The organism is Bradyrhizobium sp. SZCCHNRI3052 (genome assembly GCF_032484895.1).
GTDB lineage: Bacteria > Pseudomonadota > Alphaproteobacteria > Rhizobiales > Xanthobacteraceae > Bradyrhizobium.
The window spans coordinates 283791-340343 of sequence record NZ_JAUETW010000004.1; the positions used below are offsets into that span (position 1 = coordinate 283791).

At 66.0% G+C, this 56553-nt stretch carries 52 protein-coding genes (1 of these 52 cut by a window edge); 28 read left to right on the forward strand and 24 right to left on the reverse strand.

The window, feature by feature from the left end; genetic code table 11:
* Positions 1-536: the 3' portion of an RdgB/HAM1 family non-canonical purine NTP pyrophosphatase gene (gene rdgB, locus QW887_RS14930; protein WP_316173481.1), read on the forward strand. 109 nt of this gene lie to the left of the window's left edge; the window shows 536 of its 645 coding nt (coding positions 110-645); its start codon lies off the left edge, out of view; its stop codon occupies positions 534-536.
* Positions 523-1680 (forward strand): radical SAM family heme chaperone HemW, encoded by a 1158-nt coding sequence (gene hemW / locus QW887_RS14935; RefSeq protein ID WP_316173479.1) that lies wholly within the window; start codon positions 523-525, stop codon positions 1678-1680. Before rdgB ends, hemW begins: the two co-directional genes overlap by 14 nt.
* 13 nt (positions 1681-1693) lie before the next feature.
* Here hemW and QW887_RS14940 read toward each other — a convergent pair whose 3' ends face one another.
* Positions 1694-2902, reverse strand: a complete 1209-nt coding sequence (locus QW887_RS14940; RefSeq protein WP_316170007.1) for a penicillin-binding protein activator — start codon at positions 2900-2902, stop codon at positions 1694-1696.
* Positions 2903-3202: 300 nt separating this feature from the next.
* On the opposite strand from QW887_RS14940, the gene rsmI reads away from it, so the two are divergent.
* The 4 genes from rsmI (at position 3203) to QW887_RS14960 (ending at position 6468) form a co-directional block, all read left to right on the forward strand.
* On the forward strand, positions 3203-4162 hold the full coding sequence (rsmI, locus tag QW887_RS14945) for a 16S rRNA (cytidine(1402)-2'-O)-methyltransferase (RefSeq protein ID WP_316194664.1): 960 nt from the start codon (positions 3203-3205) through the stop codon (positions 4160-4162).
* Complete coding sequence (locus QW887_RS14950; protein WP_315716817.1) at positions 4149-4559, forward strand: YraN family protein; 411 nt, start codon at positions 4149-4151, stop codon at positions 4557-4559. The genes rsmI and QW887_RS14950 overlap by 14 nt, the downstream gene beginning before the upstream one ends.
* 33 nt (positions 4560-4592) lie before the next feature.
* Entirely contained in the window at positions 4593-5534 is a 942-nt protein-coding gene (gene gshB / locus QW887_RS14955) for a glutathione synthase (protein ID WP_315716816.1), read from the forward strand.
* Positions 5535-5649: 115 nt separating this feature from the next.
* Entirely contained in the window at positions 5650-6468 is an 819-nt protein-coding gene (locus tag QW887_RS14960; RefSeq protein WP_315716815.1) for an exodeoxyribonuclease III, read from the forward strand.
* Positions 6469-6490: 22 nt separating this feature from the next.
* Here QW887_RS14960 and QW887_RS14965 read toward each other — a convergent pair whose 3' ends face one another.
* Together QW887_RS14965 and QW887_RS14970 are read right to left on the reverse strand one after the other, a co-directional pair.
* Entirely contained in the window at positions 6491-6934 is a 444-nt protein-coding gene (locus QW887_RS14965) for a cyclic nucleotide-binding domain-containing protein (RefSeq protein WP_315716814.1), read from the reverse strand.
* 66 nt (positions 6935-7000) lie between these two features.
* A complete protein-coding gene (locus QW887_RS14970; protein ID WP_315716813.1) occupies positions 7001-7687 on the reverse strand; it encodes a response regulator transcription factor in 687 nt (228 codons plus the stop codon).
* 247 nt (positions 7688-7934) lie between these two features.
* Between QW887_RS14970 and QW887_RS14975 the strand changes: the two genes are divergently transcribed.
* Entirely contained in the window at positions 7935-8483 is a 549-nt protein-coding gene (locus tag QW887_RS14975; protein WP_316173477.1) for a L,D-transpeptidase, read from the forward strand.
* A gap of 23 nt (positions 8484-8506) precedes the next feature.
* Positions 8507-9292: a 2-keto-4-pentenoate hydratase gene (locus QW887_RS14980; RefSeq protein ID WP_315750505.1), complete on the forward strand. Its 786-nt coding sequence runs from the start codon at positions 8507-8509 to the stop codon at positions 9290-9292.
* 26 nt (positions 9293-9318) lie between these two features.
* Here QW887_RS14980 and QW887_RS14985 read toward each other — a convergent pair whose 3' ends face one another.
* The gene (locus QW887_RS14985; protein WP_315716810.1) at positions 9319-10005 is read right to left on the reverse strand and encodes a YggS family pyridoxal phosphate-dependent enzyme; all 687 of its coding nucleotides are present in this window, start codon (positions 10003-10005) and stop codon (positions 9319-9321) included.
* A 109-nt stretch (positions 10006-10114) separates the two neighbouring features.
* Between QW887_RS14985 and QW887_RS14990 the strand changes: the two genes are divergently transcribed.
* Complete coding sequence (locus QW887_RS14990; protein WP_315750507.1) at positions 10115-11812, forward strand: diguanylate cyclase domain-containing protein; 1698 nt, start codon at positions 10115-10117, stop codon at positions 11810-11812.
* Between the two features lie 21 nt (positions 11813-11833).
* Here the strand turns inward: QW887_RS14990 and QW887_RS14995 are convergent, their stop codons facing one another.
* Complete coding sequence (locus tag QW887_RS14995; protein WP_315750831.1) at positions 11834-12820, reverse strand: GGDEF domain-containing protein; 987 nt, start codon at positions 12818-12820, stop codon at positions 11834-11836.
* 324 nt (positions 12821-13144) lie between these two features.
* Here QW887_RS14995 and leuS point away from each other — a divergent pair, with 324 nt between their 5' ends.
* The 3 genes from leuS to holA are packed head-to-tail and all read left to right on the forward strand — an operon-like array spanning position 13145 to position 17354.
* Positions 13145-15769, forward strand: a complete 2625-nt coding sequence (gene leuS / locus QW887_RS15000; RefSeq protein WP_316194665.1) for a leucine--tRNA ligase — start codon at positions 13145-13147, stop codon at positions 15767-15769.
* A complete protein-coding gene (gene lptE, locus QW887_RS15005) occupies positions 15756-16307 on the forward strand; it encodes an LPS assembly lipoprotein LptE (RefSeq protein ID WP_315716807.1) in 552 nt (183 codons plus the stop codon). The genes leuS and lptE overlap by 14 nt, the downstream gene beginning before the upstream one ends.
* A gap of 18 nt (positions 16308-16325) precedes the next feature.
* Complete coding sequence (holA, locus tag QW887_RS15010) at positions 16326-17354, forward strand: DNA polymerase III subunit delta (RefSeq protein ID WP_315750509.1); 1029 nt, start codon at positions 16326-16328, stop codon at positions 17352-17354.
* A 413-nt stretch (positions 17355-17767) separates the two neighbouring features.
* Here the strand turns inward: holA and QW887_RS15015 are convergent, their stop codons facing one another.
* From QW887_RS15015 to hemJ, 7 genes are all read right to left on the reverse strand, one after another.
* Complete coding sequence (locus QW887_RS15015) at positions 17768-18661, reverse strand: ParB/RepB/Spo0J family partition protein (RefSeq protein WP_315716956.1); 894 nt, start codon at positions 18659-18661, stop codon at positions 17768-17770.
* A gap of 154 nt (positions 18662-18815) precedes the next feature.
* The gene (locus tag QW887_RS15020) at positions 18816-19667 is read right to left on the reverse strand and encodes a ParA family protein (RefSeq protein WP_316194666.1); all 852 of its coding nucleotides are present in this window, start codon (positions 19665-19667) and stop codon (positions 18816-18818) included.
* Between the two features lie 34 nt (positions 19668-19701).
* Complete coding sequence (gene rsmG / locus QW887_RS15025) at positions 19702-20370, reverse strand: 16S rRNA (guanine(527)-N(7))-methyltransferase RsmG (protein ID WP_410051880.1); 669 nt, start codon at positions 20368-20370, stop codon at positions 19702-19704.
* A 10-nt stretch (positions 20371-20380) separates the two neighbouring features.
* Entirely contained in the window at positions 20381-22258 is a 1878-nt protein-coding gene (gene mnmG / locus QW887_RS15030) for a tRNA uridine-5-carboxymethylaminomethyl(34) synthesis enzyme MnmG (RefSeq protein ID WP_316194667.1), read from the reverse strand.
* Between the two features lie 229 nt (positions 22259-22487).
* Positions 22488-23825, reverse strand: coding sequence for a tRNA uridine-5-carboxymethylaminomethyl(34) synthesis GTPase MnmE (gene mnmE / locus QW887_RS15035; RefSeq protein WP_316194668.1), 1338 nt, complete (start codon positions 23823-23825; stop codon positions 22488-22490).
* A gap of 179 nt (positions 23826-24004) precedes the next feature.
* Positions 24005-25270, reverse strand: coding sequence for a transcription termination factor Rho (rho, locus tag QW887_RS15040; protein WP_008965552.1), 1266 nt, complete (start codon positions 25268-25270; stop codon positions 24005-24007).
* Between the two features lie 239 nt (positions 25271-25509).
* Complete coding sequence (hemJ, locus tag QW887_RS15045; RefSeq protein WP_316166404.1) at positions 25510-25932, reverse strand: protoporphyrinogen oxidase HemJ; 423 nt, start codon at positions 25930-25932, stop codon at positions 25510-25512.
* 414 nt (positions 25933-26346) lie between these two features.
* Here hemJ and QW887_RS15050 point away from each other — a divergent pair, with 414 nt between their 5' ends.
* From QW887_RS15050 to dnaQ, 4 genes are read left to right on the forward strand one after another with little or no spacing between them, the layout of a single operon-like run.
* A complete protein-coding gene (locus QW887_RS15050; protein WP_316166406.1) occupies positions 26347-27186 on the forward strand; it encodes a pyruvate, water dikinase regulatory protein in 840 nt (279 codons plus the stop codon).
* An 11-nt stretch (positions 27187-27197) separates the two neighbouring features.
* On the forward strand, positions 27198-27806 hold the full coding sequence (locus tag QW887_RS15055; RefSeq protein ID WP_316172919.1) for a Maf family protein: 609 nt from the start codon (positions 27198-27200) through the stop codon (positions 27804-27806).
* A 38-nt stretch (positions 27807-27844) separates the two neighbouring features.
* The gene (coaE, locus tag QW887_RS15060) at positions 27845-28444 is read left to right on the forward strand and encodes a dephospho-CoA kinase (protein ID WP_315716799.1); all 600 of its coding nucleotides are present in this window, start codon (positions 27845-27847) and stop codon (positions 28442-28444) included.
* Positions 28445-28486: 42 nt separating this feature from the next.
* Positions 28487-29185 carry a DNA polymerase III subunit epsilon gene (dnaQ, locus tag QW887_RS15065; protein ID WP_315716798.1) on the forward strand — a complete coding sequence of 233 codons (699 nt, stop codon included), beginning with the start codon at positions 28487-28489 and terminating at the stop codon, positions 29183-29185.
* A 57-nt stretch (positions 29186-29242) separates the two neighbouring features.
* Here the strand turns inward: dnaQ and secB are convergent, their stop codons facing one another.
* Positions 29243-29731, reverse strand: coding sequence for a protein-export chaperone SecB (secB, locus tag QW887_RS15070; RefSeq protein WP_315716797.1), 489 nt, complete (start codon positions 29729-29731; stop codon positions 29243-29245).
* 385 nt (positions 29732-30116) lie between these two features.
* On the opposite strand from secB, the gene QW887_RS15075 reads away from it, so the two are divergent.
* The 3 genes from QW887_RS15075 (at position 30117) to QW887_RS15085 (ending at position 33156) form a co-directional block, all read left to right on the forward strand.
* Entirely contained in the window at positions 30117-30818 is a 702-nt protein-coding gene (locus QW887_RS15075) for a Tim44/TimA family putative adaptor protein (RefSeq protein ID WP_315716796.1), read from the forward strand.
* Between the two features lie 169 nt (positions 30819-30987).
* The gene (locus tag QW887_RS15080; RefSeq protein ID WP_315716795.1) at positions 30988-32568 is read left to right on the forward strand and encodes a murein transglycosylase A; all 1581 of its coding nucleotides are present in this window, start codon (positions 30988-30990) and stop codon (positions 32566-32568) included.
* 12 nt (positions 32569-32580) lie between these two features.
* Positions 32581-33156 (forward strand): Smr/MutS family protein, encoded by a 576-nt coding sequence (locus tag QW887_RS15085; protein WP_315716794.1) that lies wholly within the window; start codon positions 32581-32583, stop codon positions 33154-33156.
* Positions 33157-33159: 3 nt separating this feature from the next.
* Here the strand turns inward: QW887_RS15085 and QW887_RS15090 are convergent, their stop codons facing one another.
* The 4 genes from QW887_RS15090 to hslV form a co-directional block, all read right to left on the reverse strand.
* On the reverse strand, positions 33160-34281 hold the full coding sequence (locus QW887_RS15090) for a hypothetical protein (protein WP_315716793.1): 1122 nt from the start codon (positions 34279-34281) through the stop codon (positions 33160-33162).
* Between the two features lie 234 nt (positions 34282-34515).
* Positions 34516-35820: an ATP-dependent protease ATPase subunit HslU gene (gene hslU, locus QW887_RS15095; protein WP_315716792.1), complete on the reverse strand. Its 1305-nt coding sequence runs from the start codon at positions 35818-35820 to the stop codon at positions 34516-34518.
* A 51-nt stretch (positions 35821-35871) separates the two neighbouring features.
* The gene (locus tag QW887_RS15100; RefSeq protein ID WP_315716791.1) at positions 35872-36471 is read right to left on the reverse strand and encodes a DUF2585 domain-containing protein; all 600 of its coding nucleotides are present in this window, start codon (positions 36469-36471) and stop codon (positions 35872-35874) included.
* A gap of 3 nt (positions 36472-36474) precedes the next feature.
* Positions 36475-37035 carry an ATP-dependent protease subunit HslV gene (gene hslV / locus QW887_RS15105; RefSeq protein WP_315716790.1) on the reverse strand — a complete coding sequence of 187 codons (561 nt, stop codon included), beginning with the start codon at positions 37033-37035 and terminating at the stop codon, positions 36475-36477.
* A 195-nt stretch (positions 37036-37230) separates the two neighbouring features.
* Here hslV and hisB point away from each other — a divergent pair, with 195 nt between their 5' ends.
* The 7 genes from hisB (at position 37231) to coaA (ending at position 41997) form a co-directional block, all read left to right on the forward strand.
* Positions 37231-37824, forward strand: a complete 594-nt coding sequence (gene hisB, locus QW887_RS15110; protein ID WP_315716789.1) for an imidazoleglycerol-phosphate dehydratase HisB — start codon at positions 37231-37233, stop codon at positions 37822-37824.
* Positions 37825-37851: 27 nt separating this feature from the next.
* The gene (locus QW887_RS15115; RefSeq protein WP_315716788.1) at positions 37852-38376 is read left to right on the forward strand and encodes a DUF2628 domain-containing protein; all 525 of its coding nucleotides are present in this window, start codon (positions 37852-37854) and stop codon (positions 38374-38376) included.
* Positions 38373-39023, forward strand: a complete 651-nt coding sequence (gene hisH, locus QW887_RS15120) for an imidazole glycerol phosphate synthase subunit HisH (protein ID WP_315716787.1) — start codon at positions 38373-38375, stop codon at positions 39021-39023. The genes QW887_RS15115 and hisH overlap by 4 nt, the downstream gene beginning before the upstream one ends.
* A gap of 60 nt (positions 39024-39083) precedes the next feature.
* The gene (gene hisA / locus QW887_RS15125) at positions 39084-39818 is read left to right on the forward strand and encodes a 1-(5-phosphoribosyl)-5-[(5-phosphoribosylamino)methylideneamino]imidazole-4-carboxamide isomerase (protein WP_315716786.1); all 735 of its coding nucleotides are present in this window, start codon (positions 39084-39086) and stop codon (positions 39816-39818) included.
* An 11-nt stretch (positions 39819-39829) separates the two neighbouring features.
* Entirely contained in the window at positions 39830-40606 is a 777-nt protein-coding gene (hisF, locus tag QW887_RS15130; protein ID WP_315716785.1) for an imidazole glycerol phosphate synthase subunit HisF, read from the forward strand.
* A 77-nt stretch (positions 40607-40683) separates the two neighbouring features.
* Positions 40684-41007 (forward strand): phosphoribosyl-ATP diphosphatase, encoded by a 324-nt coding sequence (locus tag QW887_RS15135; protein ID WP_315716784.1) that lies wholly within the window; start codon positions 40684-40686, stop codon positions 41005-41007.
* Between the two features lie 33 nt (positions 41008-41040).
* Positions 41041-41997, forward strand: coding sequence for a type I pantothenate kinase (coaA, locus tag QW887_RS15140; RefSeq protein ID WP_315716783.1), 957 nt, complete (start codon positions 41041-41043; stop codon positions 41995-41997).
* Positions 41998-42045: 48 nt separating this feature from the next.
* On the opposite strand, the gene QW887_RS15145 is transcribed toward coaA, so the two are convergent.
* The 3 genes from QW887_RS15145 to QW887_RS15155 form a co-directional block, all read right to left on the reverse strand.
* Positions 42046-44280 (reverse strand): PAS domain-containing hybrid sensor histidine kinase/response regulator, encoded by a 2235-nt coding sequence (locus QW887_RS15145; RefSeq protein WP_315716782.1) that lies wholly within the window; start codon positions 44278-44280, stop codon positions 42046-42048.
* 136 nt (positions 44281-44416) lie between these two features.
* On the reverse strand, positions 44417-44896 hold the full coding sequence (locus QW887_RS15150) for a hypothetical protein (RefSeq protein WP_316173458.1): 480 nt from the start codon (positions 44894-44896) through the stop codon (positions 44417-44419).
* Between the two features lie 103 nt (positions 44897-44999).
* Positions 45000-46538, reverse strand: coding sequence for a YifB family Mg chelatase-like AAA ATPase (locus QW887_RS15155; protein ID WP_316194669.1), 1539 nt, complete (start codon positions 46536-46538; stop codon positions 45000-45002).
* Positions 46539-46771: 233 nt separating this feature from the next.
* Here QW887_RS15155 and QW887_RS15160 point away from each other — a divergent pair, with 233 nt between their 5' ends.
* Entirely contained in the window at positions 46772-47842 is a 1071-nt protein-coding gene (locus tag QW887_RS15160; protein ID WP_315716779.1) for a DUF2336 domain-containing protein, read from the forward strand.
* Positions 47843-47861: 19 nt separating this feature from the next.
* Here the strand turns inward: QW887_RS15160 and QW887_RS15165 are convergent, their stop codons facing one another.
* The 4 genes from QW887_RS15165 to QW887_RS15180 all read right to left on the reverse strand — a co-directional run bounded on the left by QW887_RS15165 (position 47862) and on the right by QW887_RS15180 (position 53376).
* A complete protein-coding gene (locus tag QW887_RS15165; RefSeq protein WP_315716778.1) occupies positions 47862-48623 on the reverse strand; it encodes an outer membrane lipoprotein carrier protein LolA in 762 nt (253 codons plus the stop codon).
* Positions 48624-48819: 196 nt separating this feature from the next.
* Positions 48820-51291, reverse strand: coding sequence for a DNA translocase FtsK (locus QW887_RS15170; RefSeq protein ID WP_315716777.1), 2472 nt, complete (start codon positions 51289-51291; stop codon positions 48820-48822).
* A gap of 11 nt (positions 51292-51302) precedes the next feature.
* Entirely contained in the window at positions 51303-52517 is a 1215-nt protein-coding gene (locus QW887_RS15175) for an aminotransferase class I/II-fold pyridoxal phosphate-dependent enzyme (protein WP_315750529.1), read from the reverse strand.
* A 670-nt stretch (positions 52518-53187) separates the two neighbouring features.
* Positions 53188-53376, reverse strand: a complete 189-nt coding sequence (locus QW887_RS15180) for a hypothetical protein (RefSeq protein WP_315800934.1) — start codon at positions 53374-53376, stop codon at positions 53188-53190.
* On the opposite strand from QW887_RS15180, the gene bamA reads away from it, so the two are divergent.
* Positions 53327-55828, forward strand: coding sequence for an outer membrane protein assembly factor BamA (bamA, locus tag QW887_RS15185; RefSeq protein WP_316173456.1), 2502 nt, complete (start codon positions 53327-53329; stop codon positions 55826-55828). The genes QW887_RS15180 and bamA overlap by 50 nt on opposite strands.
* Positions 55829-56553: the final 725 nt, after the last annotated feature.

A 56553-nucleotide genomic window follows, 5' to 3' on the forward strand; every position in this document is an offset into this window, starting at 1 on the left:
TGTCGGCCGGCGATCTCGGCCTGGACGAGCCGGACGAGACCGGCGAGACCTTCCAGGCCAACGCCCGCATCAAGGCGGTCGCCGCGGCCAGAGCCGCGCAGCTTCCTGCCTTTGCCGACGATTCCGGCATCGTGGTTCATGCGCTCGATGGGGCGCCGGGGATCTATTCGGCGCGCTGGGCCGGACCGGACAAGGATTTCGGCGGCGCGATGACGCGCATCGAGCGCCTCCTGCAGGAGCGGGGCGCGACTGGTGCCGACAAGCGCAGCGCCCATTTCGTCTCGGCGCTGTGCGTGGCGTGGCCGGACGGTCACGTCGAGGAGGTCGAGGCGCGGGTCGACGGCACCCTGGTCTGGCCGCCGCGTGGCACGGCGGGCTTCGGCTACGACCCGATGTTCCTGCCAGAGGGCCACGACCGGACCTTCGGCGAGATGACCAGCATCGAGAAACATGGCCTGCCGCCGCTCGGGCTCGGCCTGTCGCACCGGGCGCGCGCCTTCGTGAAACTCGCGGAGATCTGTCTTGAGCAGCGCTGACAGCGAAGCGTTCGGCGTCTATGTGCACTGGCCGTTCTGCCTGTCGAAATGTCCGTATTGCGACTTCAACAGCCACGTCCGGCATGCCGCCATCGATCAGGACCGCTTCGCCCGCGCCTTTGCGCAGGAGATCGCGACCACGGCCGCCCGCATTGGGCCGCGCACCGTCACGTCGATCTTTCTCGGCGGCGGCACCCCGTCGCTGATGCAGCCGCAGACGGTCGGCGCCATTCTCGACGCGATCGGCCGGCACTGGCACGTCGCTGGCGATGTCGAGGTGTCGCTCGAAGCCAACCCGACCAGCGTCGAGGCGACCCGCTTTGCCGGCTATCGCGCCGCCGGCGTCAACCGGGTCTCGCTCGGCGTCCAGGCGATGGACGATGCGTCGCTCAAGATGCTCGGCCGCCTGCACACCGCCGAGGAGGCGATGAAGGCGGTCGCGATCGCGCGCCATGCATTCGAGCGCTATTCGTTCGATCTGATCTACGCGCGGCCCGACCAGACGCCGGCGATGTGGACCGAGGAGCTGACGCGGGCGATCGGCGAGGCGGCTGAGCATTTGTCGCTGTATCAACTGACCATCGAGGAAGGCACGCCGTTCTTCGGCCTGCACGCCGCGGGCAAGCTGAAGACGCCGGACGAAGGCCTGGCGCGCACCTTGTACGACGTCACGCAGGAGATCTGTGGCCGTCACGGACTGCCGGCCTATGAGATTTCCAATCACGCCCGGCCCGGCGCGGAGTGCCGGCACAACCTCGTCTACTGGCGCGGCCACGAATATGCCGGCATCGGCCCGGGCGCCCATGGCCGCCTCGACATCGGCGGCATCAGGCACGCGACCGCGACCGACAAGCGGCCGGAGGCCTGGCTGATGCGGGTCGAGTCCAACGGTCATGGTGTGATGACCGACGACGAGCTCAACCGCGAGGAGCGCGCCGACGAATTCCTGCTGATGGGGCTGCGACTGGCCGAGGGCATCGACCCGCAGCGCTACGCAAGGATCTCCGGCCGCACGCTCGATCCGCGCCGCATCGCGCTGCTGCGCGAGGAGGGCGCGATCGCGGTCGATCCGGACGGGCGGCTGCGCGTGACCCAGGACGGCTTTCCGGTGCTCGACGCGGTCGTCGCCGACCTCGCCGCCTGAGAAGTGCTGCGACTCACGTCGCGCTGAAACTCTTCGGCGCGCCGGCGACCGCCTGTCCGCCACCCGAACCGACGCGCATCACCGCAAGCCCGCGCTCATTGGTGCCGTCGCTGCGGAACCGGAACAGCCCGTCGATGCCGGCGAAGCCGGATGCATTGGTCAGGACATCGGGCGCGAAACGCTGGTTGCCCTGGGTGCGCGCCAACGCGGCCACGAGCGCCACCGCATCATAGGCGAGGGTCGCCGTACGTACGGGATCGCCGCCGAATCGCGTCCGGTAGCGGCCGGCAAAGGCGCGGAAGCCGGAGGGATCCGGCGCGGCATAGAGGCCGCCCTGCAGGCTGGCGCTGGCATAGACGCGCGGATTGTCCCACAGCCCTGTGCCGAGCAACTGGATGTTGCGCAGATTGGCGCCGGCAGCGGTCAGCGCATCGGCCGTCGCCGCGACCGATTCGCCGTCATCGGCCAGCAGCAGCGCATCGGCGCCGCCGAGCGCCTGCGCCACCGTGCGCGCAGGCCCGTTGCGGTCGCCGGAATATTTCTCGAATGCCACGATGCGTCCGCCGCGGCGGCTGACCGCGGTCTTGAACGCCCCCTCGACGACGGTGCCGTAGGCATTGTCGGGCAGCAGCGCCGCGAACGAGCGTTTGCCGACGCTGGCGGAATATTCGACGATGCGGCTGGCATCGGACTCCGGCAGGAAGCTGAGCAGATAGACGCCGCGCCCCGCCACACTCGAATCGGTCGAAAAGGCGATGACCGAGATGTTGCGCGCGCGCGCCACCTGAGCCGTCGCCGGCACTGAGCCCGCGAACAGGGGGCCGAGAATGATCTCGGCGCCTTCGTCGCAGGCCTGCTGCGCGCCCTGCTGCGCCCCTTGCGGGCTGCCGGCGTCGTCCTTGATCAGGAGCTGGATGTTGGGGTTCTGAAACTCGGCCAGCGCCATCTCGGCGGCGTTCTTCATCGATTGCGCGGCGACGCCGGCATTGCCCGACGCCGACAGCGGCAGAATCAGCCCGACCTTGACCTGGCCGTTGCCGGCCACCGCCGGTTGCTGCGGCGGTCCCGCCGGCGCGGTCGGCTGCTCGAACGGATTGAAGCCCTGCTGGACGTTGGAGCACGCCGACAGCAGCGGCGCGCCGACGATCAGGCCCAGCGCCGTTCGCCGGGCGACCCCATGGGGTCCCGGACCGAGAGAGTTGGGATGACGCGGGCCCACCATGGCATCTCTTCGTTCGGCCGAGTCCGGCCAGAAGTTCCCCAAACGCACGTCCCGCAGGCCGTGCAGATTCACTCATATTGTCGACGAATAGTTAAGCAAAACAAAAGGCTGTCAGCGCCACACAGCCGATCAATTCGACGTTTTGCACGGCCTATCCCCTGCTCGTACACACCCTCATCGAGGTGCAGCTTCGAACTTGAAGCTGCGATGAACGGCACCCCCCTGCCGATCGGCACTTCAAAATCGCTGCGTGGCTGTTCCCCTGTGGCAATCCCGCGGCAGGCCCTTTAAATTACCTCGATGGGCGCGAAGGCAATCCCCAAGACGTCGCCGGACGACGGCAAATCTTCCACCACGTCGACCTATCTGGTGGCGGGGCAGATCGTTGCGGCGCCCAAGGCGCGGCCTGGATTGCATCTGGTGGCGACCCCGATCGGCAATCTCGGCGACATCACGCTGCGCGCGCTGGAAACCCTGGCCGGCTCCGACCTCATCTTGTGCGAGGACACGCGAATCACGCGGCGCCTGACCGAGCGCTACGGCCTCAGCGCGGAACTCGCAGCCTATCATGAGCACAATGCCGAAGCCGTCAGACCCAGGATCCTGCAGCGCCTCGCCGAAGGCGCGGCCATCGCGCTGGTGTCGGACGCCGGCACGCCGCTGATCTCCGATCCCGGCTACAAGCTGGTGCGCGAGGCGTGTGAGGCCGGGCATGCCGTCACCGCGCTGCCGGGACCTTCCGCCGTGCTCGCGGCGCTGAGCGTGGCCGCGCTGCCGACCGACCGTTTCTTCTTCGAGGGGTTCCTGCCGGCCAGGCAGCAGGCGCGGCGTACGCGGCTGTCCGAGCTCGCGCGGATCGACGCGACGCTGGTCCTGTTCGAAGCCGGCAGCCGGGTGCAGGAGACGCTGGCCGACCTCGCCGATGCCATGGCGGGACGCCAGGCCGCGATCTGCCGCGAGCTCACCAAGCTGCACGAGGAGGTGCTGCGCGGCGCCATCGGCGATCTCGCTGCGGAGGCCGGCGATCTCGAAACGCGCGGCGAGTTCGTGCTGGTGATCGGTCCGCCGCCGCGCGGCGCCGGGGTGCTGACGCCGGATGCGCTCGACGCCGTGTTGAAGGATCTGCTGCAGCGGTCGAGCGTCAAGGATGCCGTGATGCATGCCGTCGAGCTGTCCGGCCGGCCGCGCCGCGAAGTCTATGCGCGCGCGCTCGAGCTGGTGAAGGACGTGCGGTCAGGGTCGGCCGATGGCGAAGACTGAGCGCGTCTCCCCTGACAAGCCGGCGAAGACGGCGGCACCCGAACGCGTCGCCGCCTTCCGCACCGGGTTATCGGCGGAAGCCCGCGCCGCAGCGCTGCTGATCGCCAAGGGCTATCGCATCCTCGCCAAACGCTTCCGCACGCCCCAAGGCGAGATCGACATCATCGCGCGCAGGCGCGGCCTGGTCGCCTTCGTCGAGGTCAAGGCGCGTGCCTCGCTCGACGATGCCGCCTATGCGGTGACGCCGCGCCAGCAGCAGCGCATCATCGATGCCGCGCAGGCCTGGTTGATGGCGCATCCCGACCATGCCGAATTGGAGCTGCGCTTCGACGCGATTCTGGTTGCGCCGCGCAGCCTGCCGCGCCATCTGGTAGCGGCGTTCGACGCCAGCACCTGACATGAACTGATTGCAGAGAGCAGGGACCTGCCCATGAAACTGAACGTCGCCGTCCAGATGGACCCCATCGCGCGCATCAACATCCGCGGCGACTCGACCTTCGCGATGCTGCTCGAAGCGCAGCGGCGCGGCCATGGCCTGTGTTACTATACGCCCGACAAGCTGTCGCTGCGCGGCGGCGAGCTCTATGCGCCGGTGCAGGCGCTGACGGTGCGCGACCAGGTCGGCGACCATTTCACGCTCGGCGAACCGAAACCGACCGCGCTGACATCCTTTGATGTCGTGCTGCTGCGGCAGGATCCGCCGTTCGATCTCGCCTACATCACCTCGACGCATTTCCTCGAGCGCATCCATCCGAAGACGCTGGTGGTCAATGATCCCGCAAGCGTCCGCAACGCGCCGGAAAAGCTGTTCGTGATGAACTTCCCGCAACTGATGCCGCCGACCTTGATCTCGCGCGATCTCGACGAGATCAACGCCTTCCGCGATCAGCACGGCGCTGTCGTGATGAAGCCGCTGCATGGCCATGGTGGCGCGGCGGTGTTTCGGGTGATGCCGCAGGATATGAATTTCGGCTCGCTGTTCGACATGTTCTCGGTCACGTTCAAGGAGCCCTGGGTGATCCAGCGCTTCCTCCCCGAGGTGAAGCACGGCGACAAGCGCATCATCCTGGTCGACGGCGAGTTCGCCGGCGCCGTCAACCGCGTGCCGGCAGCAGACGATCTGCGCTCCAACATGGTGCGCGGCGGCGCCGCGCAGGCCACCGATCTCAGCGCACGCGAGCGCGAGATCTGCGACACGCTCGGTCCGGAATTGCGCGCGCGCGGCCTGCTGCTGGTCGGTATCGATGTGATCGACGGCAACCTCACCGAGATCAACGTGACGTCGCCGACCGGCATCCGCGCGATCTCCCGGCTCGGCGGACCCGACATCGCCGCCCGCGTATGGGACGTCATCGAGAGCAAACGGCGCTGATCAGTCGCCGTCCCACATGGCTGGGGATAACGCCAACCAACGCGGTCAGTCCGATGCGTCGGAGGCGAGGCGGAATCGCTGACATCGCCGCAATTCATGATATGACGCGGGTCTCATGCGTCTCGTCCTGACCACCTGGAACATCAACTCGGTGCGCCTGCGCATCGACCTCGTCGCCAAGCTCATCAAGCAGGTCAGGCCCGATGTGCTGTGCCTGCAGGAGACCAAGTGCATCGACGACGCCTTTCCGCTGAAGCGCTTCAAGCGGCTCGGCTATGAGCACGTCGCGCTGAACGGGCAGAAGGGCTATCACGGCGTCGCCGTGATCTCGAAATGGCCGTTCGAGGAGACCAACGTCCGCACCTTCTGCGACAAGGTGGATTCGCGCCACATCACGGTGGCGTTCGGCGAAAAGGCGCAGCTCGCACAGCCGCTGGTGCTGCACAATTTCTATGTGCCCGCAGGCGGCGACATTCCCGACCCCGCGCTCAATCCGAAATTCGAGCACAAGCTGCAATTCCTCGACGAAATGAAGGCGTGCGAGCCGCTGCATCCACGCGGCGACGACCGGCATATCCTGGTCGGCGATCTCAACGTCGCGCCGCATGAGCACGATGTCTGGTCGCACAAGCAGCTCCTGAAGGTGGTGTCGCACACGCCGATCGAATGTGAGAAGCTGTTGGCGGCGCAGACCCATGGCGAATGGGTCGACGTCGCCCGCGAGCGCATCCCGATGTCGGAGAAGGTCTACACCTGGTGGAGCTACCGCGCGGCCGATTGGACCGTCGGCGACCGCGGTCGAAGGCTCGACCACATCTGGGTGTCACGCGCATTGAAGGACCGGGTCAGCGACTTCAGGATTCTGCGCGACGCCCGCAGCTGGGAGCGGCCGTCGGATCACGTGCCAGTCACGGTGACGCTGGACGTGTCGTAGCAGACCCGCGCGGTCACGAAGATCACGACGTCAGCTTGGCTCCGGCCGCCATGATGTCGTTGGCGATTCGGCTGGCGCGGTGGGCGAACTCGTCGCGCAGCCGGCGCGCCGCCTTGGCGTCGCTTTCCAGCACACGCTGAAACAGGCTGCGCGAGATCCGCACCACGGTCGAATATTCCAGGGCCGTCGCGGTCGCCGGGCGCCGCATCTCGACCAGCAGCGCCAGCTCGCCGATCAGCATGGTCGGCGTGGCGACGATCTCGGCACCGACCTCGTCGCTGATGCGCAATGACCCGCGCTGGACGACATAGCCGCAATCGGCGGTGTCACCCTCGCGGAACAGGGTCTCGCCACTCTGGATGTTACGCTGCTCGGAGCCAATGGCGATCATGCGCAGCGAGTCGCTTCCCAGCAGGCGCAATGTTGGGACGCGCTCCAATAGCGCAATATCGTCTTCGATCGACATCAAGGGCCCGGGGAAGGCTGAATGGAACCAATATCATAAATGGCGAAAACGCCATCCCCGAACCTATCACGGTACCAACTTGTAGCCACCGGCCTCCGTCACCAGAATCTCCGGATTCGCGGCATCTTTCTCGATCTTCTGCCGCAGACGGTAAATGTGCGTTTCCAGCGTGTGGGTGGTGACGCCGGAATTGTAGCCCCAGACCTCCTGCAGCAGGGTCTCGCGCGACACCGGCTGCTGGCCGGCGCGGTACAGGAAGCGCAGGATCGCCGTTTCCTTCTCCGTCAGGCGGACCTTGCGGGCGTTGGCGCCGGTCAGCATCTTCGAGCCCGGCCGGAAGCTGTAGGGGCCGACCGAGAACACCGCGTCCTCGCTGGCCTCGTGCTGGCGAAGCTGGGCCCGGATGCGGGCCAGCAGCACGGCGAAGCGGAAGGGCTTGGCGACATAGTCGTTGGCGCCGGATTCGAGCCCGAGAATCGTGTCGGAATCGGTATCGTGCCCGGTCAGCATGATGATCGGCGCCTTGAAGCCGCCCTTGCGCAGGGACCGCACCACTTCGCGGCCATCGGTGTCGGGCAGGCCGACGTCCATCAGAACCAGGTCGGGTGAATTGGCCTTTGCGGCGGTGGCGCCTTTGGCGCCGGTATCGACCGCCTGGGCTTCGAACTCGTCATGCAGCGAGAGCTGCTCCATCAGGGCATCGCGCAGATCGGTGTCGTCATCCACGATCAGGATCTTGCGGGCATTGGCCATTGTACAATCCTCTAGGTGGCGCCGGCGGGATCGGATGGGTGGCGCCGTCAACGGTGGGCAAACAGGCTCATCAGCCCTGTTCCGTCTTGAAGTAGGGGGCTGTTACCGATTCACAAGCGCCCGAGACTCTACTCCAGAATTGAGCAGGGATTGAGATGATTGTCCTGTTCGACCCTCGCGGCGGACCATTTGCCGACATTAAGGCAATTACCGGGCAATCCATGGCAATGAAAAGGCACGTTGTTTCATGTCGTTAGCGAAGGTGAAGCCTGGCATACCAGCATCGCGGATCTCGATTCGCACCAAAGCCGGGTCGCGGCAGCGCGGCTGGCTCCATGTCTGGGGCCATGTCATCCCGGTGGCGCTCGGCCGCGGCGGCGTCCTGGCCAACAAGCGCGAGGGCGATGGTGGCACCCCCCGGGGGACCTTCCGGCCCCGGCGGCTGTGGTGGCGGGCCGATCGTCATTCGCGTCCGCGCACCTTTCTGCCGGTCCGGCCGATTGGCCCGGAGGATGCGTGGTGCGAGGACCCGGCCGACCGGCACTACAACCAGGCGATCCGGCTGCACGGCGACCATCCCGGAGACCGGCTGGCGCGCCAGGACCATCTGTACGATTTCATCATCGAGATCGACCACAACACGCGGCCGCGGATCGCCAGCCGCGGCAGCGCCGTGTTCCTGCATCTGGCGCGGCCGAATTTCGGCCCGACCGCAGGCTGCGTGGCCATGACCCGGCCGGCGATGCTGCGTCTGTTGCAAAGAATCGGTCCGCGCACCAGAATCGTCATCGAATGAGAAGCGAGTTGGGGGAGGACGTCATGCGCGCACCGGATCAGCCAGCCAGCGCCGCGGGCATCCTGCGCCAGCATTGGAGCGAAGGCAGCAAGCTGGCAGAGCTGCCGCCGGAGCTGCGTCCGAGAGACCGCGCCGAAGGCTATGCCATCCAGGCCGAGCTCGAGCGCCACTCGCCCAAGCCATTATTTGGCTGGAAGATTGCGGCGACCAGCGAGGCCGGCCAGCGCCATATCAATGTCGCCGGTCCGATGGCCGGGCGGATCCTGGCCGAAACGGTGCTGCCGGTCGGCGGCACCGCGTCGATGGCCGGCAACGCGATGCGGGTCGCCGAGCCGGAATTCGCGTTCCGCCTCGGACGCGATCTGCCGCCCAGACCGACACCTTATGATGTCGCGGAGGTGCTGGCCGCGGTCGACACGCTGCACCCCGCGATCGAAATTCCCGATTCGCGGTTCGCCGACTTCGTCAGCGCCGGCGAGGCGCAACTGATCGCCGACAATGCCTGCGCGCATCTGTTCGTGCTGGGCGAGGCCAGCACCGCCGACTGGCGCAGCCGCGACCTGATCGCGGAGCGGCCGCGCATCGCGCTGCGTGGCGAGACCTTCATCGGCCACGGCCGCAACGTGCTCGGTGATCCGCTGATAGCGCTGGCCTGGCTGGTCAACGAGCTCAGCGCGCTCGGCGTGCCCGCGCGGGCAGGGCAGGTGGTCACGACCGGCACCTGTCATCCGCCGCTGCCGATCGGCAGCGGGGACCACATGGAGGCCGATTTCGGCGATCTGGGGCAGGTATCGGTGCGGTTCGAGTAGGGACCGGCCGCGACCGCGCCCCTCCTTCAGCGATGCCCGAAGATCGCCGAGCCGACCCGGACATGCGTGGCGCCGAACTGGATGGCGGTGGCGAAATCGGCGCTCATGCCCATCGACAGATGCGCGAGGCCGTTGCGGGCGGCGATCTTGGCAGTCAGCGCGAAATGCGGCCCCGGTGCTTCGTCGACCGGCGGAATGCACATCAGCCCTGAAATCGCGAGCCCGTAATCCGTGCGGCAGGCGGCGATGAAGGCGTCGGCGTCGCCGGGCGCGATGCCCGCCTTCTGCGGCTCCTCGCCGGTATTGATCTGGACGAACAGCTGCGGATGCCGGCCCTGGGCGGAAATCTCCTTGGCAAGCGCCACGCACAGGCTTGGCCGGTCCACCGAATGGATGGCGTCGAACAGCGCGACCGCCTCCTTGGCCTTGTTGGATTGCAGCGGCCCGATCAGGTGCAGTGCGAGCCCCGGATGCGCGGCCATCAGCGGCGGCCACTTGGCTTTGGCTTCCTGAACGCGATTTTCACCGAACACGCGCTGTCCGGCCGCGATCACCGGCTCGATCGCGTCGGCATCGAAGGTCTTCGACACAGCGATCAGCGTGACCGAGCCGCGATCGCGTTTGGCGTCGCGGCAGGCGCGCAGAATCTCCTGCTCGACGGCGGCGAGCGCGGACGGCGAGGACGAGGTTGAGGCGTTCGATTCATCAGGCACGATGGCGTCCGTCGGCAGATTTACGGGTTTGGCTGCAATTTTACAGAGTTCGAGAAAGGGTTCTTGAGCCCTTCTCCTTACCCTTCACGGCCGGGGGTAGGGGGAAGAAATGCCAAGCATCCGGTTCAATCGCAATAGAGTGAAGCTGAACCGGCTGATGGGGATCCGCGCCCGGCTGGCGCTGCTCGCCCTGATCCTGGTCGCGCCGCTGATGCTGGAACGCGCGCGCTCGCTGGAAAGCGCCAGGACAAGGCAGATCGCACTCGCATCGGAGGAATTCTCCGGCCTCGCCCGGCAAAGCGCCGACATGCAGCGCGAGGTCATCATGTCGGTGGAGACGGTGCTGAAGTCGACGGCCTATGTCCGGGCGTCGAGCACCGGCGTGAGCCGCAGCTGCGACATGATGCGCGCCAGCCTGCCGGCGACCCTGCCGTGGATCCGCACCCTGATGATCGCCGGCCGCGACGGCCGCATCCAGTGCTCGACCAACAACCAATATGTCGGGCTCGATTTCAGCGACCGGCCGTATTTCCGTGGCGCCCAGGAATCACGTGATTTCGTGTTCAGCGACTACCTGCTGTCGAAGCCGTCGCACGTGCCGATCGTCATGGCCGCCTATCCGGTCGGCGCGATCACCGGCGAGCCGGACGCGGTGATGCTGGCGAGCGTGAACCTGGAATGGATGTCCAAGATCATGAACAATCTTGGCGGCCGCCCCGGCATCACGGCGGTGCTGGTCGACAGCGAAGGAACCGTGCTGGCGGCGCCCGCCGACCGCAACGAGCTGATCGGCCGGCCGCTCGACAGCGTGCCGTTGTTGTCGGCCGTTGCCGAGACCGCCCTGAGTTCGGGGAAGCCGAGCGAGACGATGAGTTTCACGGCGGCGGATGGCTCCAAGCGCGCGATCACCTTCACTCGGATCGCCGACACCGGATCGCGGCTGATCGTCAGCATCGATGAGACCCGCGTCACCGCCGCCATCGACCGCGAGATCCGCAACGCCTATCTGCAGGCTGGCCTCGTCTGCCTGATCGTGCTGCTCGGCGCGCTGATCGCCGCCGAGAAGCTGATCGTGAAGCCCGTCAGCATGCTCGCGGCGACCGCCAAGCGCTTCGGCCACGGCCACTGGTCGGCGCGCGTCACCACCAAGCATCTTCCGTCGGAGTTCGTTCCGCTGGCAAAGTCCTTCAATGCGATGGCCGCCAAGCTCGGCCAGCGCGAGCGCGAGCTGGTCGCCGCCAATGACCGGCTGACGGTGATGGCGTCGATCGACATGCTCTCGGGCCTCGCCAACCGCCGCGGCTTCCAGAACCGCATCGACGTCGAATGGAGCCGCGCGCAGCAGGCCGGCACCGAGCTGTCGCTGCTGATGATCGACGTCGACCACTTCAAGCTCTACAACGACACCTATGGGCACCCTGAGGGTGACGCCTGCCTGTCACGTCTCGGCGAGACGCTGTCGCAGATCGCCGGCGCCATGACGGCTTTCGCCGGCCGCTATGGCGGTGAGGAGTTCTGCCTGTTGTTGCCGGGCATGGGTGCCAGAGAGGCGCTCGCGGTCGGCGAGCAGGTGCGCGCCACGGTGCTCGAGCTCGAGCTACCGCACGCGACGTCGGCGCATCGGTGCGTCACCGTGAGCGTCGGTGTCGCCTCGACCCGGCCGAACGAGTCGCTGATGCCCTCCGACCTGATCGAAGCCGCCGATGCCGCGCTCTATGCGGCCAAGCATCGCGGCCGCAACACGGTCATCGCACATGGCTTCGCGGATGTCGCGGATGACAGGAGCGGCGTGGCACGCGCAGGATAGGGCTGCGGCGGCGGCCTGCGATCAGCCGACCGCGAGCTTCTGGTCGAGCTCGAGCTCGCTGACCACGCGGTTGCGGCCGAGCTTCTTGGCGAGATACAGCGAGCGGTCGCAACGGTCGATCAGATCAGCCATCGATTCGCCGAACTGGAACTGGCCGACGCCGATTGACACCGTGATCTGCGGCAGCACCTCGCCGGTCGACCGCCGCGTGAACTGACAATCGGCGATGGTGCGCCGGATGCGCTCAGCGATGACGGTGCAACCTTCGAGGTCGGTCTGCGGCAGCACCGCGATCAGCTCCTCGCCGCCGTAGCGCGCCGGAAGATCCTTGTCGCGGACGCGCTCGCGCAATGCCTTGGCGACGAGGCGCAGCACCTGATCGCCGACGCCATGGCCGTAATTGTCATTGAACTTCTTGAAGTGGTCGACGTCGATCAGGAGAATGCTGAGCGGTTCGTCGCGCTCCATCGCCTCGACCTGCGCATGGCGGAAGAACTCTTCGAGCGCGCGCCGGTTCGGCAATCCTGTCAGCGTGTCGGTGCGGGCGCGCTGCTCCGACTTGTTGAGCGAGTCTCGGATGGTGTCGAGCTCGCGTGACTTCTCGGCAAAGCTCGCTTCGAGTTTCGCCGCACGCGCTGTCGCCTGGGCGAGCTCACTGACCAGGTTCTCGATCAGGATCTTCGGATCGACGCCCTGCTCGCTGCGTTCGGCGACGCCATCGATCGCCGCCATGTGCGTGCGGTTGTCGGCGATCGCGGCCGTCAGATACTGCTTGGCGGAGTCCATCACGCCATGCAACTGCTGCGAGACTTTGTGGACGACAGCCGCTTCCGTACCCTGCTGGCCGATGTACGTGTCGAACAGCGCCTGGTTGGTGGTCTTGTCGAACTTGCGCTTGTTGCTGACCAGGATGTCGACGGCGCGCTTGAGATCCGACGCCGAGCCCAGTGAGTACTTGAACCACAGATGGAAGTTGTTAGGCGTCGGTGGCACGCGCTGTTGAGCCATGGATTTCATGGCCTTTTCCGCGACCGTCGTCGCGTACTCGAAGTCAAGCTCGTCGAACGTAGCGCCGGACACGATGTGGAGTGATCCCAGATGCGGGCTGATGCCTGGATGTATGCACTCAGTCTCCCATTCAAGTCTTAACCGTGCCTCAATCGAACCTTCGACACTGCCGGCAGAGGCTGCAAAAAAACTCACGATTACCGTCGCTTAGCGGATGCCCAAAATGGTATCATCATCTGTCGCCCCATTGACCGGGCTGCCGCTTTTGTGGCCTAGTCCGCCGTCTTCAAACGACGCGAATCCTCGAAAATTACAAGCGATTCCATGACATCCGAACGCTACAACGCCCGTGAAGCCGAGCCGCGCTGGCAGCGCCAGTGGGACGAAAAGGCGATCTTCGCCACCAGGAACGACGATCCGCGTCCGAAATACTACGTGCTCGAGATGTTTCCCTATCCGTCGGGACGCATCCATATCGGCCATGTCCGTAATTATACGCTGGGCGACGTGCTGGCGCGCTTCATGCGCGCCAAGGGCTTCAACGTGCTGCACCCGATGGGTTGGGACGCGTTCGGCCTGCCGGCGGAGAACGCAGCGATCGAGCGCAAGGTGGCGCCGAAGGCGTGGACCTACGACAATATCGCGGCGATGAAGAAGCAGCTGCGCTCGATCGGCCTGTCGCTCGACTGGGCGCGCGAGTTCGCGACCTGCGATCCATCCTACTACAAGCACCAGCAGAAGATGTTCCTCGACTTCATGCAAGCGGGGCTGGTCGAGCGCGAGAAGCGCAAGGTGAACTGGGATCCGGTCGACATGACCGTGCTCGCCAATGAGCAGGTCATCGACGGTCGCGGCTGGCGCTCCGGTGCGGTGGTCGAACAGCGTGAGATGAACCAATGGGTGTTCAAGATCACGAAGTACTCGCAGGAGCTGCTGGACGCGCTCGATGGTCTCGACCGCTGGCCCGACAAGGTGCGGCTGATGCAGCGCAACTGGATCGGCCGCTCCGAAGGCCTGCTGATCCGCTTCGCGCTGGATCCCAAGACGACGCCGGCGGGCGAGACCGAATTGAAGATCTTCACGACGCGGCCGGACACGCTGTTCGGCGCCAAGTTCATGGCGATCTCGGCGGACCATCCGCTGGCGCAAGCCGCAGCCGCCAAGAACCCGGAGCTCGCCGCGTTCATCGCCGAGATCAAGCGGATCGGCACCGCGCAGGAGGCGATCGACACCGCGGAGAAGCAGGGCTTCGACACCGGCATCCGCGCCGTGCATCCGTTCGATCCGAGCTGGACCTTGCCGGTCTATGTCGCGAACTTCGTGCTGATGGAGTACGGCACCGGCGCCATCTTCGGCTGCCCGGCGCATGACCAGCGCGACCTCGACTTCGTCAACAAATACGGCCTCGGCAACACGCCGGTGGTCTGCCCCGAAGGACAGGACCCGGGCTCGTTCGTGATCACCGACACCGCCTTCGATGGCGACGGCCGCCTGATCAATTCGCGCTTCCTCGACGGCATGACGATCGCGCAGGCCAAGGACGAGGTCGCCAGGCGGCTCGAGAGCGAGCAGCGTGGCGGCGCTGCGGTCGGCGAGCGCCAGGTCAATTTCCGCCTGCGCGATTGGGGCATCTCGCGCCAGCGCTATTGGGGCTGCCCGATCCCGGTGATCCACTGCCCGACATGCGATGTCGTGCCGGTGCCGGCCAAGGACCTGCCCGTGGTGCTGCCGGACGACGTCACCTTCGACAAGCCGGGCAATGCGCTCGACCACCATCCGACCTGGAAGCACGTCACCTGCCCCGCATGCGGGGGCAAGGCGCAGCGTGAGACCGACACCATGGACACCTTCGTGGATTCGTCCTGGTACTTCGCGCGCTTCACCGATCCATGGAACGAGGCCGCGCCGACGACGCCGGCCGTGGCCAACCGGATGATGCCGGTCGACCAGTATATCGGCGGCGTCGAGCACGCGATCCTGCATCTGCTCTACAGCCGGTTCTTCACCCGCGCGATGAAGGCTACCGGCCACGTCGCGATGGACGAGCCGTTCGCCGGCATGTTCACACAGGGCATGGTGGTCCACGAGACCTATCAGAAGGCCGACGGCACCTACGTCAACCCGGCGGAGGTCAAGATCGAGATCGGCGGCAACGGCCGCCGCGCCGTGCTGGCCGCCACCGGCGAGGACATCACGATCGGCCCGATCGAGAAGATGTCGAAGTCGAAGAAGAACACCGTCGACCCCGACGACATCATCGAGAGCTACGGCGCCGACGTCGCGCGCTGGTTCATGCTGTCGGACTCGCCGCCGGACCGCGACGTGATCTGGAGCGACGAGCGGGTGCAGGGCGCGGCGCGCTTCGTCCAGCGGCTGTGGCGGCTGGTCAACGAATCGGTCGCGGCAGCGGCCGAGGCCCCCTCCTCCCGCCCGGCCGCGTTCGGCCCCGACGCGCTGGCGCTGCGCAAGGCTGCCCACGGCGCCCTGGACAAGGTGACCGGCGGCATCGAGCGGCTGCACTTCAACGTCTGCCTGGCGCATATCCGCGAGTTCGCCAATGCGCTGGCCGACGTCCTGGCGCGGCCGGCCAAGCCGGCGGCCGACCTGGCCTGGGCGATTCGTGAGGCCGCCGGGATCCTGGTGCAGCTGTTCTCGCCGATGATGCCGCATCTGGCCGAAGAATGCTGGCAGGTGCTGGGCCAGACCGGGCTGATCTCGGAGGCCTCCTGGCCGCAAATCGAACGAGATTTGCTGGTTGAGGACAGCATGACCCTGGTCGTCCAGGTCAACGGCAAGAAGCGCGGAGAAGTCACAGTCGCCAGCAACGCGCAGAATCCGGAAATTGAGGCTGCCGTTTTGGCCCTCGATGCAGTAAAACTGGCGCTGGATGGCAAACCCGTCCGCAAGGTGATCATTGTTCCCAAGAGGATCGTGAATGTCGTCGGCTAGGTTTCGGATCGCTGCTCGGCTTGTTGCCGTGGCCGCTTTGGCCGCGCTGACGGCAGGCTGCTTCCAGCCGATGTATGCAGAGCATACCGACGGCACGCCCGGCCTGCGCGAAAAGCTGATGGGCATCGAGCTGCCGCCGGTCGACAAGCCGAACGCCTCGCCCGAGGCGCGCATCGGCGTCGGCATCCGCAACGCGCTCGCCTTCAAGCTGTACGGCACCGCAACCGGCACGGCGCCGACCCACAAGCTGGTGCTGCGATTGCAGACCAGCCGGTCCTCGCTGATCGTCTCACAGACCACCGGCCTGCCGACCACCGAGAATGTCGGCCTCGACGTGCAGTACAATCTGGTCGAGTTGGCGACCAACAAATCGGTCATGACCGGAACGACCTTCGCGCGCACCTCCTATGACATCCCCGGCTCGTACCAGCGCTTCGCCCGGCAGCGGGCCTTCCGTGACGCCGAGGATCGCGCCTCCGAGGAGGTCGCCGAGAAGATCAAAACGCGGCTCGCGGCCTATTTCACCGCGGGCACCTGACGCACGGCTGACATCGCCGTGGTCGCGCTGCGCGGACGAGACATCGATGCCTTCCTGGCCAAACCGGACGCCACTCGTCCGCTGATCCTGTTGTACGGTCCGGATACCGGCCTGGTTCGCGAGCGTGCCGAGGCCCTCATCGCTTCGGCCGTCGACAACCCCGATGATCCCTTCTCCGTGGTCAGGCTCGACGGTGACGAGCTCTCCGCGGAGCCATCGCGCCTCGTCGACGAAGCCATGACCGTGCCGCTGTTTGGCGGCCGCCGGGCCATCCGGGTGCGCGCTGGCTCGCGCAATTTCGCCAGCGGCGTCGAGACGCTCAGCGAGATGAACGTGCGGGACTGCCGCATCGTGATCGAGGCCGGCGACATCCGCCCCGATTCGCCACTGCGCAAGATTTGCGAGAAGGCCAGAACGGCGGTGGCGATCGGCTGCTACCCGGACACCGAGCGCGATCTCGCCAAGCTGATCGACGACGAATTGCGCTTGGCCTCGCTGCGCATCTCTCCGGAGGCCCGCGCCTATCTGATGGCGCTGCTCGGCGGCGACCGCCAGGCCTCCCGCAACGAGCTGCGCAAGCTGACCCTGTTCGCCCACGGCGAAGGCGAGGTGACGCTCGACCATGTGATGGCCGTGGTCGCCGACGCCTCGGAGATGAAGCTCGATCCGATCGTTGACGGCGCCTTCGGCGGCAAGCCGGAAATGGTCGAGACCGAGTTCGGCAAGGCGATGATCGCGGGCACCTATCCCGGCGTCATCATCTCCGCCGCGCAGCGACATGCCGCATGGCTGCACAAATCGGCGCTCGCCGTCGCTTCCGGCACGCCAGTCTCGTCCATCCTCGAAGGCGGCTTCCCCCGGCTGCACTTCTCGCGCAAGCCGAGCGCCGAGACGGCGCTGCGCAATTTCTCCCCTGCCCGCCTGCTGCCGATCATCGACCAGCTGGCGACAGCCGCGCTCGACATGCGCAAGCAGCCGGGATTGGCGGCAGCGATCGCGCAGCGGACGCTGCTGTCGATCGCGGTCGCGGCACGGCGCAAGGGGTGATGGTCGGTGCGCCGGCTCCCTGAATACGGCGTCGAGAACTCCAGCCCGAGCGGACCCGAGATCGCTCTCCAACCTCAGCCGTCATTCCGGGGCGCCCGAAGGGCAAGCCAGGAATCCATCGGGCTACAGGATCTGCCTTGAGATGGATTCCGGGTTCGTGCTGCGCACGCCCCGGAATGACGGAGGAGAGAGTCGTGTGCTCGCTTTGGCAATCGCGACGAAAAACACAGCCGTAGCTCTTCCAAATTATTAGCTCGTCATGCCCGGGCTTGACCCGGGCATCCATCCGCTTCGTCCAAAAAAATGGATGGCCGGGTCAAGCCCGGCCGTGACGTAGGTGAGAGCGGAGCAACGAACTCATGGAGGCCCGAGGCACAGCCGCGGCGGCGCAATGAGCGCCACGACCTAACAACCTAGCCCTGCTCCAGCCGGCGCATCACCTCGTCGAGCTGCTCGAGGCTGCGGTAGGTGATCTGCACCGTGCCGCCGGGGTCGCGGTGGCTGATCGACACCGAAAGACCGAGCGCATCGCCGACGCGCTTCTCCAGCGCGATGGTGTCGGCGTCCTTCTTCTCCGCCGGCGCGCTGCCGCTGCTGCGCGGCTTCTGCGGCTTGCGTTCCGGCACGCCCTCCTCATGCGCGAGCGCCTCGGTCTGCCGGACGTTCAGCCCTTCCGCGATGATCTTCTTCGCCGCCGACATCGGATCCGGCAGGTTGATCAGCGCTCGCGCATGGCCGGCCGATATCTGCCCGGTCGCGATGAAGCCCTGCACCTCGGCCGGCAGCTTGGTCAGCCGCATCATGTTGGCGACGTGGCTGCGGCTCTTGCCGACGATCTTGGCGATGTCTTCCTGGTTGCGTTTGAACTCGTTGGCGAGCGCGTGATAGCCCTGCGCCTCCTCCATCGGATTGAGATCCTCGCGCTGCACGTTCTCGATGATCGCGAGCTCCAGCGCATCGCTGTCGCTGACATCGACCGGAACGATCGGCACCTCGTGCAGGCCGGCGGCTTGCGAGGCGCGCCAGCGCCGCTCGCCGGCGATGATCTCGTAGCGGTCGTGCTGGCCCTTCACCGGACGCACCACGATCGGCTGGATCACGCCATGCTGCTTGATCGAGGCCGAGAGCTCGGCGAGCTCGCCGTCGGAAAACGTCTTACGCGGATTGCGCGGGTTCGGCTTGAGGAATTCGATCGGCACTTTGCGCTGGTTGCGCGGCCGCTCCGGCGGCGCGCCGGCCTCGCGGCCGACGTCACCGATCAGACTTGCGAGACCCCGGCCCAATCGCGATCGCGACTCGTCGGCCATCGCCTTCTCCTTTGGATTCACGTCACGCTCCGCTTGCGTCTGCTGCCGATCGGGTCCCGCCGGCACAATGAACGAGGGAGCGGATTCATTTCGGAATCCGCTGCCGTCCTCGAATGAGATCCGGGCGACGAGGTCCCCCGGAGCAGAGGCAAAGTCAGTTCGTGCGCAGGTCACGCTCGCGCTGAATGACTTCGGTCGCGAGCTTGAGATAGGCCTCGCTGCCGACGCATTTCAAGTCGTAGACCAGCACCGGCTTGCCGTAGGACGGCGCTTCCGAGATGCGCACGTTGCGCGGGATCATCGTGTTGTAGACCTTCGATCCCATGAACTGGCGGACGTCGGCGACCACCTGGTTCGACAGGTTGTTGCGCGAGTCGAACATCGTCAGCACGATGCCGTGGATCGAGAGGTTCGGGTTCAAGGTCGAGCGCACCTGCTCCACGGTCTGCAACAGCTGCGACAGACCTTCGAGCGCGAAGAACTCGCACTGCAGCGGCACCAGGATCGCGTCGGACGCGGCCATCGCATTGACCGTCAGCAGGTTCAGCGACGGCGGACAATCGACCAGCACGTAGGTGTAGTCGTTCTCCGGCGAGACGTTGTTGTTGAGGCCGGCGAGCGCATCGCGCAGACGGAAGGCGCGGTTGGCGGTGGAGCCGAGCTCAAGCTCGAGCCCCGACAGGTCCATCGTCGAGGAGGCGATGTGCAGCCGCGGCACGGCCGTCGCAACGACGGCGTCGCGCAGCGAGGCCTCGCCGATCAGCACGTCATAGGTCGAGCAGTTGCGGCTGCCACGGTCGATGCCGAGGCCGGTCGAGGCGTTGCCCTGCGGATCGAGATCGACGATCAGCACCCGCTCGCCGATCGCGGCCAGCGCCGTACCGAGGTTGATCGCGGTCGTGGTCTTGCCGACCCCGCCCTTCTGATTGGCGAGCGCCAGGATGCGCGGATGCCCCTCCGGGTGCGGGGCTCTATCTTCTTGATAAATCTGATCAATTACGGCCATGCGCGATCGCCATTGGTTGTCGTCTTGACGGAATTCAGCTCTGTCGCTCGATGCAATCGATTGCGACGATCCAGCCCTGCCCGCCCGTCCGGCTGGAGTGAAGTTTCGACTCAATTTTCCAATACTTAGTAGATTCGGTCAATTCCGCTTCTACATCTTGACCCTTGAGAAACAGCGCTTTCGCGCCTTTTTTCACCAAGGGCTCCGCAAAGCCGATGAGCTGATGTAGCGGAGCAAGCGCGCGTGCGGTCACGCAATCGACTCGCCCGCCCCACTTCTCCACGATATCCCCGATCTCTGACAAATGCACGATCCCCGGAGCGCCGGTGACGCGAATTGCCTCGCGCAGGAAGGCGGCCTTCTTGGCGTTGCGCTCGACCAGATGGACCTGGGCACCATCCCGCTCGGCCAGGGCGCAGGCGAGGACGACGCCCGGGAAGCCGCCGCCGCTGCCGAGATCAATCCAGATCCGGGCGTCGGGCGCGAGGTCCAGGAGCTGAAGCGAGTCGGCGATGTGGCGCGTCCAGAGATGCGGCAAGGTCGACGGCGCGATCAAATTGGTCTTCGCCTGCCACTCCAGCAGCAGTGCGACGTAGCGATCGAGACGCTGCTCCGTTTCACGTGAAACGGGAGTCAGCGCGAGCGCTGCCGCCTTGTCCGATTCGATCATCTTGGATGCCACCGCTGGCGATGCCTGTTTCACGTGAAACGCCTCAACCCGTGGCCTTGCTTCGACGCGCTTCGCGGCGGAGATAGGCCGCAAGCATCCCGAGCGCCGCCGGCGTCATGCCATCGATCCGGCCGGCCTGCCCGATCGTCCACGGCCTGGCCGCCGTCAGCTTCGCTCGCGCCTCATTGGAGAGACCTGGGACGAGCGCATAGTCGACGTCACCGAGCACCAGGCTTTCGTCGCGCCGGAAGGCGTCGACGTCCTGGCTCTGCCGGCGGACATAGACATCATATTTGGCATCGATCTCAAGATGGATGACGATGGCGGGATCGATCGCGCCGAGCTCCGGCCAGATCGCCCTCACCTCGGAGAAACCGATCTCCGGATAGGCCATCAGCTCGAAGGCCGAGCGGCGCTGGCCATCCTTATTGAGCGTGAAGCCATGCTTCGCCGCCTCATTGGGCGTGATCGTCAGCGACCTCGCCATCGCGCGGGCAGTTTCCAACGCGCCCATCTTGCTTCGATGGAAACGCGCACGATCAATGCCGACACAGCCGAGCGCGATGCCCTTGTCGGTCAGCCGCTGGTCCGCGTTGTCCGCCCGCAGCGTCAGCCGATACTCGGCGCGCGAGGTGAACATCCGATACGGCTCGGTGATCCCCCGCGTGACGAGGTCGTCGATCATCACCCCCAGATAGCCATCGGCGCGATCGAATACGACCGGCCCGCCGCCGCCCGCGGCCAGCGCGGCATTGAGGCCCGCGACCAGACCTTGAGCTGCGGCCTCCTCATACCCGGTCGTGCCGTTGATCTGGCCAGCGAGGAACAGACCCTTCATCCGCTTGGTCTGCAGGGTCGGCTCGAGCTCACGCGGATCGACGTGGTCGTACTCGATGGCATAGCCCGGCCGGATCATCCGGACCCGTTCGAGACCCGGGATGGTCGGCAGCAGCGCGAGCTGGACCTCCTCCGGCAGCGAGGTCGAGATGCCGTTCGGGTAGACCGTCGTATCGTCGAGCCCTTCGGGCTCCAGGAAGATCTGGTGACCGTCGCGGTCACCGAAGCGGACGATCTTGTCCTCGACCGAGGGACAGTAACGCGGCCCGGTCGACTTGATCTGCCCGGAGTACATCGGCGAGCGATGGACGTTGGCGCGGATCACCTCGTGGGTTGCGGTCGTCGTCCGGGTGATGCCGCATTGGATCTGCGGGGTGGTGATCCTGTCGGTCAGGACGGAGAACGGCTCCGGCGGATCGTCGCCGGGCTGCATCTCGACCGCGCTCCAGTCGATCGTCGATCCATCCAGGCGCGGCGGCGTGCCGGTCTTGAGGCGGCCGAGCCGAAATCCGATGGCTTCGAGAGACTGGGACAGCCCCAGCGCCGGCGCCTCGCCGACCCGGCCGGCCGGCCAGGTCCTCTCACCCAGGTGGATCAGACCACGCAGGAACGTGCCGGTCGTGATGACGACAGCGCCACAGATGAAGGTCCGGCCGTCAGCCAACCGCACCCCTGCCACCCGTCCGCCGGTAGCGATCAGTTCGTCCGCCTCGCCTTCAATGACGGTGAGGTTTGGGGTCTCCCGGATCGCCGACTGCATCGCCGCGGCGTAGAGCTTGCGGTCGGCCTGGGCGCGTGGACCTCGAACGGCCGGTCCTTTCCGGCGATTTAGAACGCGAAACTGGATGCCGCCGGCGTCGGCGACGCGACCCATCAAGCCGTCGAGAGCGTCGACCTCGCGAACCAGATGTCCTTTTCCCAGTCCTCCGATGGCCGGATTGCAGGACATGGCCCCGATCGTCGCGAACTGATGGGTGATCAGCGCGGTTAGGGCGCCCATGCGCGCCGCGCCCGCCGCGGCTTCACAGCCGGCGTGGCCGCCACCGATGACGACGACGTCGTAGGATGTCAGATGCTGGATCATGGGGCTTATCTAACGCCTGCAGACAATGCTCGGAAGACGTTTCACGTGAAACATTCGCCGACGTCGAATCCTCGTTGTTTCACGTGAAACACGACCAGCGGTCCCATCGTGTTTCACGTGAAACATCCCTGACGGCGTCCGCACATCCTGTTTCACGTGAAACAATTGACGATCGATTAACCAAGCAACGCTTCATTAAGTATATTCGACCCGGTTCGTGGGGCCGCGGCTACTTACCGATGCAGAACTCGCGAAAGATCACGTCGAGCAGGTCTTCGACATCCACTCGTCCCAAAAGACGCCCGAGCGCAAGCGCGGCGATCCGCAGCTCCTCCGCAGCAAGCTCCTCGCCCAGGTCGATCGCCGAGATGCTACGCTGAAGCGCAGCGGCGGTGTCGGCGAGCAGAGTCCGCTGCCGCTGCCGTGTGATCAGGCCGCTCTCAGTTGATCCAAAATAGTCCCGGGCAAAGCCAACCAGCGCATCCAGCAGCTCGACCAGCCCTGCCCCGCTTCGCGCGGAGATTTGAAAGACCGGGTTATCTCCGCTGGACGATGGACGACCCCCCTCCCCACCTCTGCTCAGATCGATCTTGTTACGAACGAGCCAGACGGGAGCCTCGCTTTGGCGCTCAACCTCGGCCTGCTCATCCTCCGACAGCCACAGCACCAGATCCGCCTGCGCCGCTCGGTCCCGCGCGCGCCGAACACCCTCCTGCTCAACCGGATCGTCCGTCTCGCGAATGCCCGCGGTGTCGATCACCGTCACTGGATAGCCGTCGAGATCGAGCTGGACCTCAATGAGATCGCGCGTGGTGCCGGCCTGCGGAGAGACGATCGCGACCTCGCGACGCGCAAGCTGGTTCATCAGGGTCGACTTGCCCGCGTTCGGCGGTCCGGCAATGACGACCGTCAGGCCGTCGCGCAGACGTTCGGCCCGGCCCTGGGCCGACAGCACAGACTCGATCTCGGTCAACAGCTCGCCGATCCGGGCGAGCGCCGGCGCCATCAGCTCGATTGGCACGTCGCCTTCATCGGCAAAATCGATCCCGGCCTCGATCAGCGCCGCCGCCTCGATGATCTGCTCACGCCAGCTCCGCGCCTTGTCGCCCAACAGACCCTTCAGCTGCCGCAACGCCTGGCGCCGCTGGCGGTCCGTGTCGGCGTGAATGAGGTCGTCGAGACCTTCGGCCTCGGTCAGATCGATCTTGCCATTCTCGAACGCGCGCCGCGTGAACTCGCCCGGCTCAGCAGGGCGCATCTGCGGCATCGTCGACAGCACTGAGAACATTGTCGCCACGACGGCTCGACTGCCGTGCACATGCAGCTCGGCAACATCTTCGCCGGTGGCGCTTGCGGGTCCGGGAAACCACAGCACGACGGCATCGTCGATCGGCTCGCCATTACCATCCCGCAGCAAGGCGCGCGTCGCCATCCTCGGCAGCGGCAGTTTCCCCGCAAGCATCTGAAGGGCGATGCCGGCGTGAGGCCCGGAGAGCCTGACGATCGCAATCGCACTCGGCAGGCGTCCGGAGGACAGCGCGAAGATGGTCTGGTCGTGTGGATGCATGATCCTCAGTTGGGCTCACCGGCAGCGAAAGACAATCGGTTTGCAGCGGCATGCTTTACGCCGCCGAACCATGGCGGGCGGATAAGCATCGAGGTCTTCACGCCGAGCGCAGCGACAAACACGTCAAACAAAAAGGGCGCTCCGGAGAGCGCCCTTTGCAGATTGAAGCAGTGCCTCGATCAGGTGTTCATCGACTCGAAGAACTCGGCATTGCTCTTGGTGCTGCGGAGCTTGTCGAGCAGGAAGTCGATCGCGTCCATGGTGCCCATCGGATTGAGGATGCGGCGGAGCACGTACATCTTCTTGAGGTTCTGCGGCTCGGTGATGAGCTCTTCCTTGCGGGTGCCGGAGCGGGCGATGTCGATCGCCGGGAAGGTCCGCTTGTCCGCGACCTTGCGGTCGAGGATGAGCTCGGAGTTGCCGGTGCCCTTGAACTCCTCGAAGATGACCTCGTCCATGCGGCTGCCGGTGTCGACCAGCGCGGTCGCGATGATCGTGAGCGAGCCGCCTTCCTCAATGTTGCGGGCAGCGCCGAAGAAGCGCTTGGGACGCTGCAGCGCGTTGGCGTCGACGCCGCCGGTCAGCACCTTGCCGGAGGACGGCACGACGGTGTTGTAGGCGCGGCCGAGACGGGTGATCGAGTCGAGCAGGATAACGACGTCGCGGCCGTGCTCGACCAGGCGCTTGGCCTTCTCGATCACCATCTCCGCGACCTGGACGTGACGGGCGGCCGGCTCGTCGAAGGTGGATGACACGACCTCGCCCTTGACCGAGCGCTGCATGTCCGTGACTTCTTCCGGACGCTCGTCGATCAGCAGCACGATCAGGTAGCACTCCGGATGATTGGCCGTGATCGAGTGCGCGATGTTCTGCATCAGCACCGTCTTGCCGGTGCGCGGCGGCGCCACGATCAGCGCGCGCTGTCCCTTGCCGATCGGCGCGACGATGTCGATGACGCGTGGCGACAGATCCTTGCGGGTCGGATCCTCGAGCTCGAGCCGGAAGCGCTCGTCCGGAAACAGCGGCGTCAGATTGTCGAAATTGACCTTGTGCTTGGACTTCTCGGGATCCTCGAAGTTCAGCGTGTTGACCTTGAGCAGCGCGAAATAGCGTTCGCCTTCTTTCGGGCTGCGGATATGCCCTTCGATCGTGTCACCGGTGCGCAGGCCGAAGCGTCGGATCTGCGACGGCGAGACATAGATGTCGTCGGGACCGGGCAGGTAGTTCGCATCCGGCGAGCGCAGGAAGCCGAAGCCGTCGGAGAGCACCTCGACGACGCCCTCACCGATGATGTCGGTTTCCTGGATCGCGAGCTGCTTGAGGATGGCGAACATCAGCTCCTGCTTGCGCATCGTGCTGGCGTTCTCGACCCCGTTTTCCTCCGCGAAGGAGACGAGCTCGGCCGGCGTCTTTGACTTGAGGTCCTGTAGTTTGATTTCCCGCATTGGGGTGGTCCTGTGGAAGCGACTTGGGAGGGATGCGAGGTGGCTGTGGGAAGGCGGACGAAATGAGGTCCGCAGGTCTGAGCAAGGTTGGCGCCGATGAGGCACCAGACCTGATGCGGCGGCCGGTCAAGCCGGAACGCAACCACATCCGCCTGCGTGGGGTGGGATATCCATAATATAGAAAATCGCGCCGTCGTCTGCAAGGCATCTGCAGCGGAGCGGTATTCCCTGGGAAGCGGTCAGAACGGCTTGACGATGACGAGAATCACGATGCCGATCATCAGCACCGTTGGTACCTCATTGATATACCGGTAGAATTTCTGGCTTCGGGTGTTCTTGTCGGCGCCGAATTCTCTGACCCAGCGGGTGAACAGTCCATGGACCCCGGACATGATCAGCACCAGCAGAAATTTCGCATGAAACCAACCGCTGGTATACCAGTGGCCGGACCAGGCCAGATAGAGTCCGGCAAGCCACGTCACGGTGATCGCCGGATTGATGATCGCCTTGAGCAGGCGCCGTTCCATGATCTTGAACGTCTCGGACTGCTTCGAGCCGATCTCGGCGTCGCAATGATAGACGAACAGCCGTGGCAGATACAGCATGCCGGCCATCCACGCGATGACAGCGATGACGTGAAGGGCCTTGATCCACTCATACATCGGAAACGCGTGATCCTCTCGGCTGGCGATCAGCTTGCGTGTCGAGACATATCCGCTCGCTCAGTCCCCTCCAAACCAAATAATTTTAGAATCTTAAGGTTTGAGTCTAGGTAGCGGTGGATTGGACTCATGCAATGTCATCCGCAGTCTGCCCGCAGCTTGTTCACATCCCTCAACATGCGAGCTGCGCACGCCGGATCGCCCCAGAGTCCGATGTGATTCAGACGCTTGTCGAAATCCTTCGACAGCTTATCCAGAGACAAATGGGCCTCGTCCCGATATCATCGCGCTGCTGCCTGACGTTGTCCCGGACGGCGACCATGTGCAGAACAATCGGGGTTATACAAAGGGAGCGGTCCGAGGCGGCTTTTTGGCCCCATCCTTCACAGGGATTCACAGATCGTTAAGGATTTGATGCCCACCACCGGCAACTACTTTCACCTCCATCTGGTTTCCGATTCGACGGGCGAAACCCTGATCACGGTCGCGCGTGCGGTCGCCGCGCAATACACCAACGTGACCCCGGTCGAGCACGTGTACCCGCTGGTGCGGAGCCAGAAGCAGCTCGACCGCGTGCTCGACGAGATCGAGGAAGCGCCGGGCATCGTTCTGTTCACGCTGCTCGAGAAGGATCTGGTCAGCCGGCTCGAAGCCAAGTGCCAGCAGATCAACATCCCGAGCCTGTCGATCATCGGTCCGGTGATGCAGCTGTTCGAGGCCTATCTCGGCGCATCGACCGCCGGCCGCGTCGGTGCGCAGCACGTGCTCAATGCCGAATATTTCGCCCGCATCGATGCGCTGAACTACACGATGCTCCACGATGACGGGCAGATGGTCGACGGCCTCGAAGACGCCGAAGTGGTGCTGGTGGGCGTCAGCCGGACGTCGAAGACTCCGACCTCGATCTATCTCGCCAACCGCGGCGTGCGCACCGCCAACGTGCCGCTGGTCCCGGGCATTCCGATCCCGCATCAGCTCGAGATATTGAAGAAGCCGCTGGTGGTCAGCCTGCATGCGACCCCGGAGCGGCTGATCCAAGTGCGGCAGAATCGCCTGCTCAGCATGGGTGCGGAATCCGGCAATGAAAACTATGTCGACAAGCAGTCGGTGACGGACGAGGTCGCCTATGCACGCAAGCTGAGTGCGAAGTTCAACTGGGTCATGCTCGACGTGACGCGGCGCTCGATCGAGGAGACGGCCGCCGCGATCCTGAAACTCTATACCGACCGGCAGCGGCAGCGGCTTCCGGACTAGTGAGCGGATCAATGTCCATCTGGTGCAGTGACGAGCCTCTCATTCTGGCATCGCAGAGCCGCGCGCGGCGGATGCTGCTCGCGAACGCAGGACTCCCGTGCGAGGCGCTTCCCGCCGATATCGACGAACGCGCGGTGCAGGCCGAAGCCGGCCTGGTCGCGCCCTACGAGATCGCGTTGCACCTTGCCAACGCGAAGGCCGCAGCGGTCTCGGCAAACAGGCCCAATTCATATGTGGTGGGCGCGGATCAGACGCTGGCATTGGGTGAGCGCATGTTCAACAAGCCAGCCGGCCGCCAGCATGCCATGCAGCAACTGTTGGCGCTGGGCGGACGCACCCATGCGCTGCACTCGGCCATCGCCGTGGTCCGCAATGGCGAGGTGCTGTTCTCGCACGTCGCCGTCGCCTGGATGACGATGCGTGCCCTCACCGAAACCGAGATCGCAGCCTATCTCGATGCCGCCGGCGAAACCGTCACATCCAGCGTCGGCGCCTACCAGCTGGAAGGGCTCGGCGTGCACCTGTTCGACCGCATCGACGGCGATCACTTCACCATCCTCGGCCTGCCGCTGCTGCCGCTGCTAGCCTATTTTCGCGAAGCGAAGCTGCTCAGGATCTGAGGCCGACCGCAGCCACGCGCAAGGGGGAGTGACCGCGGATGAGAGTGCTGGGTCTGACCGGCTCGATGGGCATGGGCAAGTCGACGACCGCAAAGCTGTTCGCCGAAGCCGGCGTCCCGGTCTATGACGCCGACGCGACCGTTCATAAGGTCTATGAGGGCGAAGCCGCGCCGGCGATCGAAGCCGAATTTCCCGGGACCACGGTGGACGGCAAGGTGGATCGGGCCAGGCTCTCCGCCAAGGTCGTCGGCGATCCCGACGCGATCCGCAGGCTCGAAGCGATCGTGCACCCGATGCTGCGCTCCTATCATCAGAAGTTTCTCGACGACGCCGAGCAGTCCGGCGTGCCCGTTGCCGTCGTCGATGTCCCCTTGCTGTTCGAGACCGGCGGCGACAAGCGCGTCGATGCCGTGGTGGTGGTGTCGACCGCGCCCGAGATCCAGCGTCAGCGCATTCTGGCGCGCGGCACGATGACGGAAGAAGCGCTCGATGCGCTGCTCGCACGGCAGATGCCGGATGCCGAGAAGCGCAAGCGCGCCGATTTCGTCGTGGATACCTCGCACGGGCTCGATCCGGTGCGGGCACGCATCCGCGACATCCTGGCGGAGGTCGTTAGAATGCCACAGCGCCGGGGCTGATTCGCGAACGCCGGCCGCGCGGAATTCGACGGATCAAATCAGATGCGTGAGATCGTTCTCGACACCGAAACCACCGGCCTCGACGCCCTGCGCGGCGACCGCCTGGTCGAGATCGGCTGCGTCGAGATCATCAACCGCATGCCCACCGGCCAAGTCTACCACCGCTACATCAATCCCGAACGTGACATGCCGGCGGAAGCGTTCGCGGTTCACGGACTGTCGAGCGAGTTCCTCGCGGACAAGCCGCTGTTTCACGAGATCGTGGAGGAGTTCCTGGAATTCATCGGCGATGCCCCGCTGGTGATCCACAACGCCTCGTTCGACATCGGCTTCATCAACGCCGAGCTCGACCGGGTCAAGCGCGCGGCCATTCCGAGGGACCGTCTGGTCGACACGCTGCTGCTGGCACGTCGCAAGCATCCCGGCGTGTCGAACCGCCTCGACGACCTCTGCTCGCGCTATGCGATCGACAACTCACGCCGCACCAAGCACGGCGCGTTGCTCGACGCCGAGCTGCTGGCGGAGGTCTATGTCGATCTGGTCGGGGCGCGGCAGTCGCAGCTGATCCTGACCCAGGACAGCCAGGAGATCCGCATCGGATCTGCCGGCGAGACGCCGCGCCGTCAGCGCGAGCAGCCGCTGTTGCCGCGGGTCACGGATGCGGAGCGAGAGGCGCATCGCGCCTTCATCGCCACCCTCGGCGACAAGCCGATCTGGACGGAGTTTCTCGCCGGCACGTGATCCGCTTGATCGGCAGCGGATCACGCCCGGCAAGCATCAATCGTAAGCTGAACCGGATCAGCTCGACAGCACCTGGCCGCCCTGGGCCGCCGCCTGGCGCTCCATGTTCTGGCGGTACAGGCCGACGAAATCGACCGGGTCCAGCATCAGCGGCGGGAAGCCGCCGTCGCGCACCGAATTGGCGACGATCTCGCGGGCGAACGGGAACAGCAGGCGCGGGCATTCGATCAGCAGCATCGGCGACAGGTTCTCGCGCGGAATGTTGACCAGCCGGAACACGCCGCCATAGACCAACTCGAAGCTGAACATCACCTGGCTGCCGCTCTCGGCCTTGCCCTCGATCGTCAGCGTCACCTCGTACTCGGTGTCATTCAGAGCATTGGCGCCGACATTGATCTGGATGTTGATCTGCGGCGGCTGGCCCTGCGGCGCCAGGGACTGCGGAGCGTTCGGATTCTCGAACGAGAGATCCTTGATGTATTGCGCCAGCACGTTCAGTTGAGGAGGAGGAGCCGCCTCGGGAGTGGCGCCGTTACCGTTGGTCATCGCAGTGTTCTCCAGGCAAAAAGGGCGGGTCGTTGCGGCGCGTGGCTACCATAGGGCCGGCTTGTTCCACAAGGACGAGGCACGGACGCCGCGAAAGGCCGAGGCAGACGGTTGATCGGGCCGCCATGCCTCTATTTGTCGCATCGGCCCGGGGGCGGAACCAGCGACCGTCCTACTCTGTTCCAATCCAAGGTCGATCGGATTTCCCCTTGAGAGGGAAAAGGGTTAGGATCACCGGGCCACAATGTGCCATTGGCCGGGCCCAATTCGATGACTACATCCGGGTCGACCGAGGGATTCACGGGTCTTTACCTGGATCCTGTAGAACGGGTGCCCGGTGGCCGGGCTCCGCGTTCGGCTCGACAAGTCAGAAAGCGAACACGAAGTGGACATTTATACCATCATCTTCCTGGCGCTGGCGGTCTTCATCTTCATCCGCCTGCGCGCCGTGCTCGGGCAGCGCACCGGGAGCGAGCGGACGCCGTTCGATCATGCCGCCCGAAACGCGGTCCAGGGCGCGCCGGACAACCACGTCATGCCGGTTCCCAACAAGCCCATCGATCCCTCGGCTGCGGTCCCCGGCGGCGAGATGCCGGCGCCGGGCGATCGCTGGCGCGGCCTAGCCGAGCCGGGCACACCGCTCGCCCGTGGCCTCGACGCGATCGTCGCCGACGACTCGTCGTTCGATCCGCGCCATTTCCTGACCGGCGCGCGCAGTGCCTACGAGATGATCGTGCTGGCGTTCGCCAATGGCGATCGCCGCGCATTGCGCGACCTGTTGTCGTCCGAGGTCTATGAGAGTTTCGACGCCGTCATCAAGGAGCGTGAGAAGCAGGAGCAGAAGACCGAAACCCGCTTCGTCTCCATCGATACCGCCGAACTGGTCGGTGCCGAGCTGCGCGACCGCACCGCACAGGTGACGGTGCGCTTCGTCTCGCAAATGATCTCGGTGACACGCGACAAGGGGGGCAACATCGTCGACGGCAATCCGGACAAGGTCGCCGACATCACCGACATCTGGACTTTCGCCCGCGATACCGGCTCGCGCGATCCCAATTGGAAGCTGGTCGGCACCGGCAGCCATTGATGGAATAGGTTGCCGCCGCCGGCGCTACATCGGGAGATCGCCCGCTCTCGATGTCGACCCAGTTCTGCAAGGAGGACGACGAGGTCCATCCTCGGCTTTTTGACCCGGATCTTTTCAGCATCCCGTTTTCTCTGAATTTCGCGTTGAGTGGTACTTTGATGGTGCAAGCATGGTTCGCGAAATTTGGAAGCGGGGTTTCACCGCTCATCGCCTGAAATACTGGACGCCGGCGCTCGCCCTGAGCGTCGCCGCCGTGGCGCTCGCCCCTTATGCGGCCGAGGCGGTGCGCTCGCGCCACCGGGCGGCGACGCCCCCGGTGCGCCACCTGCCCTACCCGCAACTCGACTGGCCGCTCGAGATCAGCAACAGCCAGTACCTGCCATTGGCCTGGAACGACGTGCCCGGCTGGAACGACGACGACCAGCTTGCGGCCTATCGGACGTTCCGCGCCAGCTGCAAGCCGATCGCCGCAAAGACGGATGCAGCGCCGGATGCCAAGGCGGATGGCAAGCCGCTGGGCGATTCCCTGCGCGATCCCTGTCGCGACGCTCGGGCCACCGATCTCGCCGACAATGCTGCGGCAAGGGCCTTTTTCGAACGGCACTTCGAGCCGCTGAAGATCTCCAAGCTCGGCGATGCCGATGGCTTCGTCACCGGCTACTACGAACCCGTCATCGAGGGCTCGCGGACCCAGAACGAGGTCTACAACGTTCCGGTCTATCGTCGCCCCTCCAATCTGTTCGTCCGTGGCTTTAAGCAGGACGCGACGAGTCTGCCCAACAAGGGTCCCGTCTATCGGAAGATCGGACGGCGCAAGCTGGTCCCCTATTACGACCGCGCGGAGATCGAGGACGGCGCCATCGAGGGCCGCGGCCTGGAGATCGCGTGGCTCAGGAATCAGACTGACCTGCTGTTTGCCCAGATCCAGGGATCGGCGCGCATCAGTCTCGACGACGGCTCGACCATCCGCATCAACTACGATGCCTATAATGGCCTTCCCTACACACCGGTCGGCCGCATCCTGATCGAACGCGGCATCATTCCGCGCGAGCAGATGTCGATGCAGCGTATCCGCGACTGGATGGAGCAGAATCCGGAAGGTGCCAACGAGCTGCGGCGGATGAACCGCTCCTACATCTTCTTCCGCGAGGTGCAGCTGTCGGAGAAGGACGAGGCGGTCGGCGCGCAGGGCATCCCGCTGACGCCCGGCCGTTCGATCGCGGTCGACAAGTCGCTGCACGTCTATGGCACGCCGTTCTTCATCACCGGCGAGCTGCCGATCGAATCCGAGAAGTCGAAGACCGCGTTCCACCGGCTGATGATTGCGCAGGATACAGGCTCGGCGATCGTCGGACCTGCGCGCGCCGATCTCTATTTCGGCGCCGGCCAGGACGCCGGCAAGGTTTCCGGCCGTCTCAAGCACAGCATCCAGTTCGTGATGCTGGTGCCGAAGAGCCTCGATCCGGTCGCGCGTGGCCGCAAGATGCCGCTGCCGGATGCACGCCCGTCGGAGAAGATCGCGAAACTGTTTCCGCAGGTGCTGCCGAAGGAGGCCGCCAAAGCCGCCGCCTCCTCGGTCAACGATGCGAAGGCCCCTGCTTCCGCCGCGAGCGCAATCCCGGCGACCACGGTGGCGCAGAACGTTGTGGCGCCGCAGCCCGTGCCCCTGCCCGAGGCCCGCCCCCGTATCGAAAGTGATCGCAATATCCGCCGATTGCGTTATGGCAGGCGCCATCGCAACCGCCGATGACAAGCCGTCTCCATGTCTGAAGATCCCGAGCCGCCGCGCGGCCGTCGCAAGCGTGGCCTCTCCGAGGACGAGCGCACCCTGTGGGAGACGGTGGCGCGCCAGGTCAAGCCGCTGCGCAAGACGCACCGTCCGGTGCGGCCGCATCCGCCGATGGTGACGGCCGAGCCGCAGCCGGACAAGCCGATGATGACACCGCGGCCGGTCGCGCCGGTGGTCGTGCCCAAGCCGGCCCGGCCGGCGATCCCGCCGCTGGTCTCGCTCGGCCGCAAGGAGCGGTCGAAGCTGTCGCGCGGCCGCAGCGAGATCGATGCGCGGCTCGATCTGCACGGCATGACCCAGAGTCGGGCGCATCAGGCGCTGCATCATTTCCTGCATCGCGCCCAGCATGACGGTCTCACCTTCGTGTTGGTCATCACCGGCAAGGGCACCATCGGGGCGGATCCCGAACGCGGCGTGCTCCGGCGGCAGGTGCCGCATTGGCTTAGCCTGCCGGAATTCCGCTCGCTCATCGTCGGCTTCGAGGAGGCTCATGTCGGCCATGGCGGCGCCGGCGCGCTCTATGTCCGGATCAGGCGCGCCCGCGGCTGAGCGTCAGAACGGGCGGATGATCCCGATCCGCGGTACGGCGGTGACGATCCAGCCCAGGATCGTCGTCATGCGGTCGTCGGCGTCGATCGGAGTGATCGGCTTGGTCGCAGGAAGCGTCTTCAGCGCGTGCAGCATCAGTACCATGCAGACCACCCAGCTCGAGATCCAGCGCGAATAGTCGAACACCATGGCGAACATGACGAGGTAAGCGGAGCTGATGACGATCAGCGCGGCGATGACGATCTGGCGATGGCGCTTGTCAGCCAAGGCGCCGATGAGATCCTTGAGATTCCGCCACAGCGGCGCGTGCAGCCACAGCAGCAGCGCATAGATGGGCAGGCCCAGCAGGTTCGACGGCAGCCGCGCCCAGGTGTCCTGCACCTCCTTGGCGAGCGGCTGATACCAGACATAGGCGAACTGCAAGAGCTCAGTGCGCGACGGATCGACCATGCGGGAGCGCAAGTAGGACATGAAGTCGACCTCGGGCAGCGGCATGGTGCCGAGGAATTGCGCCGCGAGGAACAGCGCGCCGAGGCCGAGCAGCGCGCTAGCGCCGACTGCAATATCCAGGCGAGTGAGGGGACGTGTCAGGTAGTAGCGCAGCACGACGATCGCGGTGATGGTCGGCACGTACATCAGCAGATGGATGTGATGAATCAGCACGAGCAGGGCCGAGATCAATGCCGCAAGCAGCACGTAGGCCAGCGTGCGCGCCGGCACCAGCAGCAGGACGATCGCGCCGAGACAGCCATAGATGTCGAAATGGCCGAGCGTGAACAGGAAGTTCTTGAACACGAACGGCGAGCAGGCGGTGAAGATGAACAGCGGCAGCCGTGCGCGATCAAAGCCGAACGTGCGGCGGAAGAGCTGTGCGAACAGTGCGAGGGTGATGAGCCAGACGCAACCGGCCAGCGCGAAAACCAGCCAGACCGGCACCTTCGCGGCGAACAGGCCGACCATGGCACCGATCAGCGCGCGCTTGATGAAGCCGAAGTGATAGTCGACCAGCAGATGGATGTACGGAATGTAGGGCGGCAGCGTGATCTTGTGCAGGAACACGCCGAGCATCACGGCGGCGTTGACGGCGAGCATCAGGCGCCAGTGTTTGCTGGAGGCGGCGGTCATGCGGCGTCCGAGCGGTGATAGATGGAGACGAGGTCGTCGCCCCGTCCACCACTGTCGTCCCGGCCTTGAGCCGGGACCCATAGCCGCCGCCGTTCGTGGTGAGGCAAGGCTGGAGCCGCCATCGTGAGTCACAATCAGCTTTGGTGGTTATGGGTCCCCGCGTTCGCGGGGACGACAGCGGATTTTGACGCCGCGCCGGAGCGAAGAAGCTCAGCGCTTGCTAGGCGCAGCCGACTACAAAATGAACCGGCTGAGATCCGCGTTCTTGGCGAGGTCGCCGATGTGTTGCTGCACATACGCAGCGTCGACGCGCATGGTTTCGCCGTTACGATCGGACGCCGTGAAGGAGATCTCGTCGAGCACGCGCTCCATCACCGTCTGCAGCCGGCGCGCGCCGATGTTCTCGACCGTCGAATTCACCGCGACCGCGATGTCGGCGAGCGCGTCGATCGCATCGTCGGTGATGTCGAGCGTCACGCCCTCGGTCTGCATCAGCGCGACATATTGCTTGATCAGCGATGCCTCCGGCTCGGTCAGGATGCGCCGCATGTCGTCGCGCGTCAGCGCCTGCAGCTCGACCCGGATCGGCAATCGTCCCTGCAGCTCCGGCAAGAGGTCCGAGGGCTTGGCGATGTGGAACGCGCCGGAGGCAATGAACAGGACGTGGTCGGTCTTGACGGCGCCATGCTTGGTCGAGACCGTCGTGCCCTCGATCAGCGGCAGCAGGTCACGCTGCACGCCCTCGCGCGAGACGTCGCCGCCGGCGCGGTTCTCGCGCACGCAGATCTTGTCGATCTCGTCGAGAAACACGATGCCGTTGTTCTCGACCACGCTGATTGCTTCCTGCACCAACTGCTCGCTGTCGAGCAGCTTGTCGGATTCTTCCGCGATCAGGATGTCGTGCGAGGCCTCGACCGTCACGCGCCGCGTCTTGGTGCGGCCGCCGAGCTTGCCGAAGATGTCGCCGATCGAGATCGCGCCCATCTGGGCTCCCGGCATGCCGGGGATCTCGAACATCGGCAAGCCGCCGCCGGAGGACTGCGTCTCGATCTCGATCTCCTTGTCGTTGAGCTCGCCGGCACGCAGCTTGCGGCGGAACGAGTCGCGCGTCGCAGCACTCGCATTGGCGCCGACCAGCGCGTCGAGGACGCGCTCCTCGGCGGCGAGCTGCGCGCGGGCGGCGACGTCCTTGCGCTTGCGCTCCCGGACCTGGGCGATCGCGACCTCGACGAGGTCGCGGATGATCTGCTCGACGTCGCGGCCGACATAGCCGACCTCGGTGAACTTGGTCGCCTCGACCTTGAGGAACGGTGCGCCCGCAAGCTTGGCCAGCCGCCGGGCGATCTCGGTCTTGCCGACGCCGGTCGGCCCGATCATCAGGATGTTCTTTGGCAGCACCTCTTCGCGCAGGCCTGCATCGAGCTGCAGCCGGCGCCAGCGGTTGCGCAAGGCAATGGACACCGCCCGCTTGGCGTCGGCCTGGCCGACGATGTAGCGGTCGAGTTCGGAGACGATTTCGCGGGGTGAAAAGTCGGTCATGAGGCTCTAGCTAGGGTCGGACGGGGATGAGGGCAAGCCGGATTTCCGCCGTCACAGGAGCGGCGGTCCGGCCTGCCACTGCCGGATCGCCTCGGTTGGATAGATCAGCATCAAGATGTTCAGGGTCAGGTTGTCACGGATGTGCAGGCCCACCCCGATCTCGAACGCGACTGCAATCACGACGGTCAGCCAGACCGGCAGCACCCGCGCCAGCAGGAAGCCGGTCATCATCGCCAGCGTATCGCCGACCGAGTTCACGATGCTGTCGCCGAAATAGTCCAGCGAGATCGTGGCGGCACGATAGCGCTCGATGATGAAGCTGGAGTTCTCGACCAGCTCCCAGGCGCCCTCGATCAGCATCGCGATGATCAGCCGCCCCTGCCACGGCAGAAACGGCAGAACCAGCGCGGTCAGCGCATAGAACAGGAAGCCGTGAATGACATGGGAGAACGTGTACCAGTCGGCGAGATGCTGGGAGTTCTCCGAGCTCTGCACCACGCCGTGCCACAGCTTGACCGTGCCGCAGGCGCAGATCGGCAGCCGGCCCATCGCGAACAACAGTGCGGCCTGCAGCGCCAGCAGACCGAGCGCCAGGATGAGCCAGGGTCCGGACCAATGCCGGGACGGGGCGCCGATCTCGTCCGCGGTCATCGTCTACTCGGCCGACAGCGCTTCGATGGTGATGTTGCGGTTGGTGTAGACGCAGATGTCGGCGGCGATGTCGAGCGAGCGGCGCACGATGCTCTCGGCGTCCTTGTCGGTGTCGATCAGCGCACGCGCGGCCGCAAGCGCATAGTTGCCGCCGGAGCCGATCGCCATCACGCCGGCCTCCGGTTCCAGGACGTCGCCCGTCCCGGTCAGCACCAGCGAGACCTCCTTGTCGGCCACGATCATCATGGCTTCGAGCCGCCGCAGATAGCGGTCGGTGCGCCAGTCCTTGGCGAGCTCGACCGCGGCCCGGGTCAGCTGACCCGGATATTGCTCGAGCTTGCTCTCCAGCCGCTCGAACAGGGTGAACGCGTCGGCGGTGGCGCCGGCGAAGCCGCCGATGACGTCGCCCTTGCCGAGCTTGCGCACCTTCTTGGCATTGGACTTGATCACGGTCTGGCCGATCGAGACCTGGCCGTCGCCACCGATCACCACCCTGCCCCCCTTGCGGACGGTCAGAATCGTGGTGCCGTGCCAGACGGTGGGCTCGTTCGAGGATGCGTGCATGGGGGATCCCTGGTTGATGCCCTGATTTAGGCGCTCAGGCGTCGGGATACAATTACCGGGTCCCTGCCCTGCCCGACCCGGTCTTGAAATCCGCTCACCATGGCCCGAGATCAGGCCTCATGGGGGTCATCCCGCAGTAGCTAAGGTGTCATCCGCCTGATAAAAGGGCCGCGTTTTCAAGGGAAAGCTGACCCCATGCGTAGCGCGACCATCAAGCGCAAGACCAAAGAGACCGAGATCGAGGTGTCCGTGAACCTCGACGGCACCGGCGTCGTGAACATCGCGACCGGGATCGGCTTCTTCGATCACATGCTGGATCTGCTGGCCCGGCATTCCCGCATCGACATGACCGTCAAGGCGGTCGGCGACCTCCATATCGATTTCCACCACACCACCGAGGATGTCGGCATCGCCCTCGGCCAGGCCGTGCGTCAGGCGCTCGGCGACATGGCCGGCATCACCCGTTACGCCTCGATCCACATGCCGATGGACGAGACCCTGACGCGCGTCGTGATCGACGTATCGGGCCGGCCGATGCTGGTATTCCGCACGACCTTTGCGCGCGACAAGATCGGCGAGTTCGACACCGAGCTGGTGCGCGAGTGGTTCAACGCCTTTGCCATGAACGCCGGCATCACCCTGCATGTCGAGACGCTGTACGGCGAGAACGCCCATCATATCGCCGAATCCTGCTTCAAGGGTCTGGCGCGGGCCCTCCGCGCAGCCCTTGCGATCGATCCTCGCAATCAGGGCGAAGTGCCATCCACCAAGGGTCAGCTCGGCGGCTGACCTCCCTCCTCCCAAGGGATTATCGACATGCCCGTCTATACGGTTCACGCTCCCCTGGCCGCCGGGGTCGATCTGCGTTCGACCGATCGCTTTGTCTTCATCCGCGACGGCTTCCATTTCTGGGCCGCCGTGCTCGGCGCCGTCTGGCTGGCCTGGCATCGTCTCTGGCTTGCGATGCTCGTCTGGGCCGTGCTGATGATCGCGCTCGACGTCATCCTGGCGCGCGTCGGCGTCAGCGGCGGCGCGATTGCCGGCATCGATCTGTTGCTTGCGATCCTGCTCGGGCTCGAAGCCTCGAGCCTGAAGCGCTGGAGCTACTCGCGCGGCAATTGGCGCCAGATCGACGTCGTCGTCGCCGACGATCTCGATGCCGCCGAGCGCCGCTTCTTCGAGCGCTGGGCCGCCCGGCGCAGCACGCTCGGCTACGACAATCACACCGTCGATCGCGGCGCGGCGCCGCCGACACGCGACAATGGCAATGGGCAGCACCCGCCGCCGCTGCCGCATGCCAGCATCATTGGCTTGTTTCCCGAACCCGGAGGTGGACGATGAGTGTTGCGATCATCGATTACGGCTCTGGCAATCTTCATTCCGCCGCCAAGGCGTTCGAGCGCGCCGCGCGCGGCATGGCGGATCCGCAGAAGGTCGTCGTGACGCGCGATCCCGATACGGTCTATCGCGCCGATCGCATCGTGTTACCCGGCGTCGGCGCCTTCGCCGACTGCCGTCGTGGCCTCGACTCCGTCAACGGCATGCTGGAGGCGATGACCGAAGCCGTACGCCACAAGGCGCGGCCGTTCTTCGGCATCTGCGTCGGCATGCAGCTGATGGCGACGCGCGGCAAGGAGCACGTCACCACCGACGGCTTCAACTGGGTCGCCGGCGACGTCGAGAAGATCGCCCCTCGTGACGAGAGCCTGAAGATCCCACATATGGGCTGGAACACGCTCGATATGGTGCAGGAGCATCCGGTGCTGGAGCGGCTGCCGCTCGGACCGAAGGGCCTGCACGCCTATTTCGTGCACTCCTATCACTTGAATGCCGTCAACGAGAGCGACGTTCTGGCACGCGCCGACTACGGCGGACCGGTCACCGCGATCGTCGGCAAGGACACCGCGATCGGCACCCAATTCCATCCCGAGAAGAGCCAGCGTTTCGGTCTCGCCCTCATTTCCAACTTCCTGAAGTGGAAGCCGTGAGCGCTTTCGTCCTGTTCGCCGCAACAGGCGGGCAGGGTGCGCTCTTGAAAGACAACTGACATGATCCTGTTTCCCGCCATCGATCTGAAGAACGGCCAGTGCGTGCGCCTGGAGCAGGGCGACATGGCGCGCGCCACCGTGTTCAACCTCGATCCCGCCGCGCAGGCCAAGAGCTTCGCCGACCAGGGGTTCGACTATCTCCACGTCGTGGATCTCGACGGCGCCTTCGCCGGCAAGCCGATGAATGCGCACGCCGTGGAAGCGATGTTGAAAGTCGTCAAGATGCCGGTGCAGCTCGGCGGCGGCATCCGCGATCTCAAGACGGTGGAGGCTTGGCTCAGCAAAGGCATCACCCGTGTCATCATCGGCACCGCGGCGGTGCGCGATCCCGAGCTGGTGAAGACCGCAGCCAAGGCCTTCCCCGGCCGCGTCGCCGTCGGGCTCGATGCGCGCGACGGCAAGGTCGCCGTCGAGGGCTGGGCCGAGACATCCGAAGTGACCGCGCTCGACATTGCCAAGCGTTTCGAGGACGCCGGCGTCGCCGCGATCATCTTCACCGACATCGCGCGCGACGGCCTGCTCAAGGGCCTCAACCTCGATGCCACGATCGCGCTAGGTGACGCCATCTCGATTCCCGTGATTGCCTCCGGCGGCCTGGCCTCGATCGAGGACGTCAAGGCGATGCTGACACCGCGGGCGAAAAAGCTCGAAGGCGCCATCGCCGGCCGCGCGCTCTATGACGGCCGCCTCGATCCCGCGGAAGCACTGGCGCTGATCCGCGCGGCGCGTGCGTAGGAGGAAACAGGATGTTCAAGGTCCGTGTCATTCCCTGCCTCGACGTCAAGGACGGACGAGTCGTCAAGGGCGTCAACTTCGTCAATCTGCGCGATGCCGGCGATCCGGTCGAAGCCGCGATCGCCTATGACGCGGCCGGCGCCGACGAGCTGTGCTTCCTCGACATCACCGCCACCCATGAGAACCGCGGCATCATGCTGGACGTCGTCCGGCGCACGGCGGAGGCCTGCTTCATGCCGGTCACGGTCGGCGGCGGCGTGCGCACCATCGACGACATCAAGACCCTGCTGCGTTCCGGCGCCGACAAGGTTTCGATCAATTCGGCCGCGGTGAGCAGGCGCGAATTCGTCAAGGAGGCGGCCGAGAAGTTCGGCGAGCAGTGCATCGTGGTGGCGATCGACGCCAAGTCCGTGTCGCGGCCGGGCGGCGGCAGCCGCTGGGAGATCTTCACCCATGGCGGCCGCAAATCGACCGGCATCGATGCCCTGGAATACGCCCAGGAGGTGGTCGCGCTCGGTGCCGGCGAGATCCTGCTGACCTCGATGGACCGCGACGGCACCCGCCAGGGCTTCGACCTGCCGCTGACCCGGGCAGTCGCCGACAGCGTCCCGGTGCCGGTGATCGCCTCCGGCGGTGTCGGTAACCTCGATCATCTGGTGGACGGCATCCGCGAGGGCCACGCGACCGCGGTGCTGGCGGCGTCAATCTTCCATTTCGGGGAATTTACCATCCGGCAGGCCAAGGAGCACATGGTGCGCCAGGGGCTGCCGATGCGGCTCGATCCCTGACGACATTGCGTCGCAAAAATGTTAGATGAACGCTGGTCCGGCCGCCGTGGTCGGGCAGGCGTTCCGAGTACCGGCTGATGTCCCGCTTCACGCTTCACGACCTGGCTGCCATCATCGACGCGCGCGCCGCGGCGGGCGGTGAGGCGTCCTATACGCGCAAGCTGCTCGACAAGGGCCCGCCGCAATGCGCCAAGAAGATGGGCGAGGAGGCGGTCGAGACGGTCATCGCCGCACTTGGCACCGACCGTGAGCATCTGATCTCCGAAAGCGCCGACCTGCTGTTTCATCTGTTGGTGTTGTTGAAGTCGCGCGACGTCCGGCTCGAGGAGGTCGAGGCGGCGCTTGGCAAGCGGACCGGCCAATCGGGGCTGGAAGAAAAGGCGTCGCGCAAGACGGAGTAGGGCGCGACGGCGGGGGAAACGAAGGGCAGCGTCATGGACATGCGCACCACCGAACAACAATATAATCCGTACCGCGTCTTCACGCGCGAACAATGGGCCGAGCTGCGCAACGACACGCCGATGACCTTGGAGCCCGGCGAGTTCTCCAAGCTGCGGTCGATGCACGATCGTCTCGACCTTCAGGAGGTCGAGGACATCTACCTCCCGCTGTCGCGATTGCTGTCGATGTATGTCGATGCGGCGCAGCGGCTGTACTACGCGCAGCGCCAGTTTCTCGGCATCCGCGACCGTAAGATGCCCTACATCATCGGCGTCGCCGGCTCGGTGGCGGTCGGCAAGTCGACCACTGCGCGCGTGCTGCAGGCGTTGCTGACCCGCTGGTCGCCGCGGCCCAAGGTCGATCTCATCACCACCGACGGCTTCCTGTATCCGAACGCGGTGCTGGAGCGGCAGGGCCTGATGCAGAAGAAGGGCTTTCCGGAAAGCTATGACCTGCCGCGGCTGCTCGGTTTTCTCTCCGACATCAAGGCCGGCCGCCATCCCGTGCGCGCACCGGTGTATTCCCATCTGAGTTACGACATCGTCCCCAATCAGTGGGCCGAGATCGACCAGCCGGACATCCTGATCGTCGAAGGCGTCAACGTGCTGCAGACCGGACCGCTGCCGCGCGATGGCCAGGCCGTACCGGTCGTCTCCGACTTCTTCGACTTCTCGGTCTACATCGACGCCGACGAGGCGATCCTGCGCAAATGGTACGTCAAGCGCTTCCTGTCGCTGCGCGACACGGCGTTCCATGATCCGCGGTCCTACTTCAACCGCTACGCGCTGCTGTCGGACGAGGAGGCCATCGCCACCGCGATCGCGATCTGGGAGCGCACCAACCTGGCCAATCTCGAGGACAACATCCTCCCGACACGGCCGCGTGCGACCCTGATCCTGAAGAAGGGCGCGGATCACGAGATCGAGACGGTGGCGCTCAGGCGGTTGTGAGCGGGGCCCGCGAGCGCGGCGCCGAGCTGATCCGCTCCAACTAATGACCTACGCTGGCACCTGTCGCGCCGCCGCCAGATTCGCCAGCGCCTCGTCGAGCTTGTCGCGATCGATCGGCTTGACCAGGAACCCATCCATGCCCGCCTCGAAGCAGGCGTAACGGTCCTCGACCAGGGCATTGGCCGTGAGCGCCAGGATCGGGGTGCGCCCGCCGGGCTCGCTGGCCTCGATCGCGCGAATGCGCCTGGCGGCGGCAATGCCGTCGAGCTTCGGCATCTGCACGTCCATCAGGATCAGATCATAGGGCGCGCCGGCCGAGCGCGCCGCGAGCCAGGAGTCCAGCGCGGCTTCGCCATGCACGGCGATGTCGGCGTGGTGGCCGAGCTTGCTCAGCAGCGAGCGCATCAGCAGTGCGTTGATGTCGTTGTCCTCGGCGACCAGGATGGACAGTCCCGCGCCGGCCTGGGCCGCGATCGGCGGCGCGATGGTCGGGATCGGATCGTCGGCCATGACCGTGCCGTCGGTGTCGAAGCTCACGCGCGCGGCGAGCGAGGCGGCCCGCAGCGGCTTGACGAGATAGCCGTTGAATGGCGCCCCTGGCGCCAGCTCGTGGCGGCTCGCCGGTGTCACCAGCACGATCAGCCGCGTCGTATGATGTCGCGCGACCCCGCCCACACGCAGCGATTCATCGCCGCCGATGCTGTCGTCGACCAGCACGGCGTGCCAGGCGCGTTCGGGCAGCAGGGCCTCCGCCACCTCGGCCTCGGCGACCAGGCAGGTCTGCGCGCCCCAGTTCTGCAAGCGCCGCTCGATCAGCTCGGCCTGCAGCCCGGCCGGCGCGACCAGCATGATCGACCGTCCTGCGAGATCGGGGCCGCGGAAGCTGTTCTGCTCGCCGCGCTCCAGCGCCGGCGGCAGCGGCACCGACACCTCGAAGGTCGAGCCGGCGCCGAGCGCGCTCTGCAGCGCGATGCGGCCGCCCATCCGCTTGACGATCCGGTCCGAGATCGCAAGGCCAAGCCCGGTGCCGCCGAAGCTGCGCGCCACGCTGTCGTCGGCCTGCTCGAATTCGCGGAAGATGCGCTCCTGCGCGTCGGCTGCGATGCCGATGCCGGTGTCGCACACCTGGAAGCTGATCTCGTTCGGCCAGATGCCGGGCTCGGCGATCAGGGCAACGCCGCCCGTCGCGGTGAATTTGATGGCGTTGCCGGCGAGGTTGAGCAGCACCTGGCGCAGCCGCGCGGCGTCGCCCGTCACCCAGGTCGGCAGCCGCTCGTCGAGATAGGCCGCGATCTCCAGTTGCTTGGCCTGTGCCCGTGGCGCCAGCAGCTCGGTGATCTCCTCGATCAGCGCCGCCAGCGAGAACGGCTGCGCCTCGAGCGCCAGCTTGCCCGCTTCGATCTTGGAATAGTCGAGCAGCTCGTCGATCAGCGACATCAAGGCCTCACCCGAGGTGCGGACCGCCTTGGCGTAGGTCGTCTGCTCCGGCGTCAGTTGCGTCTCGAGCAGCAGCCCGCTCATGCCGAGGATGCCGTTCAGCGGCGTGCGGATCTCATGGCTCGCCATCGCCAGGAACCGCGACTTGGCGCGGTTCGCGGCATTGGCCTGGTCGCGCGCCTCCGCCAGCGCCCGCTCGGTCTCGGTGCGGTCGGTGACGTCGCGGCCGACACATTGCAGCACGGCGGGCTGGCCGGCGTCGGAACGCACCAGCGCCTCGCGCCACGCGATCCAGCGCGGCCCGATCGCGCTCTCGATACGCTGGTCGTGGACGCGCGTGCCGTTCGGCTCCAGCGCGCTGTCGCCCTGCTCGATCAGCTCAAAGGTGAACGCGCTGCCGAGCAGGTTGTCGCGATCTATCCCCGCCATCCGGCAATAGGCGTCGTTGACGAAGATGATGCTGCCGTCGCGCGCGCGCATGACGATGAGGTCGCCCTGCTGCTCGAACAGATTGCGGGCGCGCTGCTCGGCTTCCTGCAGCTCCCAGTTCCGGTCGGCCAGCACCTCGTTGTGGAGCGCAATCTTGTGCATCTTCCTGGCGACGAAGCGCAGCCGCATGCTGAGCGTGGCCAGGCCGACGCAGGCGAGCGCGAACAGGAAGCTGGCGCCGATCGCGAACGTGTGCGGGTTATAGCCGGAGTTGTCGGAGATGCTGGCCTTGATGAAGCCGTACGCGCCGCCGAAGCCGGCGGAGAAGATCATCAGCGAGCGCAGGATGGCGAAGATGGTCCGGTGACGGCGCATGAACCGGCGCAGGCGCAGCCTGACGTGAAAAATCGGTCCCATCTCGATCACCCCCGACGATTTCGATCCCAATGTCATGGCCGGCCCGCACCATGCGGCGTCGGTATTGCTGAGACTTTGAAAGGTCTGCACGCGCGATGAAGCCGTGCTGAGATGGTGAACCGGGCGTTAGCCCGACTCACAGAACCGGATCGGCGGGCGGTGAGTCATGGCCGCGGGCCGAGACGATGAGCGCGGCGGCGTCTCGCGCCGTGGCGTGGCTGGAGCGGACGTGGATGCGATCGTCGGCGTGAGCATCTGCTGCGCTGTCCTTGGCGAGATGGATTCGGGGCACGTCAGGATGCGGATCGGCGGCGATCGCGACGACCGCGGTCGCGGCAGTCATGCCGCAGCCACGATCCTCCTTGGCGAGCACATCGTCGACCACGACGAAATCGGCCGTCTCCGGACTGTCGGCCAGCGCCACGCTGATAGTGGCGAGCGCCGGGTCATCGGTGAAGTCGACATGGAGATCGGCGGTAAACGGCGCCGAGCCGCGCGAGATGCTGTCGGCGCCGACGGCAATGCAGGGCTGCGGGGAGGGCGCCAATTCGAGTCTGGCGATGACTGCGGCCGCGATCAGCGGCACGGCCGAGACAAGGACCTTGAAACGCAACATGATACGCACCGACGGGGCAGGCCTAATGACGGAACGCGGGCCTTATGGTTGTCGGAGCGTAAAGAGAAGTCGTTACCAGAGTGTTGAGGGGGAGGGGGCGCCCTTACGCCGCGTGGCGATTGTCCTCCGCCAGCGCGCGATACGACAGCGCCTCGGCCAGATGCAGCCGGCCGATCGCATCAGTGTGGTCGAGATCGGCGAGCGTCCGCGCCACGCGCAGCACGCGGTGATAGCCGCGGGCGGACAGCCGCATCGTCTCGGCGGCTTCGCGCAGCAGCTTCTGGCCGGGCGCATCCAGCCTGGCGACCTCGTCGAGCACGGCGGCGGGGGCCTCGGCGTTGGTCCGGATGTGTGGCAGGCCGGCCTTGGCATAGCGCTCGCGCTGCAGGTCGCGTGCAGCGGCGACGCGGGCGGCGACCTCGGCCGAGCCTTCCTTGGCGGGCGGCAGGATGAGGTCGGCGGCGGTGACGGCGGGGACCTCGATGCGCAGGTCGATGCGGTCCATCAGCGGGCCGGAGATGCGCATCTGGTAGTCGGCGGTGCAGCGGTCGATGCGGCCGCGCTTGCAGGCGTAGCCGGGCTCGAAGGCGTTGCCGCAGCGGCACGGATTCATCGCCGCGACCAGCATGAAGCGGGCAGGGTAGGTGACGCGGTGGTTGGCGCGCGAGATCGAGACCTCGCCATTCTCCAGCGGCTGGCGCAGCGAATCCAGCACGCGCGGATCGAACTCCGGCAGCTCGTCGAGGAACAGCACGCCCTGATGCGCCAGCGAGATCTCGCCGGGGCGGGCGCGCAGGCCGCCGCCGGTCAGCGCCGCCATGCTCGCGGAATGATGCGGGCTGCGGAACGGCCGTCGCGACGTCAGCGCGCCGCCCTCGATCTCGCCGGCGACCGAGGCGATCATCGAGACTTCCAAGAGCTCCGCCGGCGACAGCGGCGGCAGGATCGAGGGCAGCCGCGCCGCCAGCATCGACTTGCCGGCGCCGGGCGAGCCGATCATCAGCAGATGATGCCCGCCGGCGGCCGCGATCTCGAGCGCGCGCTTGCCGCTCTCCTGGCCCTTGATGTCGCGCAGATCGAGCAGACTGGCGGGTGCCTCCTGGATCTTCGGCTGCGGCCGCGACAGCACCTGCGTGCCCTTGAAATGGTTGGCGATCTGGATCAGCGAGCTCGCCGCGATGATCTGCAGGTCCGGGCTCGCCCACGCCGCCTCGGCGCCGCAGGCGGCCGGGCAGATCAATCCTTCCTCGCGCGCATTGGCGCCGATCGCCGTCGGCAGCACGCCAGCAACCGGCGCGATCGAGCCGTCGAGTCCGAGCTCGCCGAGCACCGTGAAGCCGCCGAGCGCATCCGGCGGAATGGCCCCGATCGCGGCCATCAGGCCGAGCGCGATCGGCAGATCGTAATGGCTGCCTTCCTTGGGCACGTCGGCTGGCGCCAGGTTGACGGTGATGCGCCGCGCCGGCAGCGCCAGGCCCGAAGCGATCAGCGCCGAACGGACCCGCTCGCGCGCCTCGGACACGGCCTTGTCCGGCAATCCGACGATCGCAAACGCCGGCAGCCCCGGCGCGACCTGGACCTGCACGTCGACCGCGCGGGCCTCGATCCCCTCGAAGGCGACGGTGGAAACGCGCTGGACCATGATGCCCCTCCCGGACAAGGAGGCTAGCGGAAGCCGGCATCGTTCGCAAGAACAATACGGGAACATCGTTGTTGCCGCGCTCTGCCGCAATCCATTAACGACAGCCGCGTGGGGTTTCAGCTCCGCCCGCTGCGCTTAACGCCCCTTTAGTCCGGCCTTCGCATTCTTCCTCAATTGATGATCGACCCGCGCCTCCGTCACAGCCGAGGGAGGCGCCCAACGAGGGACGTGCGATGCCTCCAGCGCCTGCGGCAGCTCCGACCGCCAAGACGCCCGCCGGTGATGCGCGGACGGTGTCCGAGCTCGCCACCGACATGCTGCGCCGGACCACCAGCCTGTTCCTGGCCGGTCCGCGGCCGGCGTCCGCCGAGCAGCTCGATCTCTACGATCAGATGTTCGCCCGGCTGATGCCGCAGGTCGCGACCGAGTTGCTCGCCGAGCTGAGCATGGCGCTCGCCGGCGTCGAGCGCGCGCCTTACGCGACGGCGCGGATGCTCGCCGTTCACCCCGAATTGCGCGTCGCCGGGCCGATGCTGGCCAAGGCGGCGGTGCTGACCGAGCGCGATCTCGCCGAGTTCATCCGCACCGGCAGCCCGGCGCATCTCGTCGCGATCGCCAGCCGCAGGGGCATCGGCGACAGCCTCACGACGCAGCTGATCGCGCGCGGCTTTCCGGCGGTGCGCATGGCGCTGGCGCAGAATCTTTCCGCCCGGCTGTCCGAGGACGGCTATCGCAGCCTGTTCAAGATCGCCGAGCGCGACGAGGATCTCGCCGAGAAGCTGGCGCTGCGCACCGACCTGCCGGCCAAGCTGTCGCGGGCCTTCGTCGCCGCGGCCAGCGAGGGCGCCCGCGCCCGCTTCATCAAGGCCGCGCCGCCGGCGACCCGCGCCACCCTGCAGGCGACGCCGACCCGCTCGCCCGGCGCGGCAATGCGCGCGATCTGGGATTATCAGCAGGTCAAGGCCGAGGTTGCCGCCCTCAGCCGGACCGGCAAGCTCGGCGACTCCGCCGTCAACCGCTTCTGCGCCACCGGCGATTTCCCTGCCGTGATCGCAGCGCTGGCGCTGCTCTGCGTCGTCACCATCGAGACGATCGAATCGCTGCTGGAGGAGGACCGCATCACGGACCTGCTGCTGGCCTGCAAGGCCGCGCGGCTCAGCTGGGCGACGACGTCGATGATCCTGCGCGACCGGCCCGGCTGCGACGCGCTTCCGGCCGATGACCTCGAGGAGGCGCGCAAGCGCTTCGAGAAGCTCGCACTGTCAGAAGCGCAATGGAAGGTGCGCGGGCTCGAATCGCGCTGAGCGAGCGCGAGAAGCGGCGTCAGCCCGGCGGCGTGCTCGGATAGGCCGTGAAGTCGATCTTGAACATCGCCGGATCGAGCTTCTTGGTCGTATCCAGATTGTAGACGGCAATCGTGGTGTCGTAGCCCTGCGGATCGGTCACGGTCCACTGCTTGAGCTGGCCGTCCTTGGCGCCGAGCATCAGCATCAGCCGGCTGGTCCCGATCAGGGCCTGCTTCTCTTCGATCGTGATCGTGACGTAGAGGTCGTCGGCGGCGACCGCGATCACGTTGGTGTCCTTCAACAGGTCGATGCGGTCGGACAGCAGATAACGCAGCGGCGTCTGCGACAGCGGATAGACGTCCTGGGTCGCGAGCTTGCGGTCGCGCACCACCAAGGAAGAGCCGTCGGCGATGATGTCGATCGGCGTCGGCGGCTCGTATTCGAAGCGGACCTTGCCGGGCTTCTGGATGTAGAAATCGCCCTTGGTCTTGCTGCCGTCCGGGCCGACCTGGACGAAGTTCCCGACCAGGGTCTGCAGCGACGACAGATAGGCGCTGACCTTGGCCGCCTGCGCCTTCTGGTTGGCGTCGAACGAGGTGAAGATGCTGGCCGGCACGTTGCGCCGGGGATCGGGAATGACCGGGTTGGGCGGGGCCGTCTGGGTGGTCGAGGGGCTCTGGCCGGCCCGCTGCTGGTCGGAGGCGCTGAGCTGGGAGCCGCTCTTCGGGCCTGATTTCGGAGCCGGCGTGCCCTGCGCGGCGGCGTGACCGGACGCACCGGCGACAGAGCATATCGTCACGGCGCAGGCGACCAGCCAAGCGCCGATCCGGCGCCCGCGCCAAGCTGCGTGATACGAAAACGTGCTGTTCAACAAGGAGCTTTTCAAAACGACGTCCTGAGGTTTTACGCGTTCTATCCCGGTTCGGCCGGGCAGCGTGATCGTAATCGCGTGAAGATCGGGCACCGAAGCGGCGTTTCTGCGGCCATCGGGGCCGTCAGAACCCGCCTTCCTCCTCGGGCACCAGGATCTCGCGCTTGCCGGCGTGGTTGGCCTGGCCGACGATGCCTTCCTGTTCCATCCGCTCCATCAGCGAAGCGGCCTTGTTATAGCCGATCTGCAGCCGGCGTTGAATGTAGCTGGTGGAGGCCTTGCGGTCGCGCTTGACCACGGCGACCGCCTGGGAGAACAGGTCGTCGCCGCCGCCACCGCCGCCCATGCCGGTGGCATCGAACACGGCGCCATCCTCCTCGCTCGGCTCCTCGGCGGTGACCGCCTCGAGATATTCCGGCGAGCCCTGTGCCTTGAGATGCTTGACGACCTTCTCGACCTCCTCGTCGGAGCAGAACGGGCCGTGTACGCGGCTGATGCGGCCGCCGCCGGCCATGTAGAGCATGTCGCCCTGGCCGAGCAGTTGCTCGGCGCCCATCTCGCCGAGAATGGTGCGGCTGTCGATCTTGGACGTGACCTGGAAGGAGATGCGGGTCGGGAAGTTCGCCTTGATGGTGCCGGTGATGACGTCGACCGACGGGCGCTGCGTTGCCAGGATGACGTGCAGGCCGGCGGCACGCGCCATCTGCGCGAGGCGCTGCACCGTGCCCTCGATGTCCTTGCCGGCGACCATCATCAGGTCGGCCATCTCGTCGACGATGATGACGATGTAGGGCAGGGGATCGAGGTCGAGCTTCTCTTCCTCGTAGATCGCCTTGCCGGTCTCCTTGTCGAAGCCGGTATGGACGGTGCGCGTCAGCTCCTCGCCCTTGGCGCGCGCTTCGCCCAGGCGGGCGTTGTAGCCGTCGATGTTGCGCACGCCGAGCTTGGCCATCTTCTTGTAGCGCTCCTCCATCTCGCGCACGGCCCATTTCAGCGCGACGACGGCCTTCTTCGGATCGGTCACGACCGGCGTGAGGAGATGCGGGATGCCGTCATAGACCGACAGTTCGAGCATCTTCGGGTCGACCATGATCAGCCGGCACTGGTCGGGCCTGAGGCGATAGACCAGGCTCAGGATCATGGTGTTGATGGCGACCGATTTGCCCGAGCCGGTGGTGCCGGCGATCAGCATGTGCGGGGTGCGGGCGAGATCGATGATGATGGATTCGCCGCCGATGTTCTTGCCGAGGCAGAGCGGCAGCTTGGCGACGCTCTCGGTCGCCTCCTTGGCGACGAGCAGCTCGCGCAGGTACACCTTCTCGCGATGCGCGTTGGGCAGCTCGATGCCGATGGCATTGCGGCCGGGCACGACCGCGACGCGCGCCGACAGCGCGCTCATCGAGCGGGCGATGTCGTCGGCAAGACCGATGACGCGGGACGATTTGATGCCCGGCGCCGGCTCCAGCTCGTACAGCGTGACGACCGGGCCGGGATGCGCCTTGACGATCTCGCCGCGCACCCCGAAGTCCTGCAGCACACCTTCCAGCGCGCGCGAATTGGCCTCCAGCTCGCTCTTCGACAGCGGCTGGCGGTCGGAGGATTTCGGCGCCGCCAGCATCGAGACCGAGGGCAGGTCGTATTTGTCGTTGGCCTTGCGCGCCGGCGTCTTGGCCGCGGGCTTCTTGCGGGCGCGGGGAGCGGGCTCCTCCTCCTCTTCTTCGTCCTCGCCTTCGTCGGCCTCGTCCTGGTCGCCGCCGTCCTCGTCCATCTCGGGCGCGAGCGTCGGCTTGCCGCGACCCAGGCTCGGCTCCTGCCGGCCTGCGGCGGCGGCGCGCGGCTGCGGGCCGGAGGAGACCAGCGCACGATAGGCCGTGCTCAGGAACCAGACGACCTGGGCCTTGGCGCTCATGATGGCGTGGAACACCCAGCCGAGCCGGATCGCCTTGCGGTCGTCGTCGTCCTCGGGGTCGGCCAGCGGCGTGTCGTCGTCCTCATCCGCGAGCAGGCTCGGATCGGCTTCCTTCGCGCCCATGCCGCCGGCCACCAGCAGGCAGCCGATCATCGCAACCAGAAGAAGGGCGCCGAGCACCAGCCGATAGATCACACCGGGCGGACCGAACACCACGGCCGGTGCGCGCACCAGGGCGTCGCCGACCACGCCGCCGAGACCGGTCGGCAGCGGCCAGGCGTGCGAGCGCGGCCAGCAGCTGGCAAAGCCGGCGGCGATGACGGCGCCGAGAATCCAGGCGCCGAAGCGCAGCGCCTCGCGGTCGAACGGCCGGTGCGTCATCATCCGCCAGCCGCGGATCGAAAGCGGCAGGATCGCCATGATCGAGCCGAGACCGAGGATCTGCATCAGCAGATCGGCGCTGATCGCGCCGGGATAGCCGACGATGTTGCGGATGGCGCGCGAGGTGGCGTGGCTCAGGCTGGGGTCCTGCACCGACCACGTCATCAGCGCCGCCGCGGCCACGCCGCACAGCGCGATCAGGCAGAGGCCCGCGAGCTCGCGCAGCCGCCGCACCAGCGCGTCGCGCAGCGACGTCGGCAGGTGGTTGACCAGAGGGATGACTCGTTCGATCGCCGGCATCTGCATCAGCCCCGCGATTATCCCAGGACCTCGACCAGCCGGTGCAACGCCTCACCGGTGGATCCGGCGTCCGCCACCAGCGCCAGCCTGATGTAGCCCAGGCCCGGATTGAACCCGTCGGCTTGCGGCCGCGCCAGGTAGCTGCCGGGCACCACGCGCACGCCGGCGTCGCGATACAGCCGCAACGTCACGTCCTCGTCGCCGCCGCGATCAGCCACGTCGAGCCAGACGCAGAAGCCGCCATCGGGACGCTTGTAGCCATAGCGGTTGCCGATGATCTGGTCGGCGAGATCGAACTTGGCGCGGTACAGCCGCCGGTTCTCCTCGACATGCGCCTCGTCGGCATAGGCGGCGACGGCCACGTGCTGCAGCGGCACCGGCACCTGCGGCGCCGCGACGTTGCGCAGCTCGTGAAAGCCCGCGAGGAATCGGCGGTCGCCGGCGGCGAAGCCGATCCGCATGCCCGGCACGTTGGAGCGCTTCGACAGCGACTGGAACGCGACCACGTTGGTGTAGTCGGGTCCGGCATGCTCGAGCATGCTGCCGGGTGCCGCCTTCGTGTAGATCTCCGAATAGCATTCGTCGCTGAAGATCAGGAAGCCGTAAGCGTTGGCGAGCTGGACCAGCCTGCGCATGTAGTCCGCTGATGCCACCGAGCCTTGCGGGTTGGCCGGCGTCGCGAGGTAGAACGCGATCGTGCGCGCCAGGGTCGCCTCGTCGATCGCATCGAGATCGGGCAGGAAGCCGTTGTCGCGCGTGGTCGGCAGATAGATGGAGTCGCAGCCGGCGGTGCGGGCGCCGACGCCATACACCGGATAGAACGGGTTCGGCATCAGGATCGCCGGCCGTCCGCGGCGCGGGCCGACATGGCGGAGCGCGGCATGGGCGGCGAAGAACAGGCCCTCGCGGCTGCCGTTCAGGACCAGGATCTCGTGCTCGGGATCAACAGCGCGCGGCAGCGCGAATCGGCGCGACAGCCAGCCGGCGGCCGCCTTGCGGAACGGCTCGATGCCCTTGGCGGCCGGGTAGCGGCCGAACTCGGCGATGTGCTGGGCCAATACAGGCCCGACGAAGTCCGGCACCGGATGCTGCGGCTCGCCAACGGCGAGTGTGATCATCGGCTTGCCCGGCTTGTAAGGGGCGAGCAGCTCGTTCAGCCGCGCAAACGGCGAGCGTTCGCTCTCCGAATGGCTGGCGCCAGCGGGCGCGGGGGATGAAGCGGTCATTGCCATACGTAAAACGCGCGCCAAACCAGTGGAAGCCGCCGATCGCCCATGAACCGGTGCCTGTCTGGTCACCATAGGTGGGGCGAGGTTAAGACGCGATTAACCATCGGCGCTGCCGCCCGTTTTGATCGGTTTTCCCGCCCCGATCCAGAGGCAATTTCGCAACAGCGGCGGACATTGTGGTGATTCGGGTGGGGCGGCGGGAACCGTGGGAGGGCAAGGCGGCCGCCGAAGGCGGCGGCCGGCACACCGCCGCGCAGCGCATTCGCGCGCAGACCGTGGGCATGGCGCTGCCGCGACCTCGGATGGAGCCGCGGCACGACCGCCTCCGCCCATCCTACGGGCCATCGGCTCGCGCGCGAGGGAAAACGGGCGGCCCGGTGCGCCGGAATATCAATGGGAATCTACGCGCACCGGGCCTTGGCCGAACTACTTGGGGGCTTAGTTCGGATGACGATCAATTAGCACCCTCGTTTTTCCCTCGTATTGCCAATTTCCGAAGATTTGTAGAATTTGATTTCGGAAGCCACCGAATGCGGCGCGGCCGGGCCGATTGCTTAACGGAGATGTCCGTCTCAGCCGTGGCTTTCCGGTCGCAGCGCGGGCGACGCACTTATTAGCTGCTCATGCCCTCTGCCGCTCGGTTGGCCCGAGAATCTTGTCTGACCGGAAACACTCAGTCACATCCAGCATCATCAGACATTTCACGAAACGAGATCGGCGCATCGCGACCATCTTTGACGGGCATCAGCGATTCCGGTGGCGTGCCGACGAACGTCTGCGCGCCGAGGACTCTGACTTTCGAAAGAGCGTCGATGATGCGTCTGAGACTGCTGGGCGTGCTTGCCCTGATGCTGCTGGCCATGCCCGTTTCCTCGCTGCCCCGCATGGCCGCGGCGGCACCCGCCGTCGCCAGCGCGATCACCGTCGAGGGTAACAGGCGCGTCGAATCCGACACCATCCGCTCCTATTTCAAGCCGGGTCCCGCCGGCACACTCGATGCCGGCCAGGTCGACGACGGCCTCAAGGCCCTGGTCCAGACCGGCCTGTTCGCCGACGTGAAGATCGACCGGCAGGGCGGCCGGCTGATCGTGCGCGTGGTCGAGAATCCCGTGATCGGCCGCGTCGCCTTCGAGGGCAACAAGAAGGTCAAGGACGAGCAGCTCTCGGCGGAAGTGCAGTCGAAGCCGCGCGGCACGCTGTCCCGTCCGATGGTTCAGTCGGACGCGCAGCGCATCGCCGAGATCTACCGCCGCTCCGGCCGCTACGACGTCCGCGTCACGCCCGAGATCATCGAGCAGCCCAACAACCGCGTCGACCTCGTCTTCACCATCGAAGAGGGCGTCAAGACCGGCGTGAAGTCGATCAGCTTCGTCGGCAACAACGCCTATTCCGCCGCGCGCCTGCGCGACGTCATCAAGACGCACGCAACCAACTGGCTCAGCTTCCTCGGCAACAACGACGTCTACGACCCCGACCGCGTCGAGGCCGATCGCGACCTGATCCGCCGCTTCTATCTGAAGAACGGCTATGCCGACGTTCAGGTCGTCGCGGCGCTCAGCGAATATGACCCGGACCAGAAGGGCTTCCTGGTCACGTTCCAGATCGAGGAGGGCCAGCAATACCGCGTCAGCTCGGTGCAGTTCCAGTCGAGCGTCGCGGCGCTCGACGCCAACACGCTGCGCGGCTATTCGCGCGTCAATGTCGGCGCGCTCTACAACGTCGAGCAGCTCGAGAAGTCGGTCGAGGAGATGCAGATCGAGGCCTCGCGTCGCGGCTTTGCCTTCGCCGTCGTGCGTCCGCGCGGCGACCGCAATCTGGAAGCGCATACGGTCGCGATCATGTTCCAGGTCGACGAGGGCCCGCGCACCTATATCGAGCGCATCACCATCCGCGGCAACACCCGCACCCGCGAGTACGTGATCCGGCGCGAGTTCGATCTGTCCGAGGGCGACGCCTACAACCGCGCGCTGGTCGACCGCGCCGAGCGCCGGCTGAAGAATCTCGACTTCTTCAAGGACGTGAAGATCGCGGCCGAACCGGGCTCGTCGAGCGACCGCGTCATCCTCGTGGTCAATCTGGAGGAGAAGTCGACCGGCGACCTCTCCGTTTCCGGCGGCTATTCGACCACCGATGGCGCGCTGGGTGAGGTCTCGGTTTCGGAGCGCAACTTCCTCGGCCGCGGTCTGTACGCCAAGGCGTCCGTGAGCTACGGCCAATACAGCAGGGGCGTCTCGCTGTCCTTCGTCGAGCCCTATCTGCTCGACAACCGGATCGCGCTCGGCCTGGATGTCTACTACAAGCAGCAGCTGGCGAACAGCTATACGAGCTATGGCGTGACGACGATCGGCTTCAGCCCGCGGCTTGGCTTCCAGTTGCGCGAAGACCTCTCGCTCCAGTTGCGATACTCGCTGTATCGCCAGGAGATATCGCTGCCGTCCTACTACAAGAACTGCAACAACAACGCCGCCAACAGCCTGCTCGCCTTCAACCCGACCCCGGCCTACATCAAGAGCGTGCTCGGCGGCGTCGATCCGACCAATTCGACCAGCTCGGGCTACTATGGCTGGGGCTGCTACGGCGATGGCGAGTCGAGCCTGCCGGTCCGCAAGGAGCTGAGCGACGGCGCCGCGCTGACCTCTGCGCTCGGCTACACGCTCAGCTACAACACGCTCGACAACAACAAGAACCCGACCGATGGCCTGCTGATCGACTGGAAGCAGGATTTCGCCGGCGTCGGCGGCAATGTCAGCTACCTCAAGTCGGCGGTGGATGCGAAATATTACTCGCCGCTGGTGGCCGACATCGTCGGCATCATCCATCTGCAGGGCGGCATGCTGAACAAGATCGGCGACAAGGATCTGCGGATGCTCGATCACTTCCAGATGGGACCGAGCCTGGTGCGCGGCTTCGCCTCGAACGGAATCGGGGCGCGCGACATCACCTATCGCAGCCTCGGTGCCACCGGCGATGCGCTCGGCGGCACCAAATATTGGGGCGCCTCGGCCGAGCTGCAGATGCCGTTCTGGTTCCTGCCGAAGGAAGTGGGCTTGAAGGGCGCCGTCTATGCCGATGCCGGTTCGCTGTGGGGCTATCAGGGCCCGACCTCCTGGGCGGCGACCGGCGAGGTCAACACCGCGACCTGCAAATGCGGCCTGCTGTACGATGACAGCAAGGTGGTGCGCTCCTCCGTCGGCGTCGGCCTGATCTGGGCCTCGCCGTTCGGTCCGCTCCGCTTCGACTACGCGGTGCCGCTGTCCAAGGGCAAATACGACACCGTCCAGGAGTTCAGGTTCGGCGGCGGCACGTCGTTCTGAGGCGCACAGCGACTGAGCTCCCAGAAGAGGTGCGTGCCGCTCACCACGCGGGCGGTGCGCGCTCCCCTCCCCCTTGCGGGGAGGGGTCGGGGGTGGGGGTCCACGAATCATGCTCGACATGAGGGTCAAAGCCCATGCCCTGATATCGGCGATAGCGCCGATTGCTGTTCGCCCGGCATTCACGCCACTGAAGTCAGCGCCCGCGGACCCCCACCCCCAACCCCTCCCCGCAAGGGGGAGGGGAGCCGACCGTCTGCGCGGCGCACAGTGCGGTCCACATGATCTCTGATCAGCTTGATCTCTCATGAGAGAGGTCGCATCAGAGATGATCGCGTCGATCGAATGATGTTGTTCGCATCCCTCCCATGCGCAAATTGCCCGTCGAGCTACTTTGTCGCACACCGCCGACGTTGCACCGTCGGGCAAATCACCTGCACATTTCCGCACGTCCCTGCTGCCGCATGAGGGGCGTTTCGCGACCGTCACGAACCGTTGGCAGTGGGATGCGATGGGCGTGTGTCGCCGCAGCGTGGATCAGTCTGCGCGGACGAACGGTGATGCACGCACGGTCAAGTCGCGCGGTCCTGACATCCCGATGCTGATGTCCCGCACGATGCGCGCGAGCGCGTCGTACGCATGGTGGCCAACAAGCCCGGCGCACCAGGGAGAACGCGAAGCAGCCGTTAAAACCAATCGCGCAGGGAGGGCCGGGTGTTTTCGGCCAG

Bases quoted from the DNA above. Each gene is read 5' to 3' on its own strand.
- QW887_RS15050 (WP_316166406.1), top strand. From the start codon at position 26,347: ATGCCCACCACCGGCAACTACTTTCACCTCCATCTGGTTTCCGATTCG.
- QW887_RS15115 (WP_315716788.1), top strand. From the start codon at position 37,852: ATGCCCGTCTATACGGTTCACGCTCCCCTGGCCGCCGGGGTCGATCTG.
- coaE (WP_315716799.1), top strand. From the start codon at position 27,845: ATGAGAGTGCTGGGTCTGACCGGCTCGATGGGCATGGGCAAGTCGACG.
- QW887_RS14940 (WP_316170007.1), bottom strand. From the start codon at position 2,902: ATGGTGGGCCCGCGTCATCCCAACTCTCTCGGTCCGGGACCCCATGGG.
- QW887_RS15150 (WP_316173458.1), bottom strand. From the start codon at position 44,896: ATGTTGCGTTTCAAGGTCCTTGTCTCGGCCGTGCCGCTGATCGCGGCC.
- QW887_RS15080 (WP_315716795.1), top strand. From the start codon at position 30,988: ATGGTTCGCGAAATTTGGAAGCGGGGTTTCACCGCTCATCGCCTGAAA.
- QW887_RS14975 (WP_316173477.1), top strand. From the start codon at position 7,935: ATGTCGTTAGCGAAGGTGAAGCCTGGCATACCAGCATCGCGGATCTCG.
- QW887_RS15100 (WP_315716791.1), bottom strand. From the start codon at position 36,471: ATGACCGCGGACGAGATCGGCGCCCCGTCCCGGCATTGGTCCGGACCC.
- QW887_RS15145 (WP_315716782.1), bottom strand. From the start codon at position 44,280: ATGGGACCGATTTTTCACGTCAGGCTGCGCCTGCGCCGGTTCATGCGC.
- QW887_RS15155 (WP_316194669.1), bottom strand. From the start codon at position 46,538: ATGGTCCAGCGCGTTTCCACCGTCGCCTTCGAGGGGATCGAGGCCCGC.
- QW887_RS14980 (WP_315750505.1), top strand. From the start codon at position 8,507: ATGCGCGCACCGGATCAGCCAGCCAGCGCCGCGGGCATCCTGCGCCAG.
- QW887_RS15055 (WP_316172919.1), top strand. From the start codon at position 27,198: ATGTCCATCTGGTGCAGTGACGAGCCTCTCATTCTGGCATCGCAGAGC.
- rsmI (WP_316194664.1), top strand. From the start codon at position 3,203: ATGGGCGCGAAGGCAATCCCCAAGACGTCGCCGGACGACGGCAAATCT.
- hisA (WP_315716786.1), top strand. From the start codon at position 39,084: ATGATCCTGTTTCCCGCCATCGATCTGAAGAACGGCCAGTGCGTGCGC.
- bamA (WP_316173456.1), top strand. From the start codon at position 53,327: ATGATGCGTCTGAGACTGCTGGGCGTGCTTGCCCTGATGCTGCTGGCC.
- QW887_RS14995 (WP_315750831.1), bottom strand. From the start codon at position 12,820: ATGGCTCAACAGCGCGTGCCACCGACGCCTAACAACTTCCATCTGTGG.
- hemJ (WP_316166404.1), bottom strand. From the start codon at position 25,932: ATGTATGAGTGGATCAAGGCCCTTCACGTCATCGCTGTCATCGCGTGG.
- QW887_RS14970 (WP_315716813.1), bottom strand. From the start codon at position 7,687: ATGGCCAATGCCCGCAAGATCCTGATCGTGGATGACGACACCGATCTG.
- QW887_RS15090 (WP_315716793.1), bottom strand. From the start codon at position 34,281: ATGACCGCCGCCTCCAGCAAACACTGGCGCCTGATGCTCGCCGTCAAC.
- hisF (WP_315716785.1), top strand. From the start codon at position 39,830: ATGTTCAAGGTCCGTGTCATTCCCTGCCTCGACGTCAAGGACGGACGA.
- dnaQ (WP_315716798.1), top strand. From the start codon at position 28,487: ATGCGTGAGATCGTTCTCGACACCGAAACCACCGGCCTCGACGCCCTG.
- mnmG (WP_316194667.1), bottom strand. From the start codon at position 22,258: ATGATCCAGCATCTGACATCCTACGACGTCGTCGTCATCGGTGGCGGC.
- leuS (WP_316194665.1), top strand. From the start codon at position 13,145: ATGACATCCGAACGCTACAACGCCCGTGAAGCCGAGCCGCGCTGGCAG.
- hslU (WP_315716792.1), bottom strand. From the start codon at position 35,820: ATGACCGACTTTTCACCCCGCGAAATCGTCTCCGAACTCGACCGCTAC.
- QW887_RS15085 (WP_315716794.1), top strand. From the start codon at position 32,581: ATGTCTGAAGATCCCGAGCCGCCGCGCGGCCGTCGCAAGCGTGGCCTC.
- QW887_RS15020 (WP_316194666.1), bottom strand. From the start codon at position 19,667: ATGGCCGTAATTGATCAGATTTATCAAGAAGATAGAGCCCCGCACCCG.
- gshB (WP_315716816.1), top strand. From the start codon at position 4,593: ATGAAACTGAACGTCGCCGTCCAGATGGACCCCATCGCGCGCATCAAC.
- hslV (WP_315716790.1), bottom strand. From the start codon at position 37,035: ATGCACGCATCCTCGAACGAGCCCACCGTCTGGCACGGCACCACGATT.
- hisB (WP_315716789.1), top strand. From the start codon at position 37,231: ATGCGTAGCGCGACCATCAAGCGCAAGACCAAAGAGACCGAGATCGAG.
- QW887_RS15135 (WP_315716784.1), top strand. From the start codon at position 40,684: ATGTCCCGCTTCACGCTTCACGACCTGGCTGCCATCATCGACGCGCGC.
- QW887_RS15015 (WP_315716956.1), bottom strand. From the start codon at position 18,661: ATGGCCGACGAGTCGCGATCGCGATTGGGCCGGGGTCTCGCAAGTCTG.
- QW887_RS15170 (WP_315716777.1), bottom strand. From the start codon at position 51,291: ATGCAGATGCCGGCGATCGAACGAGTCATCCCTCTGGTCAACCACCTG.
- QW887_RS15160 (WP_315716779.1), top strand. From the start codon at position 46,772: ATGCCTCCAGCGCCTGCGGCAGCTCCGACCGCCAAGACGCCCGCCGGT.
- lptE (WP_315716807.1), top strand. From the start codon at position 15,756: ATGTCGTCGGCTAGGTTTCGGATCGCTGCTCGGCTTGTTGCCGTGGCC.
- QW887_RS14990 (WP_315750507.1), top strand. From the start codon at position 10,115: ATGCCAAGCATCCGGTTCAATCGCAATAGAGTGAAGCTGAACCGGCTG.
- QW887_RS15175 (WP_315750529.1), bottom strand. From the start codon at position 52,517: ATGGCAATGACCGCTTCATCCCCCGCGCCCGCTGGCGCCAGCCATTCG.
- QW887_RS14965 (WP_315716814.1), bottom strand. From the start codon at position 6,934: ATGTCGATCGAAGACGATATTGCGCTATTGGAGCGCGTCCCAACATTG.
- QW887_RS15180 (WP_315800934.1), bottom strand. From the start codon at position 53,376: ATGGCCAGCAGCATCAGGGCAAGCACGCCCAGCAGTCTCAGACGCATC.
- secB (WP_315716797.1), bottom strand. From the start codon at position 29,731: ATGACCAACGGTAACGGCGCCACTCCCGAGGCGGCTCCTCCTCCTCAA.
- mnmE (WP_316194668.1), bottom strand. From the start codon at position 23,825: ATGCATCCACACGACCAGACCATCTTCGCGCTGTCCTCCGGACGCCTG.
- QW887_RS14950 (WP_315716817.1), top strand. From the start codon at position 4,149: ATGGCGAAGACTGAGCGCGTCTCCCCTGACAAGCCGGCGAAGACGGCG.
- hisH (WP_315716787.1), top strand. From the start codon at position 38,373: ATGAGTGTTGCGATCATCGATTACGGCTCTGGCAATCTTCATTCCGCC.
- QW887_RS14960 (WP_315716815.1), top strand. From the start codon at position 5,650: ATGCGTCTCGTCCTGACCACCTGGAACATCAACTCGGTGCGCCTGCGC.
- rho (WP_008965552.1), bottom strand. From the start codon at position 25,270: ATGCGGGAAATCAAACTACAGGACCTCAAGTCAAAGACGCCGGCCGAG.
- coaA (WP_315716783.1), top strand. From the start codon at position 41,041: ATGGACATGCGCACCACCGAACAACAATATAATCCGTACCGCGTCTTC.